Here is a 57,671-nt window from a genome sequence, read left to right as displayed (position 1 = left end):
GCATTTGGTACACCTGACCGATGATAAAATATATTCTACCTTTGCCATCCTTTTTTTTAAGCAGTGGGGCTGCCTTTACCAGGTTTTGAACCATATTGTCATAATCCTCCTGAACTTGATAGTAGTGGGCCCTGTTGATGTATAGTAGTTTTTGATTACTTTTATTTAGCTTTTCTTTTTTGAGATAATCAGAAACAGAAGTGGCATTATTATACTCTGTGTAATCAGTAAAAGTCCTGAGCAAGTGAACAAGCCCTCGGTGCCGAGCATCCGGATCTTCGCTCTTTGTGTTTACATATTTAAATGTTTCTATGGCGTTTACATAATCAGTGTCATAAAAGCGGGCCAACCCAATCAGGATATAGCTATCATCAACCCACTTACTGTTTTTATGCCTTTGAATGGCAATCGAGGCTTTTTTGATACATTCTTCTACTTTGTCTTCATATGTTTTAGCTAAAACAGAGTCTATTTCAGGGTAGATGTCCAGAATGTTATTATAGTCATTATCGTAGCTGTCGTTAATAATTTTCTCTATTTCCCTAATATTCTCTTTAGCATAGAAATAGGCATTGTACCTTGCAGTAGTATTGTGATATGTTTTGCTAAGGATATTTTTACGCTCAGCGGAGCAAGACATTAGCAGGTAAGCAGCAATAATGGAAATGTAAAAAAAATGATATCTTAAACGTAACAATGTATTTTTTATTCGTTAAACTTCAATAATGAATGTCCACTTAGTTGAAAATTTGCGATAAAGATCACTATTTTTTTCTGGTAATTTATATATCAGAAATCGTTAATAATGAGTATTCCTGAACAAAACGTAAAAATTAAGTTAATTAATACAATAATCGTTTATAATATCTATTTTTGTTCCCCAAAATTTAATCCGCAGCAATTTGAAGGCAAGAAAGACACTTTCGAGTTGGTTAGTTAACCGCTACCTGCTTATCATAAGAAATGAGGAAAACTTTGCTGAAAAATCTACATTCAGTTTTACGTATGCTAAAGTAATACTTCTGGCAGTAACTGTATTTATCGTTCTAATGGCTTTGAGTCTTTTGCTTGTTAAGACTTTATTGGCCCAATGGTTCGATCCACGACATGCGCAAATTGAGGCCAATAAAAATCTTTATGAACTTACACTTAAAGTAGATTCTTTGGCGCAGGAAGTAGAAGAAAAGGACCGTTTTATTAGAAATTTTCAGCGGGTCTTGAGTGGAGATACATCCCAAGTTTATAGCGACTACGCCTCTTCTGTTAACACAAACCAGGAGGTAGTTAGTAGCCAAACATTAACAGATGTGAATAAGCTATCACCTATTGATTCTCAGTTTAGACAGGAGTTTGAACAAACTGATCTCTCGCTACTTAATCTAAACAATGGAGCATATACCGATTTACAGGAGATGTTTTTCTTTTCGCCAATTTCCGGTTTTGTTTCAGCGTCCTACAACGTTAAAGAGGGGCATTTTGGTGTTGATGTGGTGGCAAAGAAAAACGAACCCGTGAAAAGCATTGCGGATGGAACAGTAATCATGTCTTCTTGGACCCAGGATTCTGGCTATGTAATTGCTATTCAGCACCGTGGTAATCTGATATCAGTTTATAAGCATAATGCTGAACTATTAAAAAAAGTTGGTAGTTTTGTAAATGCTGGGGAAATTATTTCAATAATTGGTAATACTGGCGATTTAACAGATGGCCCTCATTTACACTTCGAATTGTGGAATAATGGAAACTCGGTTAATCCTGAAGAATTTGTAACTTTTTAAATGTAAAGACCATGTTTAGCTCAAAGGAAAGTCATAAGGTTGCAGAGCAAATTAGCAATTCCAGCAATATTATAGGTAAAGGCACTTTGCTTCAAGGTAATATTGAAACTTTCGGCAATATCAGAATAGAAGGCAAAATTGTAGGTAATATAAAAACCAAATCAAAGGTTGCTCTTGGGCAATCTTCACATGTGGAAGGAAACATTTTGGCTCAGAATGCCGAGGTGGAAGGTGAATTGAAGGGAAATATTGAAATAACTGACACTTTGATATTGAAACCTACCGCTGTTATTCACGGTGATATTATAGCTTCAAAGCTTATAGTTGAGTCAGGTGCTGCATTTAATGGAGGCTGTAAAATGGGGGTGTCTGTGAAGGAAATTAAAATTGGGGAAAATGGAGCAGCCAAAACCTTCAAAACAGAAGGAGCCAAAGCCGTATAACAACTTCGTCAGATATTCCGGATTGGCTATTCAAATGGCCGTCACTATATACCTAGGAAGCTTGCTGGGAGCATACATTGATGAAAGAACAGGTAATACATCTGAGTTTTATACAAAGGTAATTACTTTGATTGCTGTATTTCTTTCCACCGTTATGGTAATTCGTCAGGTTATCAAATCCAACAATTAAATGATCAAAAGATTTTTTTCCTTCACTTTATTGGTTGTGATGGTCACAGTGATCTTGTATGTAACCCACATATATATTCTGGGTTATATTGGGGAGGAAATGGCTTTTTCACTATTGGGTATGTATATTTTTCATTTTTCTGCATACTTCATCATTTGCCTTTCAGTTGAGCTTTTATATACTCGATTACCCTCACAGGTTGGCTATGCATACCTTGCTTCAGTATTTATTAAAATTGGAGTTTTTGTGCTGGTGTTTAAGTCTGCTATATTTGGTGCCGAAGACTTGAGCATGGCTGAGCGGTTGTCTATTGTTGTTCCTATGTTTCTGTTTTTAATTTTTGAGGCAACTTATTGTGGACGTTTGATGAATTCCCAACAGGCTTAGGTATTTGAAGGTCTGAATTTTCAGAAAAAACAATCACAAAAAAAGGTTGATCTTATTCAGAATTGCTTAGTTTTGCACCCAAATTTATAACGGATTCGTTTTAAGTATGGTGATGCCTAAAAAACTTACAAGCCTTTTATCAATACTGACATTGTTTTTTTTCTCTAACCTGGCTTTTGCATCGGAAAGCAGTGAAGGAGAACAGACCCACGGCGGTGCTGTAGATACTCAGGAAGAAATTACCGCTTATATCAAGCACCACTTGCAGGACTCCCACGATTTTACCCTCTTTACTTTAGGTGAATCAGGTAAGCATATTGGCTTTCCTCTTCCGGTAATACTTTGGGATGACGGTTTACATGTATTTATGTCATCGAAGTTTCATCATGGAACAACGGTTGCAGAATCGAAGGGTAACCACTATGCCATTTACCACGGGAAAATATATAGAACTAACGCAGAGGGAGAGCTTAATTTTGATGAGCATCATCACCCAACTAATGTTAGACCGCTAGATATTTCTATCACAAAGAATGTGGTGGGGATGTTATTTGCCGGTTTCCTTTTAATATATCTTTTTGGATCTTTGGCTAAAAGCTATACGAAAAAGTCTATACCTACCGGGGTAGGAAGAGTACTTGAACCATTAGTGATCTATGTAAGAGATGAGATGGCAAGACCGAATATTGGAGATAAGTACTATGAGAGGTATATGCCATTCCTTCTTACGGCTTTCTTCTACATTTGGATATTAAACCTTCTGGGGCTAACCCCACTTGGCTTTAATGTTACTGGTAACATAGCAGTAACAGTTTGTTTAGCATTGTTTACATTTATAATAGTACAGTTTAGTGGTAAAAAAGACTATTGGAAACATATCTTCTGGATGCCAGGGGTTCCGATTCCAATGAAGATAATACTAATGCCTATTGAGATTTTAGGTATGCTTACTAAGCCATTTGCCCTGCTTATTCGTTTGTTTGCAAATATTACGGCAGGTCACTTCGTAGTGATGAGTCTAATTGCACTTAGTATTACTATGAAAGCCACATTTGGTCCGGTGGCGGCAACGGGTATGTCTTTGGCGTTGGCTTTGTTTATTACAGTTATTGAGTTATTAGTTGCCTTTCTTCAGGCTTATATCTTCACAATGCTATCGGCATTGTTTATTGGTATGGCTGTTGAAGAGCACGACCATCATTAAAAGAGAATTTTTGTTTAATTATATAAATCAATTCACATGTACAATTTAATTGGAGCAGGATTAATCGTAATCGGTGGTGGAATTGGACTTGGTCAAATAGGTGGTAAAGCAATGGAAGGTATTGCTCGTCAGCCTGAAGCAGCCGGTAAAATTCAAACTGCCATGATTATCATTGGAGCATTATTGGAAGGTCTGGCATTTGGTGCTTTGATCTTGGGTAAATAATGTAGAAGACTTGTAAGTACACCTTGTTGCGATAGGCGCAAGGTGTACTTCTTAAAATAGAATAAACAAAAAACTAAATTATATAAAATGGATCAGTTGCTAAACGACTTTTCACCCGGCTTGTTCTTCATGCAAGCATTCATTTTTCTGATTCTCCTTTTGTTATTGGCAAAATTTGCCTGGAAACCTATTATTCAGTCTTTAAAAATTAGAGAAGAGTCCATTCAGGACGCTCTTGATTCAGCTGAAAAGGCTAAAGAAGAAATGGCGCAGCTAAAAGCGGATAACGAGAAACTTTTGGATGAGGCCAGACAGCAGAGAGATGCTATTTTACAGGATGCCAGAGAGGTTGCTAATGGAATTAGAGAGGAAGCTAAAAATGATGCAACCAAGCAGACTGATAAAATGATTGCTGACGCAAAAACAGCAATAGAGGTCGAAAAGCAAGCTGCAATGGCAGAGGTAAGAACGCTTGTAGCAGAGCTTTCACTACAGGTGGCTGAAAAGCTGTTGAAGAGAAAACTTGATGACGAAGGTGCTCAGAAGGAGTTGATATCAGATTTTATTAAGGACGTTAAGCTGAACTAAAATGTCAGAATTTATAGCAGCATCAAGATACGCTAAGTCATTGCTGGAACTCGCCGATGAAAAGGGCGTGCTGGAGGAAGTGCACAACGATATGCGTTCTTTCCATGAGCTTTGTAAAGAAAACCGTGAGTTTACGCTTATGCTAAAGAATCCTATTATTAAGCATGACAAAAAAAGAGTTATTCTTGAGAAGGTATTCAAAGGTAAGGCCAATGATCTTACCATGGCAATCTTTGAAATTATTACAAGAAAGAATAGAGAAGGGATACTTCCCGCCATAGCTAAAGAGTTTCATAATCAGTACAATCTATTAAAGCAAATAGAAGTAGCGAGAGTAACTACTGCCGTGCCACTATCTCCTGAGTTGCGAAGTCAGTTTGAGGAACTTGTAAAGAAGGTTTCATCAAAGGATAGTGTTGAGTTAACAGAAGTAGTAGACAAAGACATTATCGGAGGCTATGTGTTGAAAATAAGCGATCGTCAGATTGATGATTCCTTAAAGAGCAAATTGAAAGCACTTGAACTTAAGTTCAGTCAAAACCCATATATCAAAGAATTTTAATTTAAGAAAAAATAAAGATGGCTAACGTAAGACCAGACGAAGTTTCAGCGATATTAAGAGAGCAACTTTCCGGTGCTAAAACCGAAGCCGAGCTCGAAGAAGTAGGTACGGTACTAGAAGTAGGTGACGGTGTTGCCCGTATCTATGGTTTATCTAAAGCACAATCAGGTGAGCTTCTTGAGTTTGAAAACGGCCTGAGAGCATTGGTACTAAACCTTGAAGAAGACAATGTAGGTGCCGTACTTTTAGGAGATTACAAAGATATTAAAGAAGGTGATACCGTTAAGAGAACAGGAAGAATCGCTTCTATCAATGTAGGTGACGGTATGGTTGGCCGAGTGGTTGATACCCTGGGTAATCCTATCGATGGTAAGGGTCCCATTGAAGGAGAGACATTCGAAATGCCTTTGGAAAGAAAGGCTCCTGGTGTAATTTACAGACAGCCAGTAAATGAACCTTTACAGACTGGTATCAAGGCTATTGACTCTATGATTCCAATCGGTAGAGGTCAACGAGAGTTGATCATTGGTGACCGTCAGACAGGTAAAACTGCTGTGGCTATAGATACCATCATCAACCAAAAAGAATTTTATGAAAGAGGCGAACCTGTATTCTGTATTTATGTAGCAGTTGGTCAGAAGGCTTCTACTGTTGCTGGTGTGGTTTCTGCTTTAGAGAAAGCTGGTGCTATGGACTACAGTGTTGTAGTTTCTGCTTCTGCGGCTGATCCTGCTCCTATGCAGTTTTTTGCTCCATTTACAGGAGCTTCCATAGGTGAGTACTTCAGAGATACAGGAAGGCCGGCGCTTGTAATATATGATGATTTGTCAAAGCAAGCAGTAGCTTACCGTGAAGTTTCGCTTCTTCTAAGAAGACCTCCGGGTCGTGAGGCATATCCAGGTGATGTATTCTACCTTCACTCAAGGTTATTAGAAAGAGCAGCAAAGGTTAGCCAAAACGATGAAATAGCTCAGGCAATGAATGACCTTCCTGAGTCTTTGAAAGGTAAAGTAAAAGGTGGAGGGTCTTTGACGGCTCTTCCTATTATTGAGACTCAGGCTGGTGACGTTTCTGCATATATCCCTACCAATGTAATCTCGATTACTGATGGACAGATATTCCTTGAGACGAACCTGTTCAACTCTGGTATCAGACCAGCGATTAACGTTGGTATCTCTGTATCAAGAGTAGGTGGTAGTGCTCAGATCAAATCAATGAAGAAGGTTGCAGGTACATTGAAGCTTGACCAAGCGCAGTTCCGTGAATTGGAAGCATTTGCTAAATTTGGATCTGATCTTGATGCTGCAACAAAGCTCACAATCGAAAGAGGTAGAAGAAACCTGGAAATACTTAAGCAGGCGCAATATTCACCTGTTCCTGTGGAGGAGCAAGTTGCAATCATCTATGTATCTACAAGAGGTATGATTGATGATGTACCTGTAGATAGAGTAAGAGAGTTTGAGCGTAACTTCCTTGATATGCTGAGAAACAAGCATAAAGATGTGCTTGACTTGCTTCGCGCTGGCAAACTTGAGGATAGCGCTACCGATACTTTAGCTAAAGTGGCTAAAGATCTCGCTAAAGAATACGCTCACTAATAAAATATATAAGATTATCACGTCAGGTAAAACTGACTTGGTGATATTAAAACTTGATTCGACAAAATGGCGAATTTAAAAGAGGTTAAAGGAAGAATTCAGTCTGTTACGTCTACTCAACAGATCACCAAGGCCATGAAAATGGTGGCTGCGGCTAAGTTGAGAAGAGCTCAGGATAACATCACCCAGATGAGACCCTATGCTCAGAAGCTCACTACAATGCTTCAAAATCTTTCTTCTCAGGAAGGGGATGCAGAGCAAAGTCAGTTTTCTGAAGTGAGGGCTATTGAGAAGGTACTTATCATGGTTGTTACTTCAGACAAGGGTTTGTGTGGAGCTTTTAACAGTAATGTTTTTAAAGCTGTTAACAGACACATCAAAGAGAATTATCAGACTCAGTTTGATAAAGGCAATGTTACTATACTGACCATTGGTAAGAAAGCTCGTGATTACTTCGAGAAGAGAGACTATAATGTAATTTCCGATTACTGGGATATGTTTTCTCCTGTATCTTTTGAAAAGAGCACAGAGGCTTCCGAATATGCTATGGCGCGGTTTACTGAAGGTAAGTATGATAGAGTAGATCTGATCTATAACGAGTTTAAGAACGTTGCTACTCAGATCATGAGAGTGGAGCAGTATTTACCTGTACTTCCTCCGGAAAAGGATGCTGATAGCAAATTCCAGGTAGATTACATCTATCAGCCTTCTAGAGAGGAGATCGTTAAAGACTTGATTCCTAAATCATTGAAGATACAAGTTTATAAAGCTATACTGGATAGTAACGCTGCCGAACATGGAGCAAGGATGACAGCAATGGATCAGGCAACCGATAATGCCGGAGAGCTTTTGAAGGAATTGAGGCTTACATATAATAGAACTCGTCAGGCGGCTATTACCAAGGAGATCCTTGAGATTGTGGCTGGTGCTGAGGCTCTTGGTTAATATGTAATCTTGTAGATTTTTAATGGAGCGAATCAGCAGTGGTTCGCTCTTTTTATTTTATCCTGCTTATGTTGTACAGATACCTCAACATACTTAGTTTGGATGTGGTCGCAGGGGCGTGCATTTGCGCTATGTTTTTGGCGGATTTTTTACAAGCTGATCTGCATTGGGCCGCAGTTACATTATTGGGAGCGTGTGTATGGTTAATATATACCTTTGATCATCTTACTGATGCTAGAAGTATTTCCCACATAGCTAGTACCGAAAGACACCGTTTCCATCAACAACATTTTACCAGGCTTAGTATAGCCTGCGTTTTGATGCTTATTGTCTCAGCTTTTTTGCTGTTCATGATCCCTCCTCAAACTTTGGTGTGGGGAGCAGCACTGTCAAGCCTTGTACTAGGCTATTTTTTGTTGCTTTACCTGTTAAAGCTGAAATCGTCCTATCACAAGGAAATTACTATAGCCATATTATACGCTACCGGCATTTTACTTCCTGCATTAAGTATTTCTTCTGACTATAGTTTATGGATAGTCTCCATGGTATTTATCCAGTTTGTGATGCTTGCTTTTACAAATTTGGTTGTGTTTGCTGTTTATGAGGTTGATTCTGATGAAAGGGACTCTTCCCCTTCAATCGTCCGAATTTTAGGAGTACATCGTACTAACATTTTACTCAGAGTTATCGTAATCTTTCAAGCCCTGCTTTGCTTTATTCTTTTAAACGTTGACCACCTTCATGCGCTGGAGTTGGTCATGATGACTATGATTGCATTACTCGGCAGTATTGTTTTCTTTAGAAGGTTTTATTATCGAGCTACATTGTATCGAATAGTAGGAGATGCGGTTTTCCTTTTGCCGCTTTTGACTTTATAGGGTTAGTCAATAGTTTATCTTATGGCTAATAATTTTAATTCAGTAGCATTTATTTATGACACTCTGGCCAGACTGGTATTCGGAAGAAGTATACAAAGAGCTCAGGCTGGACTGTTATATTATGTACAGAATGCAAGTAAGGTGTTGGTGCTGGGTGGAGGAACAGGTTTTATTCTACAGGAGCTAGATAAGCTTGGTCTGTCATTAAAGGTGACCTATGTTGAACCCTCATCAGCTATGATCGACCGATCCAAAAAAAAATCTCCTTTCAGGTACATTGATGTTGATTTTGTTCAAAGTAAACATGATGCTGTTTTTGGGGCAGGTAAATTTGATGTTGTTATCACGAATTTCTTTCTGGATGTTTTTACAGAGGAGCAGCTTCGAGATGTTGTTAGGCAGGTGTCCTTGCAGGTAGATAAAGGTGGGATGTGGTTGTTAACGGACTTTGTTATAACAAAAATATGGTGGCAAAGGATGCTTGTTAGGTTAATGTATTTTTTCTTCAGAGTAACAGCAGGATTGGAAGGTGATCGATTACTTAATTTTGAGGAATTCCTTGCTATGGTAAACTTTAAGCCCGTATACCGGCAGTATTATTATCATGGCATGATTAGAAGTGATATATATAAAAGGGATGAATATCCTTTATAGATATTTAATACCTTCTTTTATACTCAGCTTGGCAAGCTGGTTATTTTTAATAAATGCTCTCACCCATTCCGGATTCGTCTTGGAGTACTCTCTCAATACCCAGCCTATTGCCTTTTGTAAGAAAAACTCCTTAGAGTTTATGTGTTTTAAAATACATTCAGTAAGCAGACTTGTATTTGTTTCCTCCTTGTATTTCAATTGAAATAATATAGCAGACCTGTTTAACCAAAAATCCTCAGAATCTCGCCACTTAGGAATATATAACGGAATTTTTTTCGGGTAATTTTTAAAATACTTTCCAGCAAGATTGGCGGCAGTCAGATCGATGGTATCCCACCACTGCTTATGGGTAAGCATGTATTCTAAAGTAGTTATATGAGACTCATTAATTCTCTTTGACATTCTTTGGCAAAGATCTAAAGCCACTAGCTGTAGTTCTCGCTCAGGAAGCTCCCAGAGATCCACTACTGTGTGATGCAATTCAGAAACAGGTGGAAGCCCAAAGTCTTTTAAAAAAGCACGTGTAACCTCTCTTCGGAGTGGAGTTTGGATACCTAAAAAATCAAACTGACCTCGAAGGTATTTCTTCATGGCCATAGCCTGTGATTCATCGGCATATGGTATAAAGTATTCCCTTAATTTTTGAGCATATGTCATTTCTGAAATGGGTTCTTAATGCTGTTGCTTAACCTATAGAGTGTTTCTACTAATCTCCTATCCTTGGTTTCTTTGCGCTTGGCAGTGGATACCCATAATGCATATTCCTTTCGATTGGTGTAAGATAAGCCGTTATAAAACTCTGCAGCCTCAGGGTTTTGTTGAAGGAGTTCTTGCAGTTCAGTTGGAATGTTTACTTTGCGCTCACTTTTATCTTTCTCAATAGTGACCAATACCTTATCACCTACATTTTTTCCTATGGCACTTCGAATTTGTTTTTTAACAATAAGTATAGGGCCATTTCCCATGTTGGCAATAGATCCTTGATAGGGCTTTCCATCAAATGTTGCCTTCACCTTAACCTGTCCTTTGGTGCCAAATGCTTTTTCCATATCAAACGGTATTTGTACCCAGGCGCCACCTGTGTTATCAGTTGAGCCGACAATAGTTGCTTCAAAAGTTTGTGTTTTGGCTAGTATATTTACTTTTACCAGCTTTGCTGGCTTAAAACGTAGTGCAGACCATGTGTCATTGATGCTTATTTGGGAAACTCGCCTATAGCCTAAAGTTGTTAAAGTGCCCCACCCACCATCTCTTGTAATATCTGTTTTAATAGCTGAACTCTTTTTGGGATAAGCTACCCAAAGTGTGCAGCCTTGTATACTTACCTCCAAAGCAGCAGGTACTTTGAGAGTCACATCATCCTGTTGCTTGACAAATATGATTACGAACCCGTACCCTTCTGATCTTGCTATACTATCGTGGGCTATTTGAATATTTATTTCCTCGGGAAGATCAAGGACGAGGGTTTTAGTGCCCGGTGTGTGTTTTAGTTTCTTAATTAACTCAGTCATAGGTAGTGGTTACAAATAAAATGTAGAAGTAAGGTTATTTTAAGTTATGAGACTTGTTTTGACCTGTACACCAGCATGTAAAGTCTTATGCACGGGGCATTTATCCGCGATCTCCATTAACCTTTCTTGTTGCTCTTTAGTAAGATCGCCGAAAAGCTCAATCTCCCTGGTGACCTGATCTAATTTTGCACTTCCATCATCACAACCTTCACAGTCCAACTGGTGAACTTTGCTGTGCTGTAGGTGTATGCGTACCTCCTCTAAAGGCCACTTTTTCCTGTCTGCGTACATTCTCAGAGTCATACTTGTGCAGGCACCCAGGCCGGCCATCAACAAATCATAAGGTGTAGGACCGAGGTTGCTGCCACCTACAGAGGTAGGTTCATCAGCTAGAAGTGGGTGGTCGCCGGCTTGAATTTGTGTAGTAAAGCCATCATCACCGGTTTGACATACTACTTGTTTATCAGTAGAAAGCGGCTCTTCTCTACTAATATCAATGTACCTGCTGGCCCATGTTGCTATTACATTACCTGCATAGATTGAATCTTCTTTTCTCGACATCAAATGGTCCGCTCCATCAAGTGTGATAAAGCTTTTAGGGTGATGGGCTTTTTTATATATTTTTTGAGCGTTATCTATGCTTACAACCGTGTCTTGTGGAGAATGCATGATCAGCAAAGCCTTTTTTAACTGACCAATATTATTATGAGTGTCAGCATGCTGTAGATCATTCAGTAGCTGATTTTTTATTTTGAAATCTCTACCTCCAATTGATACTGTGGCCTCCCCTTTTGCTTTTATTTCTTTAATGCTTTCTTTGAATAGCTTTTTTAAATGAATAGGGTCGGCAGGAGCTCCAATTGTTATTACGGCTTTTATGCTGTCAATAGATGTGGCTGATGCTAGCACAGCAGCCCCACCGAGAGAGTGACCAATCATAATTGTAGGTGCTTGATAGTTTGCAGAAAGGTGTTCAGCAGCAGTATTTAGGTCACTAACATTTGAAGAAAAATTAGTTTCTGAAAATTCACCTTCACTTTCTCCCAAACCGGTAAAATCAAACCTTAAGACAGCTATTCTGTTTGAGGTGAGCGCTCTGCTTATATTAACCACTGCAGAAAGGTTTTTCGAACAGGTAAAACAATGAGCAAATATTGCGTAGGCTACTGGTTTGCCACTTACAGGCAGTTCAATACGAGCTGAAAGCCGTTGCCCTTTGTTGTTTTCGAAATGTACTTGCTTGGAGTTCATATCAGTGATATTATTTATATACCTTAATTTACAAAAATGACTGCGAGGGGGTGTCAGCAGGCTAACAAATTCTCTTTGAAAGTGCAATTTTATTAGAACCATGAGGAATCTACTTAAGAAACAGCTATCTTGCGGAGTTGATCAGTTGTCTTTAAAATGATTATGAATGAGTTAAATACAGGTCGCTTCATATTGAATGATTTCATAGAGGAGAATGCCGAGGCGATCTTTATAGTAGATAACAACTTTCGTTTGGTGTCTTGGAACAGAAGGTGTTATGAGTTGTTAGGGATTGGAAAAGAAATAGCCATAGGTCAGGAATTGGGTAGTGTTGCACCTGTTTTTGATGATCAGTATTTTAAAATGCTCGCACAAAAAGCCATGACCTCCAGATCGTCAATCGCTAAAAAGAGTTATACCATTTCTGCCACAGAATTTTCTACTTATGTGGTGCCAAGCTTCTCCCCAATAAGGCTTTCTGAGTTGGAAGATCGTGGGTGCATGGTTATATTGAGACAGACAGAATTATCTGAGCGACCAAGTAAGTTCAAGCCGCTCATTGCAGAATCACCTATAGCAACAGCTATTTACAGGCCTGATGGCTCACCAACATATTTTAATAAGGCCTATAGTCAACTTTGGGGTGCTACCAAAGGTATGAGTGATGTGGTGATTAAATATTATAATATTTTTGAAGACGAACAGCTTGAGGAACTTGGTCTTACGGCTTTTATCCGAAAGGCTTTTTTAGGAGAGGCTACAGAAATACCACCAATTGCTTATAACCCTTATGATACAGCCTCCATACGCCGTCTGGGACTTAGGCAGCGTAAGTATGTTAAGGGGCATGTTTTTCCTATAAAGGATGAATTTGGTGAAGTAGAAGAGGTTGTAATGGTGCTTTCTGATATTACATTTCAAAAGCAGGCAGAGGAAATATTGACAGATACGCACCTTAAATTTCAAATGTTGACATTAGGGCTTCCGGGGGTAATATATGAATATGAACAACAGGCGGATGGCTTCTCAAGATTTAAATATATAAGTCAGGGGTGTAATGAGATGTTCGGTTTTTCTCCCGAGGAGATCATGAAAGATGCGAGCTTGCTAAATAAGACTATTCATCCGGATGACCTGGAAGGATTTTTAAGGACTTCAGGAGGCTCAAGTAGTAAGAATAGTGAGTGGCAGTGGGAAGGCCGTATTCTGGTCGAAGGAAAAGAGAAATGGATAGAGGGTAAATCAAGTCCTACCATGCAGAAGGATGGTACTATTATCCGTTATGGGCTTTTGCTGGATATTACAGATAAAAAAGAAGTTGAAAAAAGGTATAAATTAACTGAGGAGCGTCTGCAACTAGCTCTTCGTGGTGCTGAGCTTGGCCTTTGGGAGTGGGATCTAAGAGATAAAAAAACCATTTTTAATAAGGCCTGGGCTGCTAAATATGGTTACAGCCACCAAGAATTGGAGCTGCAGTTTGATGATTGGGGAAAACTAATTCATCCTGAAGATTTTCCATATGTAAAGCAAAAATTAACAGATCACCTTAAGGGTAATACGGAATATTTTGAAGCTGAGTATCGTTTTAGGACCAAAGGTGGGAGTTATAGATGGATACTGGATAAAGGAAGAGCTGTTCATAGAGATCAAAGAGGTCGTGTTACAAAAGCCTCAGGAACCTACCTTGACATTAACGAAAAGAAAAGTTCTCAGTTGTTGATTCAGCGCAATGAGCAGCTGTTTACTCAGCTATTTGAAAATTCGCCCTTGGGTATAGTATTGCTTGATGAGCAGCACCGTGTTATCCAAATGAACCAGGGTTTCAAGGATATGTTTGGTTATTCAACTAAAGATATTATAGGAAATCAGCTCAATAATATTTTAGTGCCCAAAGGCTTTCAGCAGGAGGCTATTGATATTAACTTGCTTACAGTAAGTGGGAAGGTAGGAACGCTGGAGTCTCATCGAACTCACAAGAATGGCAGCCTTGTACCGGTAATTATTTATGGTGTGCCGGTAACCTTAGATAATAAAACCATTGGTATCTATGGTATTTATGTAGATATATCCGCCAGGACAAGGGCCGAGAATGAGTTGCAGATAAGGAATAACGAGCTTGATCACTTTGTTTACAAAGTTTCTCATGATCTTAGGGCTCCATTATCTTCTATTCTTGGACTTGTAAACCTTGCGCAGCATCAGGAGAATGACGACGATCTGCTACAGTATATCGGACTGATCGAAAATCGCGTTAAACAATTAGATCATTTCATTAATGATGTGCTAAGTCACTCTAAAAACCTGAAACTTGCAATTACGGTAGATCCGATCAACTTTAATGACATGATAGAAGGTTGTTTTACTGATCTTAGTTACTTGCCCAATGCTCAAAAGGTTAATATTAAAACAGATATTTCTTCTAACTTATTCTATAGTGATAGGTGGCGTATCAATGAAATATTCAGGAATTTGATCTCAAATGCTATCAAGTACCTTAACCCTGATATAGATGATCCCTATGTTGAAATAGAGATAGAGGTTACTGATGATCTGGCAAATATCAGGTTTAGAGATAATGGAATAGGCATTGAAGAAGATACGTTGCCGAAGGTATTTGAAATGTTTTATCGTGCTACTGAATACTCGGAAGGTTCGGGTATAGGACTCTATATAGTTAAAAATGCTATTGAAAAACTTGGTGGAAAAATTAAGATAGAGAGCCTGCATCAAGTAGGAACCTTTTTTGATATCACTGTTCCCAACAGTAAAGAAGCGTGGTTAGAGAACGAAAATGAGAAATAATCTCTTATTATTGCGAAATGATGAAGATTGTTGAGGTAAACTCCAAACCACTAGCTAAAAAATTTATTCAGCTTCCCGTAAAACTTTATAAAAATGAGCCTAATTGGATAAGGCCGTTAAATAAAGATATTGAAAGCGTTTTTGACGAGGATAAAAACAAAACCTTCAGGCATGGAGAGTGCATCCGCTGGATCCTTGAGAACGGCAATGGAGAAACGATAGGCCGTGTTGCGGCATTTATTAATAAAAAGACAGTAGATAAAGGAAATGATCAACCCACGGGCGGTATGGGATTTTTCGAATGTATTAACGATAAAGAAGCTGCATTTAAGCTTTTTGATCAGTGTAAAACCTGGTTAGAGAGCAAGGGTATGGAGGCTATGGATGGCCCTGTCAACTTTGGTGAGCGAGATAAATGGTGGGGCCTGCTGGTAGATGGTTTTGATATTGACCCTAATTATTGCTGTAATTATAACCTACCGTATTACCGAGATCTATTCGAATCCTATGGCTTTCAGGATTACTTCCAGCAATACACTTTTGGTCGTAAGGTAAGAGCTCCTTTTTCAGCCAAGCTAATGGAGAAGGGCGAGAAGGTTATGAAGGAGCCTGGATACACCTTCAGGCATATGGAGCTGAGCAAGATTGATAAATATACTGAAGACTTCAGAACAGTTTACAATAAAGCATGGGCCAGGCACAAGGGAGTGGCTGAATTGTCGTCTTTAATGGCTAAAAATCTGATCAAACAGATGAAGCCTATTATCGACGAGAAAATTATCTGGTATGGCTATTATAAAGATGAGCCAGTGGCATTTTATATTAACCTTCCAGAAGTAAACCAGATTTTCAAACATGTTAACGGAAAGCTTGACCTGATAGGGAAGGCCAAGTTTTTATATCATAAATGGACTAAAAGCTGTAATAAAATGCTTGGGCTTGTATTTGGTATTGTGCCGGAGCATCAGGGTAAGGGACTTGAAGGAGCACTGGTGATGGCTACGGCACAAATGGTACAAAAGGACTACCAAAGGTATGATGATCTTGAGATGAACTGGATTGGTGACTTTAATCCAAAGATGATTCGGGTGGTTGAACAAGTAGGGGGCGATATCGTTAAAACCCATATAACTTATCGCAAATTGTTTGATGAAAACAAACCCTTCAAAAGGTGCCCGATTCAGTAAACTTCATATGAGCCTGTTCAACTATAAGTCCTGGTTTTTTTTAAAAAACTTGGCAAAAGGTCTGTTTGCCCTGACAGTAATTGTTGTTGCTTATATGTTGCTTCAGCGGTATACCGATTTAGATTTCTTCATGGAATATATTGGTAGATGGCCTTTCATAGTCTATACAGTTTTTGTTTTTTCTGAAGCGGTCTTTGGTATTATTCCCCCAGAGTTATTCATGATCTGGTCTATCAAACATGGAGTTTTTGATGCTTACTCTCTTAATGTGTTCTTACTGGCACTAATTTCATATGCTGCGGGTGTATTAGGTTATTTTATTGGGGTTCAACTTAAAGACTTGCACTTGTTAAGAAATGTATTTCAGAGGTATATCAGTAGGTATCAAAATATGTTACACAGGTTCGGAGGGTTTCTAATTGTTGTTGCAGCTGTCACTCCCGTTCCATTTTCTGCTGTGTGTATGTTGATGGGGGCTACGCGCTATAATTTTTATTGGTTTTTAATTATCGCATCTATACGCTTTGTCAGATTCGCAGTGTACTCAATGGTTATTTATCAAGCTAATATATAAGCAAGTCACTTTTAACCATTACTTTTGCGTTTGTTTTTTGCAATAGCTTATGAATTCAATTAAAGGAAAAACCGGTGTTTTACTCATTAACCTTGGCACCCCTGATAGTCCTTCTGTGGGAAATGTGAGGTCTTACCTTTCCCAGTTTTTGAATGATCCACGTGTAATTGATATTCCATGGCTATTAAGGAAAATGCTGGTCAATTTGATAATTGTACCTTTCAGAGCCCCAAAGTCTGCAAAGATTTATAAAGAGCTTTGGACAGACCAGGGATCACCTTTGCTTTATTACAGCGAACGTGTGCAAAGTATGCTCGACACAGAGCTGGGGGATGATTTTACCGTTCACTTGGCTATGAGATATAAAAACCCCAGTATACCTTCGGTTTTGGAAGAAATGAGGAAGCTCAATTATCAGAAGATCATAGTTGTTACTATGTTCCCTCAGTATGCCTCGGCCTCAACGGGGTCAGCTCTGGAAGCTGTAATGGATGAGATCAAAAGATGGTGGGTAATTCCTGATGTTAAGTTTATCAGCCAATACTATGACCATCCGCTATTTATTGATGCTATACTGGATCGTGCTCGTAAATATAATCTGGATGAGTATGACCATGTCCTATTCTCATACCATGGATTACCCGTAAGACAGGTTGACAAGGTTTATGATAACGGTGTTTGTGAAGGGCATGACTGTGAAAGTACCATCACTGAAGAGAATCAATATTGTTATAAGGCAACTTGTTATGCAACTACTCGGCTTTTGACTGAAAAGCTTGGGCTTGATAAAAGCAGATATACCGTGTGCTTCCAGTCGAGACTAGACAAGAATTGGCTTGAGCCGTTTTCTGATAAAGTTGTGGAGCAAAAGGCAAAAGAAGGAGCCAAAAAAATATTGATTTTTTCCCCAGCCTTCACAGCAGACTGTTTAGAAACTATCATAGAGATTGGAGATGAATATCAGGAAATATTTGAGGAGCATGGAGGCGAAAAGGTACAATTAGTAGAAAGCCTGAACGATCACCCTCTGTGGGTAGATTGTTTGAAGGATTTGATCCTTAATAGGTAACCTAAATAATTTGGTCCATAAAGTAATGGCTGGGGCTGCCATTGTTGACTACGTAAGAAAGTATGAGTCCTTTTATTATTTCCTTTTATAGTTTTCAATCATATCCTGCAAAATAGAATTTGAAGCTTCTAATTTACCTTCAAGTTTATAATTTTCTTTCCTTAAAAGGTCTACTTCCTTTTTTAATTCATCAACCTCTTCTGATAACAAATCAATCTTTTCAAGAAGTTCATCAGTTTCCTGTACTTCTGTATCGCTAAAGAGTTGTAAAATGCTGATGTTAAGGAGACTTGCAAGAGGAGGGAGCAAATCTGCCGGAGGCATGGCCTTACCTGTTTCCCAGGAATACAATGCTTGCGGCGAATATTTGCTACCTAGCAAGTCGTTTAATTTCTCAATAAAGGTGGGGCGTTTTAGTCGTAATTCATTTCTATAAAAGGCAATTTTTTCGCCTATAATATTTTTATACTTCACAATATAAGGTTAATTTGTGTTTGATATTATTGTCAACTAAAATCTAAGTTTACAAAGAAAAATATCTGCATTATTTTTCTTGTAGCGCACGTTTTTTGCACCATAAAAGTAAGTAAAATCAATTATGATTAACAGAAATATTAGTAATCCACCTAGTGAGTCATTCTCCCGGCTTCAATATGAGCTATCCCTATACTGCCGAGTTTGCCAAATCATGTGACTTGCTATTTTTATGCACTTGCAAAGAGTAACATACTTACTTGGATTGAGTTCAACCTTTATGGTTAACTCGGGATGAGTAGGTTAAAGGCCTTACAAAATCTGAAAATAACATACGCTGCACCCTATAAAAAATACGCCCCAAGATGTACAACGAGTTATTAAAACCTGCTATGAATTTTATTGAAAAAATAGAACGTCTTGACTCTCAGATACGCCATGGTTCGACAGGAAATGCTGAAGAATTGGCTCAAAAACTGGGCATTTCCAAACGGAGCGTGTTCAACTACCTCAAATGGATGAAGGACCGTGGAGCCCCTATAACATTTTCGAGGATTAGGAAAAGTTATATATATGATCAAGAGGTAGAGTTTGTCGCTACATTTGTAAGCAGCGCTTTAATGCAAGAGGTTGAACAAAGTAATAATATATGAAGTAGTAATTATAGAGGCCATTCAAGTCAGTATTTGTTCATTTGCTACTGTTTTTAGAAAGTTATAAGGGGTTGAAAAGTAGGTTGTTATAGAGGTAGTACTCAGTATCATTATGTTACTGTGCTCTGAGCATTGATGTATTTCAAGCTGGAGTAACCTTCTAAATACTTCTCATACCTTCATAAATTTCCTATTTTAGTATAATGGATGAAAACAGAAAAAATGAAATGATGCGTGAGGCCATCAGGCTCTCTATAGAGAATGTGGAGTCTGGGAACGGTGGTCCATTTGGAGCTGTTGTTGTAAAAGATGGTAAGATAATAGCACGAGGTACAAATCAGGTGACTTCAACAAACGACCCGACAGCGCATGCTGAGGTAGTAGCCATTCGTAAAGCTTGCGAGGTTCTTGGCTCTTTTCAACTGGATGGGTGTGAGATTTATACGAGCTGTGAGCCATGTCCAATGTGCTTGGGGGCTATTTATTGGGCAAGACCCGATAAAATATATTATGCTAATACTAAAACAGATGCTGCTGAAATAGACTTTGATGATCAGTTTATTTATGAAGAGTTGGACAGACCTATCTCAGAAAGAAAACTTTTTACAGAGCAGATGCTAAGAGATGAGGCGCTTATTGCATTTAAGAAGTGGGCCGAAAGCTCGGATAAGATAGAATACTAATACACTGGTATGGAGTTTATTCTAAACGACAGCATAATAAAGACTGATAAACCAGGGGGTATGACACTTTTGGATTTTATCAGGTATGATAACCATTTGACGGGTACTAAGATAGGTTGTAGAGAAGGGGATTGTGGAGCTTGTACAGTTTTAATCGGTGAGTTAAAGGAAGGTAAAGTGAGTTATAAGTCCATGACCTCTTGTATAACCCCACTTATCAATGTCAAGGGCAAGCATGTGGTTACCATTGAAGGGCTCAATATGAAGGAGCTCAGCCCAGTGCAGCAGGCCTTTGTGGAAACTGGCGGAACACAATGTGGGTTTTGTACGGCAGGCTTTATAGTGTCGTTGTCTGGATACTGCATGTCTGAAAAGGAACCAAGGTATGAAGATGGAATAAGTGCTATTGATGGTAATATTTGTCGGTGTACAGGTTATAAGTCTATTGAAAGAGCCACCGATATGATTGTGGAAAGGCTGGCCCAGAAAGATGTTAATGATCCTGTTAGCTGGTTAGTTAATGAGCAATTTATCCCTGAATACTTCATAGATATTCCTAATAAGCTGGAGGCCATAAAAATGGCAAGTCAACCTACTAATGGCCATGAAGAGGGATTGCCTAAAGTTGGCGGTGGCACGGATCTATATGTGCAGCGTCCTGATGACCTTATTACAGGAAGTGTTAACGGTTTTTATGACTTACCAGCTCTTAAAAATATTACGATAACCACTAATAAATGTCTGTTGGGTGCAGGCGTTACGGTTAGTGATTTGATGAAATCGAAAGAGTTTAATAGCCTTTTTCCTTCATTGCAAAAACATTTGAAGCTAGTTTCATCAACACAGATTAGAAATATGGGGACTATTGCCGGAAACTTTGTCAATGCCTCTCCCATAGGTGATCTTACTATATTTTTTCTGGCTCTGGATAGTACACTTCATTTAAGGGAAACAGGAGGTGAAATAAGAAAGGTTAAGCTCCGTGACTTTTATAAGGGATACAAGGAAATAACCTTAAAGGCGAATGAATTGGTAGAGGGTGTAGAGTTTAATTTACCTGATGATAGTACATACTTCAACTTTGAAAAAGTGAGTAAACGTACGTATTTGGATATAGCCAGTGTGAACGCTGCGATATGTATAACACTTACAGCAGATGGGTGTGTTGAGACAATTCATGCATCAGCAGGAGGCGTGGGGCCTACACCTCTTTATTTATCAAAAACTAGTTCTTATCTAAAGGGTAAGTCATTGACACCGGATCATGTGCGGTCAGCTGTGGAGATGCTTCGTGAGGATACTTCCCCTATTAGTGATGTCCGTGGAAGCAGGGAGTATAAGATCTTGTTGTTAAGGCAATTATTCTTTGCTCATTTCATTGAGTTGTTTCCGGAGAAATTTGAAATAGAGATGCTGGTATGAAAAACATAGATTCAAAAGGCCATGTAAGAGGTGAATCCATCTATTTGGATGATATCCCAATGAGGGTAGGAACTCTTTATGGTGATATATATGATGCGCCATGTGCTCATGGCAAAATTAAAAGCGTTGACTATTCTGAAGCAGAACAATTTCCAGGGGTGGTTAAAATACTGACGCATCAGGATGTGTCCGGTGAGAATCAAATCGGAGGGATATTCCCGGATGAACCGCTTTTTGCTGAAGATGAAATTCATTTCTGGGGAATGCCCATAGCCTTGATTATTGCAGAGACAGAGTACATTGCAAGACAGGCACGAAAGCTTATTAAGATTGACATTGAAAAACTTCCAGCAATTGTCGATCCCAAAGAAGCCAAGGCTAAAGGGAGTTTAATATTCCCTCCAAGAACATTTAAGCTGGGTGATGTGGAAGCCGCCTGGGAAGGTTGCGACTATGTGTTTGAGGGGAGTGCTGACTCTGGAGGGCAGGAACACTTATATATTGAAACTCAGGGAGCGTATGCGTACCTGATGGAAAATGGAAATGTGAGGATAGCTTCTTCTACTCAAGGACCAACAGCGGTACAACGAACGGTGGCGAAAGTATTAGGTGTTCCCATGCATAAGGTTGAGGTGGATGTGACAAGGCTGGGTGGCGGCTTTGGAGGCAAAGAAGATCAGGCCACTGCATGGGGAGTAATGGCGGCATTAGCGACAACTGCATTGAAAAGACCTGTTAAAATAGCCTTGCATCGTATGGATGATATGCGAATGACAGGTAAAAGGCACCCTTACCGTTCCGACTTTAAAATAGGGCTTAATAAAGACCTTAAAATAACCGCGTATGAAGTGACATTTTATCAAAACGCAGGTGCTGCGGCCGACCTTTCTCCTGCAGTTATGGAACGGACCCTTTTTCATGCTACCAATAGCTACTATATTCCAAATGTAACAGCAACAGCATATAGCTGTAGAACACACTTGCCTCCCAATACCGCATTTAGAGGGTTTGGAGGGCCACAGGGTATGTTCGTTATGGAATCTGCTATTGCAAAGGCCGCAAGAGAATTAGGAGTTGAGCCACATGAGATTCAACAAAGGAATTTATTAAAAGATGGTGACGAATTTCCATATGGTCAGATAGTAGATCATGCGGAAGCGCTTAGTACCTGGGAAAATGCCGTAGATAAATTTAAATTACAGTCCCTTAGACAGGAAGTTGATGATTTTAATTCCCATAATAAACACCTGAAAAAAGGAATAGCTATGCAACCTGTTTGTTTTGGTATTTCGTTTACAAATACTCCTATGAATAATGCTCGCGCTTTGGTTCATATTTATAGCGATGGAAGTGTTGGGGTCAGTACGGGAGCCGTAGAGATGGGGCAAGGGGTGAATACTAAAATGTTGCAGGTAGCTGCCAGTACTTTTTCCATTGATCCTGCTAAGGTCAAGCTCGAAACTACCAATACAACCAGGGTGGCCAATACATCACCCTCCGCGGCAAGCTCTACTGCAGATTTAAATGGTAAGGCACTTCAAATTGCCTGTGACAAGCTTTTGGAAAGGCTTAAAGAGACTGCTGCTAAAGTCCTGAAATCTGAAGTTACTTATATCCTGCTTCAGGATGATCAGGTGTACTGTGAAGGTAAGCCTACAGAACTCAGCTGGGAGCAGTTGGTGCAAGCAGCATTTCTGGATAGGGTCTGTTTGACAGAAAACGGACATTATGCTACACCTGTTATTCATTTTGACAAAGCAAAAGAGAAAGGGCATCCTTTTGCTTATCATGTTTATGGTACAGCTATTTTGGTTGTGACTGTGGACTGTATCAGGGGAACCTATGTTTTTGATGCTGTGAAACTTGTTCATGACTTTGGTAAGAGTATGAATGAGCATATTGATTTAGGACAGATTGAAGGTGGACTAGTGCAGGGCATAGGTTGGATGACTATGGAGGACTTGCAGTACAACGATGAGGGAAAACTGCTTTCAAATGCTCTCTCTACTTATAAGGTACCAGATATTTATTCAGTGCCTAAGGAAATAATAGTAGAAGCACTGGAAACGGAAGGCCATGAAATGGCGATTTTGAAATCTAAAGCAGTGGGTGAACCTCCATTGATGTATGGCTTAGGGGCCTATTTTGCTATTCAAGATGCGATAAGGGCTTACAACCCTGACTATCAAATGAAGTTTGATGCGCCTTTTACACCTGAAAAGGTGCTGAATGGCCTATATGAAAAATCTAATGTATCTGTCCCTGGAGTATAAAAAGCCAAATATCATTAGGGGAGGGCTGATTTACTGTACGGGTGATACTATTGCGGCACTTCTGCTAAGCGAGTTTAGTGTCACCCGCCTGATCACTATGATAGCTGTCGGAGCTACCTTGTATGCACTTGAAATCCCTAACTACTTTAAGTGGATAGATAGTAAGACGGACGGGAGCCAAGGGGTGAAAAAGAGTTTAATGAAAACATTGCTGGCATTGCTTTATTTTAATCCATTATGGATAGCCCGGCATCTATTCTTTATTAAAATTTCAATGATGCCATGGAGTGAAATCTATTTTTATTCACTGGTCAGTATTGCCTTTTATTCTTTCCTCGTAAATATACCTATTTCGTTTGTAGCCAATTTCCTGATTCAGAATAAAGTGCACCTCAGATGGAGGTTTATGGCTAGTGCAGTATTCTCAGCGTTAATGGCTATTTATTATGCAATGAGTGTTGTTTGGTTTAATTGATGGACTTCTGGAGTAATACATATCGGCTTTTAAAAGCACATAAAAAAGCAGTACTTCTTTATGTGTTGAATAGTGAAGGAAGTAGTCCCGGTAGGCAGGGTTTTAAAATGATAGTGGGGCCTGAAGGAGCAATGGCGGGATCCATTGGTGGAGGTATCATGGAGCATAAACTAGTGGAGTTGTCGAGGTCGCTGCTACAAAATGGTAAGCCTCCCTTTACTCCATTCATTAAACATCAGGTGCATCGTGCTGAGGCACCTGATAAGTCAGGAATGATATGCTCAGGGGAGCAAACTATAGCTTTTTACTATCTGCGGTTCAAAGATATTACCTGGTTGGAGCAGTTGATTACATGCCTGCAAGAAAATAAAAGGGGTGTACTTCAATTAACTGAAAAGGAAATGATCTTTTTGTGCGATCAAAGTTTGTCAGGGCAATTTAATTATACCTTACAAACTCAGGAAAGCTGGGTTTGTAAGGAGCAAATAGGGTTTAAAAACACTGTATATATTGTTGGTGGAGGGCATGTTGGGCTTGCCTTATCCAGAATTATGAGGAATCTGGACTTTTATGTTATGGTGATAGACAATAGGGATGGGTTAAATACAATGGTTGAGAATGATCATGCTCATGAAAGTCAGGTTGTTGATTATAATAAAATTGAAAACTATATACCTGATGGAGAAGACAGGTATGTGGTCTTAGTCAGCTTTGGCTATAGGACAGATAAGGTAGTACTTAAGCGGTTGATCCATAAAAACTTTAAATACCTGGGGATGATGGGGAGCGAAGAAAAGGTAGCTACTCTATATAAGGAACTTCAGGAGGAGGGAATAACCAAGGATCAATTAGCAAAGGTACATTCTCCAATAGGCGTACAAATTAAGAGTAAAACACCTGATGAAATAGCTGTTAGTATAGCGGCTGAAATTATCGGGGTTAAAAATTTGCGGTAAGGATAAGTCTTATTCGCTTATTCCAACATACTCTTGAACAAACTCGGGACATGTGGGCTCTTCCTGATAGAATTCTGAAGGCTTCTTCTGGGTTAACGCCCATCTATGTAGCCAGCTAATGCCGCCATTCTCCACATAACTGTCCTCACTTTGGTAAGCTTTATCTTCAAGGGCTTGACCTAAAGAAATAAACTCATACCCTTCCGCTTTGTATAGCTCTAGTAGCTTTGGGAGGTAGTCGGCATTGAGCAGATTGTCATGTATAAGTAGGATCTGAGGGATATTTCTGTCGAACATTTTATCCGTTATGGATTCGAAATACCTTGCTTTTTCTACCATGTAGGTAAGATAGCTCTCCACAACCTTTACTTTCATATCATTATCTGTAGTTTTTACGGCTTTTCTATATGCGCTAGCGAAGATGTAATCGGCATTATCAATAGTGACGGGAGCTTCAGTGTAACTATTATCTTTTAGGTACGAGGCTAGCGCATGAACCTTTTCCTCAGTATCACCGCGATGCAGAAAGGGGTGCCTAAAGTACTGCATATGCTGTCCGTAGTTATTTAGGATACTTTTGGTAATACGTTCTCCTTTTTTTATTTCATTAAAGAATTCCTCTGTAGTCAGTCTGTTGTAATCGAAATGCGAAAAGGTATGATTGCCTAATTCAAGTCCGTTGCTGGCCCAAAGGTCAATATTTTTAACTTCGGGATCAGAAAGTCTGCCGTTGACAAACAACTTGGATTCATTGACAAAACCAATGGCCGGCACCTTGTGGTCTACAAGATGCCGAACAATATTTTCATTGATGTATATGTGCTGTAGAGTATCTTCCTTGTGAGTAATGTAGGGAAGGTCATCTATGGTAATAACCATTTGCTTTGGAGCCTGACCAAAAGTGAAAACCGAGAGACCTACCCAGCATCCTAAGAAGAGAAGAGTTTTAAGCATATCAGGCTTCCTCTTTTTTGTAAAACTCAGAAAGCTTCTCAACGGTGTAATCAATTTCCTCAGGTTTATTGTATTTGCTGAAAGAGAATCTTACCGCTCCTCGAGTAGGGTCTGCTTTTATGCCTGTCAGTACATGAGATCCTGTGCTTGCACCACTTGAGCAAGCACTGCCACCGGAGGCTGATATACCATTAATGTCTAGCGTAAATAGTAGCATGTCATTGTCGTTAGACTGCGGCAAGCACACATTTAGCACTGTGTAAAGGCTTTTTTCAGGGTTTTCAGAATCACCGTTAAAACCTACACCCTCAATGCCGCTCCTTAATTTGGAGATCATTCTGTCCTTTAATCCTTGAATGTATTTTTGGTGATTGTTCATATCGCGATAAGCAATTTCTAATGCTTTGGCTAAACCGATAATCCCGTATACATTTTCAGTTCCCCCCCGCATGTTTCTTTCCTGCGCACCACCATGTATATAAGGGGCTATTTTACTATCCTTTCTTACATATAAGAAACCTGCACCTTTAGGGCCATGAAATTTATGAGCCGCTCCTGAAATACTATGAATGTCCAAAGCTTTCAGGTCATGCTTGTAATGACCTACAGTTTGTACGGTATCAGAATGAAAAATAGCATCATATTTACGGCAAATTGAGCTAATTAATTCCAGGTCATTAATGTTGCCAATTTCGTTATTGGCATGCATAAGCGACACCATTGTGCGAGGGTTGTTTTTAAGCAACTCTTCCAAATGCTCTGGAATGATATGACCTTTTTCATCTAGTTCAACATAACTTAACTTAATTTTTCCCTGCTTCTCGAGGTTTTCCATAGTATGTAAAACGGCATGGTGTTCGATGCGGGAAGTAATAGCATGGGTAAGTCCATGAGACTCGATACCACAGCAAATGATGGTATTGTCCGCTTCTGTGCCACCAGAGGTGAAAAAGATTTCTCCTGTAGAAGCATTTAACAACTCGGCTACCTGTTTTCTGGCATACTCAATTGCTGACCTAACCTTCCTTCCGTGCGAGTGGATGGAAGATGGATTTCCATAGTTTTCCAGTAAAAAAGGTTTCATAGCTTCAAATACCTCCGAATCCAGCGGAGTAGTTGCAGCGTTATCAAGATAAACGTTCATAGTGCTTTTATACTTTGGCCGTAATGATATCTTTGATGTCTGAAATTAGCTTATTGGCCAAATGCTCGGCTGTAGCTTCGGAATCAGATTCGGAATAGATTCGGATAATAGGTTCGGTGTTTGATTTTCTCAGATGCACCCACTCATTACCAAACTCTATTTTGACACCATCTATCGTATTAACTTTTTGAGAAGAGTATTTTTTCTGAATCTCCTTCAATATATCATCAACATTGATTTCTGGAGTAAGTTCAATTTTGTTTTTTGAAATGTGAAAATTAGGGTACGATGCTCTGAGCCGTGAGGCTCTTTTGTCAGATTTTGCAAGGTGCGAAAGAAAAAGTGCTATGCCCACCAAGGCATCACGGCCATAGTGTAATTCAGGGTAAATTATACCTCCATTTCCTTCACCTCCTATTACGGCCTTGGTTTTTTTCATTTCCTCAACCACGTTAACCTCTCCTACTGCGGCTGAGCTATAAGAGCCTCCCTTTTTCTCGGTAACTAACTTCAGAGCTACAGAAGAAGACAGATTAGAAACAGTATTGCCTTGGTTGTTGGAAAGGACGTAATCTGCAACAGCAACTAACGTATATTCCTCACCAAATGGGTTTCCATCTTCTTGAATAAGAGCTAAGCGATCTACATCAGGGTCAACCACTATACCCAGATCATACTTTCCTTTTTCAATTTCATGGCAAATGTGATTCAGGTTTTCAGGAAGTGGCTCAGGGTTGTGAGGGAAATGACCTGTCGGCTCACAGTAAAACTCTTGTATTTGCTCTACGCCAAGCGCTTTAAGTAGTTTAGGAACTGCAATCCCTCCTGTAGAATTAACGCAGTCAATGGCAATTCTGAAATTTTTAGCTTTTATAGCCTCAACATCTACAAGTGGTAGCGTCAATATTTGATCTATATGTTTATCAATATAAGAGTCATCTTTTTTATAGCTACCTAGTGATAATACTTCAGAAAATTTGTAGCTATCTTTTTCAGCGATTTGTAATACATTCGCACCATCTTCAGCAGAAATAAACTCGCCTTTATCATTTAATAACTTAAGGGCGTTCCACTGAATGGGGTTGTGGCTGGCAGTAAGAATTATTCCTCCTGCAGCTTCTTCTTCCGGTACTGCAATCTCAACTGTTGGAGTTGTGGATAATCCCAAGTCCACTACATCCAACCCTAATCCAATAAGCGTGTTCGAAACAAGGTTACTGGCCATTTCACCAGAAATTCTAGCATCCCTGCCAATTACGATTTTGGATTTTCCAGTCTTTTTTTGTGCCCAGGTGCCAAATGCAGCGGCAAATTTTACTATATCAATAGGTGTTAAGCTCTCACCTGCTTTACCCCCTATGGTTCCTCTAATCCCGGATATTGATTTGATTAACGTCACGATTTCTAAGCTTTAATTCCTTTGCAAATTTAGGAATTTCAAGGTTTATAAGATTATAATAAATAAACATTATTTGTGATATAACCATTAACGATCGATGGTTTCATTAATATTAATAATATATTAAAATCAATCCTTAAATAATTGTTTTTCTAGCCATATTTCACCAGTTAGTATAAATATCTTTTATCACCATGTGTCGTTTGTGCATGGCTTTGTGGCTTTGGTAAAAGAGGTATAGGTCTTGAAATAGAATGAACAAGAATGGCTGCCAAAAGTGGACCTGCTAAAGCAAAACAGAGTATTCATCAGATCAGAAAAGTTGGGAAGCTTAAAAAAATGATGACTCCTTTAGCTGGTTATTGACTTACTTCTTTTTAGTTATAAATGTAAAGTGTAAAAGAGAATGCCGCCCCTGCTAGAAGCATGTGCGGAGGCTTCATTAGACCAATAAAAAGAGAAATTATAATTTTTGAAATCCCTGGCCAGGTGATCAGGGATTTTGGCTTAATTATACTTAGCCATTACTTTATCTACTTCTGAGTCGGGATTTCCACAGCTTTCGCCCTCACCTACCTTTTTCCCGCAAAAACCACAAGTACCGCCTTCTTTATTCAAGTATGGGTTTTGAGATGCACAGGTACCTTTAAACTCACCGTTCTTTATAAATAACAACCTAACGGACATTAACCCGAAAAAGAGTGCTATAAAGCCTATTCCCAGTAATAAAGTAGTCATGTTTTGTCTATTTTTTTGCAAATTTAGCCATTCGTTACCAAAACGTCAGTATTACTTTTAAAGTTTCTAAAAAGCCAGTAAGAATGCCGGAAATAAAAATAAGTCCTGATCCCAATCGCAAAGTAAAACTTGATGCCTTTGACAGGCTGCTTACCATTATGGATGAACTTAGAGAGAACTGTCCATGGGATAAGAAACAGACCCTTGAAACGCTTCGGCATCTGACCATTGAAGAAACCTATGAGCTAAGCGATGCGATCATTGAAAATGACCTTGATGAGGTCAGAAAGGAGCTCGGTGACCTGATGTTGCACAATGTCTTTTATGCACGCATAGCTTCAGAGAAACAAGCCTTTGATATAGCTGATGTTTTAAATGGAGTCTGCGATAAACTTGTAGAACGTCACCCACATATATATGGTGATGTGGAGGCAACAGACGAACAAACCGTTAAGGAGAACTGGGAAAAAATAAAACTAAAGGAAAAAGGGAATAAGAACCCTTCTGTCCTTGGAGGGGTACCCACATCTTTACCTGCCCTGGTTAAAGCTATGAGAATACAGGAGAAAGCTAGAGGAATTGGCTTTGACTGGGAGAAGAAAGAGCAGGTTTGGGAAAAAGTTGAAGAGGAAATGCAAGAGTTTAAGGCAGAGTTTAATGTGGACAAATCAGAAAACATCAATAAAGAGAAGGCCCAACAAGAATTTGGAGACTTATTGTTTTCGTTGATCAACTATGCAAGGTTTATTGATATTAATCCTGAGGAAGCACTGGAAAGAACTAATAAGAAATTTATAAAGCGTTTCCAGTTTCTGGAGCGTGAATCGGCAAAGGATGGCAAGTCTATTAGCAGTATGACGTTGGCGGAAATGGATGAATACTGGGAGAGAGCTAAGTGGCATTTGTGAATTTTAGTCATAATTCTCTTTAAATTAGGACTTTAAAGAGCTTTCTTGTTTGAATAATTGAGAAGGTTAAGTACATTTATGGCCAGTTAAATTTACTTCACGTGCGTATCCCTCCTCATGAAAAGCCTCCGTTTCAGAAATTTCTTTGTAAAGAAAAACGAGTATATTGAGTCATGGTCCCTTTATAAAAGAGTAATTCTTACAGGGCAAATCAGTATGATATGTCTTGTGGTAGGCCTTTTTTATATGGTCTTTGACCTGATCAATGATACCTTTTCAGCTCTATTTATCTATTTCGGCTTTATTGGTTGCTCTATAGTTACATACTTGCTAAACAGAAATGGATGTTATGTGGCTGCGAAGGTGTGTATTCTGCTGGCCGCGAATTTTGCAGTATTCTGTACCTATGAAATGGAACCCCCGGGTACGGCTTCGTTTATATTCTTCATCCCTTGTGTTATAGGAGCTTTTACCTTATTTGACTTTGATGAAAGGTTGGTTAGTTACTTTTTTTCAACTTTATCGATAAGCCTTTTCTTTATAACGTCTTCCTCAGACTTCGCATTCTTGCCTAAGAGTTCATTCCCTCCCGGCCAGGTCACTGCTAATTTTGTGATAAACTTTCTTGTAAGTTGTATAACGGCCATCTTTATGATCAGCTTTTTGTTGCGGATTAATGCTAAGTCAGAGGAGGTGCTCATGAATAGCGAGCGGGAGTTAAGGACATCGTCTGAAGAGTTGGCCATCAGTAAGAGGCGGTTTGAACTTGCATTGCAGGGTTCGGGTGCCGGTATTTGGGACTGGGACGCTATTAATGATAAACTGTATATTTCCTCTTTCCTTGCCAATTTGCTGGGGTACCCTAAAGACGAGGTTAATGACCTAACCAGCGAGATGTTCCTGGATGTGGTTCATCCGGATGATAGGACCAGGTTTAGCGAATATATGGAAGGACATCTAAAAAAAAGGCTTCCTTTTAAAATTGAGTGTAGGTTTAAAAAAGGTGATGGTTCCTATTTATGGGTTCTCGATACCGGGCAAGCACAATGGACAGATCAAGGGCGCCCGGTAAGGATGGTGGGATCCATCATGGATATTACTGAAAGAAAGCAGGCAGAAAAAAAGGTTTACGAACAGAACCTGATGTTGGAAAAGACCAATGCTGAACTGGATCGTTTTGTATATAGTACTTCTCATGATCTAAGAGCACCGCTCAGCTCTGTTTTGGGGCTGATCAATATTGCTCAGCTATCAGATGACCCGAATGAGCACCACACATTTTTGGAAATGATGAAGGAGAGGATCAACACATTGAATGGTTTTATTGGCGATATCATTGATTACTCTCGTAATTCACGATTGAGTGTGGTTAAAGAGGAGGTGGTGTTAATCGATATAGTCAAAGAGGCGGTGCAGAATCTTCAGTATTTTGAAAATTCACAGCTGATAGACATTGCATATGAAGGTGTTGAGGATGTTTCTTTTCAGGGCGACCGCAGCAGGTTAAAGATAATTTTGAATAACATCATAGCAAATGCCATTAAGTACCACAACACAGACCAGCCGGACCCGAGGGTGGAAATTACTGCAAAAAATCTAGGGTGCGATCTGGAGATTATGGTAAAGGATAATGGAGAGGGAATAGAGCCGGAGCTTTTGGACAGAATATTCGAAATGTTTTTCAGAGCGACTGTGAAATCCGAAGGGTCTGGCCTTGGCCTTTATATAGCAAAAGAAATGGCAGATAAACTTGATGGGAAAATTAAAGTGAACTCTATAAAGGGAAAGGGGACAACATTTATTGTCAAATTACCTATCGAACAGATTGCTGATACTATTGAGAAAGAAACTGTAGCATAAAAATCATTTTGCTATCTTTGCGCCCATGGCTAATCAAGACGATAATTTACTCAAGAAAATAGTTGCTCATGCTAAGGAGTACGGGTTTGTATTCCCTTCAAGTGAAATTTATGACGGATTAGGCGCTGCCTATGATTATGGTCAAAACGGAGCAGAACTAAAGAATAACATTAAAAGCTATTGGTGGAAATCGATGGTGCAAATGAATGAAAATATAGTAGGTATTGACGCTGCTATTTTTATGCATCCAACCACCTGGAAAGCGTCAGGGCATGTTGATGCTTTTAATGACCCTTTGATTGATAATAAAGACTCCAAAAAAAGATATCGTGCGGATGTATTGGTAGAGGAATACATTGCAAAGGTAGAGGCTAAGATCAATAAAGAAGTTAGTAAAGCTGCCAAGAGGTTCGGTGATAAATTTGATAAAGATCAGTTTATTGCTACCAATGACCGTGTGGTGAGATATACAGAGGAGATCAATACGATCAATACCAGAATGAAATCGGCCATAGAAACAGGCAACCTTAATCAACTTAAGGAACTCATTGAGGAGCTTGGTATTGCAGACCCTGTTTCAGGATCAAAGAACTGGACAGATGTAAGGCAATTTAACCTGATGTTCTCCACAGAGCTGGGGTCATTAGCTGAAGGAGCCAATAAAATATATCTACGGCCTGAAACTGCCCAGGGGATATTTGTTAACTTCTTGAATGTACAGAAAACAGGCCGTATGAAACTTCCTTTTGGTATTGCCCAAATAGGTAAGGCCTTTAGAAACGAAATTATTGCAAGGCAATTCATTTTCAGAATGCGAGAGTTTGAGCAGATGGAAATGCAGTTTTTCGTAAAGCCTGGTGAAGAAATGCAATGGTATGAGCACTGGAAAGAGCATCGTATGAAATGGCATAGGACCTTGGGGCTTGGAGATGAAAATTATCGTTATCACGACCACTTAAACCTGGCTCACTATGCCAATGCAGCTTGTGATATAGAGTTTAACTTCCCAATGGGTTTTAAAGAGCTAGAAGGTATTCATAGCCGAACAGACTTTGATCTTAAAGCTCATGAGGAGTATTCAGGAAAGAAACTTCAGTTCTTTGATCATCAGGAAAATAAGAGCTACGTGCCTTATGTAGTGGAAACTTCAATTGGTTTGGACAGACTTTTCCTTGCCGTGCTTACAGCTGCTTATAAGGAAGAAACACTTGAAGATGGCAGTGAGCGTACTGTTTTGAAGATACCTGCAGCCTTGGCACCTTCTAAAGTAGCTGTATTACCGTTGCTACAAAAAGATGGTTTGCCTGAAAAAGGAAGGGAAATTCTTGACAAGATCAAATATGATTTTGCTTGTCAATATGATGAAAAAGATACGATTGGAAAGAGATACAGAAGGCAGGATGCCGTTGGTACTCCTTATTGTATCACCATTGATCATCAGACTTTGGAGGATAATACAGTAACCCTGAGAGACCGCGATACTGCAAAGCAGGAGAGAATAAATGTATTGGACCTGAAAAATAGAATTGAGGAGCTAGTGTCGTTAACTGGGTTACTAAGACAGATCGGGTAGATTGGAAGGGCTCTCTGGGGTGGTATTGGTTACGTTTCTTTTATTGACAGCGGCAGTATTAATATTTTTTACATTTAGGAAAATCAAACTGCCTTTTGCCGGTAACGTTTTAACATTTGTAAAAAAGTACCAGGTATTTCCTTCCAGGTATCAGAAAATTTTACAAAAGTATTCGGCCTATTACAATTTACTGCCTGATGCTGATAAGTACAGGTTCGAAAGAAGGGTCTTTCAATTTATATATTCAAAGCAGTTTATACCTCGTGGCTTTTCAAATATTACTGATGAGATGAAAGTGCTTATATCTGCGGCAGCTATCCAGCTTACATTTAGATTGCCGCAGATATACCTTGCTCACTTTAATAAAATACTTGTATACCCTGACACCTATTACTCTACTATTAATAAAATGTATCATGTAGGAGAGGTAAACCCCAGGATGGGTATCATTATTCTTTCATGGAAGAGTTTTATTGATGGCTATGCCGATCTTACAGATAGCTATAATGTGGCTATTCATGAAATGGCCCATGCTTTACATTTTGAAAACAGAATCAGGAATAGTGAATTTGATTTTCTGGATGAAGAGAGTCTGTATATTTTGGAAAAAATAGCAGCCACAGAGTTACCTAAACTGCAAAGAGGAGAACAACACTTTTTTAGAAGCTATGCTGGTACCAATGAGTACGAGTTTTTTGCTGTTTCTCTGGAATATTTTTTTGAGAAGCCGCAAGAATTTAAAACTTCGTTGCCACTTTTATATGAAACATTGTCTAAGTTGTTAAATCAAGATCCGGCAGAACTATATAAGGTAAGTTAAAATATTGATTATGAGTGCCATGAATTGGGAACAATTGCTGTCAAACCAGCGATCAGGTCAGAAGCCAAAAGAACATGATATTAGCAGAAGTGCCTTTGAGCAGGATTATGACAGAATTATTTTCTCTCACCCTTTCAGAAGATTGCAGGATAAAACACAGGTGCATCCACTGCCGGAATATGACTTTGTGCATACACGACTAACCCATAGTCTGGAAGTGTCAAGCGTAGGGAGAACTTTAGGGAAAAGGGCCGGTCAGGTACTTTTGGAGCGTCATAAGGAACTTAAGGATAAGTTTTCGGTCCACGACTTTGGAGCTATAGTGGCAGCGGCTTCTTTGGCACATGATATTGGTAATCCGCCATTTGGGCATTCGGGAGAAGATGCCATTTCAGAATTTTTCCTTTATCATGATCAGGGTAAGCACTTTAAGGAATATGTAACAGATTGGCAGTGGCAGGACCTTACCAATTTTGAAGGTAATGCGCAGGGCTTTCGTATACTCAATAAAGAGCGATACCAAGGGTTAAAACTGACCTATGCTACCTTGGCGGCATTTAGCAAATATCCACGTAAATCACTGATTGACAGCCAGGATAAAGAGCGAAGGAGTCAGAAGAAATACGGATTCTTTCAGTCTGAAAGTTCATTGTTTTCTGCTATGGCTGAAGATATGGGGTTAATAAAATATGGCGATAATGTGTGGTCACGCCACCCTATGGCCTTTTTAGTGGAGGCAGCGGATGATATTTGCTATCAGTTGATTGACCTTGAAGACGGGTGCCGACTGGGTCTTGTCAGTTATGACGATACTGTTGAACTTTATGCAGGTATACTGCAGGAAAAGTTTGACAAGAAGAAGTTAGAGAGAATAGAGAGCTTTGATGAAAGGATAGGTACATTGCGTGCATTGTCTATAGGGGTCTTGATTGAGGAGAGTTGTACGTTGTTTTTAGATGAAGAAGAAAACCTTTTAAAAGGAATTTTTGATACAGCCTTGACAGATACCATAAAGTCAACGCCGATTTTGCAGGATATTGAAAAGCTTTCCATAGAGAAAATCTACAGGGCGCGTACAGTAATGGAAACGGAGGCTGCGGGTTTTGAAGTGCTGCCAGGACTACTGGCTGCATTCGTTACGGCAGCGCATGAAAAAATGAATGGAGGTGTTTTAACAAAGAAAAATCAGTCGGCGCTGAGGTTAATGCCGTCGGAAGTTAGAAGAGAAATCTCGGAAGACGCAAATATGTATCAGGTATTGATGAGTTGCATAGATTTTGTTTCAGGAATGACTGATACTCATGCGATTTCATTATTTAGAAAAATCAAAGGGATTTCACTTCCCAACGGTTAATTGTGGCCGGGAGGTTTAGTGGTTAAAATTATACTTTAAACCTAAAATGATTACCTTTGTGGTCTTATTTAGACATGTGGACTAAACTTGCTCATATAATCATTAAATTCAGATTGCTGCTGGTGTTATTGCTGGTGGCAATTACAGCATTTATGGGGTATCATGCCCGGAATGCAGAAATGAGTTACGACTTTGCCAAAACCGTGCCGTCTGATGATCCTGATATGATTGTTTTTCAGCAGTTTAAACAAGAATTTGGTGAGGACGGGAACTTGGTGGCTTTGGGGATAAAAGATAGTAGTGTTTACACGCCGGAAAACTTTGAAAAGCTACGTGAATTAAGTGTTCAGGTAGCCGGACTTGAAGGAGTAAATAATGTCCTTTCATTGCCGCTGGTACAAAGGTTGGAAAAAGATACTGCAGAAAGAAAATTTGTGCTCAGACAAATATTTCAGGGGCCGGCAGAAAGTAAGGCTGCTTTTGATAGTTTGTTGCAAGTATCCTTCGATCAGAAATTTTATAGTGGCCGGTTAATCAACGAAGAAAATGGTGCCACATTGGTATTGGTTTCTATCAACCGAGAGGTTGTTAACTCTCCAAAGAGGTTGGAGCTCACCCAAAAAATAGTTGATGCAGGTTCTGCCTTCGAAAAAGATACGGATATACAACTTCATTACGCGGGCTTGCCATTTGTACGTTCGGTAGTGGCAGGTAAAGTGCGTAATGAGATGCAGCTATTTCTTTTTCTGTCAGTTGCGGTTACGGCGTTAATACTTTTTCTTTTCTTCAGAACCTGGGATGCCGTTGCATTCCCAATTACCGTAATAGCGGTTGTAGTAGTTTGGGTGTTAGGTTCACTGGCTCTTTTTGATTACAAAATAACACTCTTGACAGGGTTGATTCCTCCGGTGATTGTAGTTATTGGTATACCTAATGCCGTATACCTAATAAACAAGTACCATCAGGAGTTTGAAAAGCACGGCAATAAGATTATGGCCATCAGTAGGGTGGTGCGCAAAATTGGTTTGGTAACACTGATAACCAATTTTACAACAGCCATTGGTTTCCTGGTACTTGCTTCTACGGATATAGTCATATTGAAGGAATTTGGGATTGTGGCTGGTCTGAATATAATGGCTACCTTTCTTGTAAGCATAATTTTAATACCTGCAGTTTTTTCATGGTTACCACCTCCCGGAGGTAAGCAACTTAAGCACTTAAAGTTTAAGAGCCTTGACTTCGCTTTAACCAGAATGGATTTGCTTATCCACAGGCACAGGAGCTATATCTATATTATAACTATTTTTCTTGTTGTAGTATCTGTCTTTGGGACTATGAAAATACAGGCCATATCCTATATGGTGGATGACCTGCCTGCCGATAGTGAGATAAAACGTGACCTTGCCTTTTTCGAGGAAAACTTTAGCGGTATCATGCCTCTGGAAATAGTGGTAGATACACATGAACGTAGAGGGGTAATAGATGTAAGGACTTTAAGAAAGATAGACCGGTTTGAGGCTTTTCTGGAGTCAAATCGTGACATATCAAAACCAGTGTCAATAGTAAGCTTTGTTAAAGCTTCCAAGCAGGCATTTTACAATAATAATCCTGCAAGGTATAGCCTGCCAGATCGTAGAGAGCGCAATTTTATATTGCCATACATGAAAGAGCAGAGTGATAGCACTGGGTTGTTTAACTCATTTGTGGACTCCACTTTGCAAAAGATGCGAATCTCTATGCAAGTGGCCGATATTGGATCACATAAAATGGACTCGCTTATCAATAAAGTGATTCAGCCAGAAGTTGATTCAGTATTTGCCGGTACTGAGCTAACTGTAGATATAACAGGAACGTCACCATTGTTCATTAAGGGAAATAAATTCCTAATAAAGAATCTTAGAATGAGTCTGATTCTGGCCTTTGTTCTAATATCAATAATCATGGGCTTCCTTTTCGTCAATGTGAGGATGATCCTTATTTCTATAATACCCAATATTATACCGCTGGTAATAACGGCGGGTATTATGGGGTTTACTGGTATACCATTGAAGCCGAGTACTGCATTGATATTTAGTATTGTTTTTGGTATATCTGTGGATGACTCTATTCACTTTTTGGCTAAATACAGACAAGAGTTGTTTGCCAATAAGTTTTTTGTGCCAGTAGCAGTGAGTAAAAGTGTAAGAGAAACAGGTGCGAGCATGATGTATACCTCCATTATTTTGTTTGCAGGGTTTGTGATTTTTGCAGGGTCAAGCTTTGGAGGTACCGTGGCTTTAGGAATTTTGACATCAGTTACTTTGTTAATAGCGATGTTCACTAACTTAATATTATTACCATCTTTACTGATGACATTTGATGATGGTAAGCGCAGAAAAGATGCACATCCGTTAATAGAACAATACGATGACGGCTTTTATCAGGAAGATGAGGATGAAGAAATTGACCTTGACCTGCTAAGAGTAGAAGGGAATGGAATGCGAGACAAAAGTGATGTTTCTGACAAAATTAATTCATAAATATTTAAAGGAGATTTAAGGTGAAATACAAAGAGTATAAAGGGCTCAATTACGCCGAGGTAGCCGATAGAATGCTGGAATATTGGAAGGAGAATAAGATATTCGAGAAATCAGTAGATAGTCGCGAGGGGCAGGAAACTTTCACATTTTATGAAGGACCACCATCAGCGAATGGTACGCCAGGTATTCACCATGTGATGGCCAGAGCGGTTAAAGATATATTTTGTCGATATAAAACATTAAAAGGCTTCCAAGTAAAACGTAAAGGAGGCTGGGATACACACGGTCTGCCAGTGGAGCTGCAGGTCGAAAAAGAGCTCGGCATCACTAAGGAAGATATTGGAAAAAAGATCTCCGTTGAAGAATACAACCAGAAGTGCCGTGAAACGGTGATGAAATATAAGGATGAATGGGATGACCTGACTCAAAAAATGGGTTACTGGGTTGATCTTGATGACCCTTATGTTACGTTTGATCGTGATTACATGGAAACTTTGTGGTATCTGCTCAAAAAGCTTTACGACAAAGGTATGCTTTATAAAGGGTACACTATACAGCCTTACTCTCCTGCTGCCGGAACAGGTCTGAGTTCTCATGAATTAAACCAGCCAGGTACATACCGTGATGTAAAAGATACTACAGTTACCGCCCAGTTTAAAGTGAAGGGAGAGGAAAGTACATTCTTGCTGGCATGGACTACTACTCCCTGGACACTGGCGGGTAATAGCGCGCTGGCTGTAGGGGAGAAAATTGACTATGTCAAAGTAAAAACTTACAACCCATACACTTTTAAACAAATTGAAGTTATCCTGGCTAAGGATAGGGTCGGAGAATATTTCAATGCTAAAGCAAAGGATATAGCATTTGAAGATTACAGCGAGGGAGACAAGCTAATCCCTTACGAGATTGTTGAAGAATACAAAGGTGCAGATCTGGTAGGGCTTGAGTATGAGCAATTGCTGCCTTATGTAGCACCTGATGGTCCTGCGTTTAGAGTGATACCGGGAGACTATGTAAGTACCGAGGATGGTACGGGTATAGTACATATCTCACCCACCTTTGGAGCGGACGACCAGAGGGTAGCGAAACAGGCCGGTATAGGAGCCATTCTTGTTAAAGACGAAGAGGGTAATTCTATGCCTATCGTGGATAAACAAGGACGATATGTGAAGGAAATCGCTGATTTTGCCGGAATGTATGTCAAAAATGAATACTACAAAGACGGGGAAGCACCTGAAAAATCTCTTGATGTGCAAATTGCCATTAAGCTTAAGGAAGAAAACAGAGCTTTCAAAGTAGAAAAATACGAGCACTCTTATCCACATTGCTGGAGAACGGATAAACCTGTTTTATATTATCCACTTGATTCATGGTTCATTAAAACTACAGCCATGAAGGATAAACTAGTAGAGCTTAACAAAACTATAAACTGGAAACCGGAATCTACAGGTACAGGTCGTTTTGGAAACTGGCTTGAAAACTTGGTTGACTGGAATCTTTCAAGGTCAAGGTTCTGGGGAACACCTCTGCCGATCTGGGTGTCTGAAGACAGAACGGAAGAAAAGTGTATAGGCTCTATGGAAGAGTTAAAAGCGGAGGTTGAAAAGTCAATTGAAGCGGGATTTATGTCGGAATCTATTGACGCTGATTTTGACTTGCACAGACCCTATGTAGACAATGTGATATTAGTTAGTGAGAGCGGGCAAAAAATGTTCAGGGAGCCGGATCTTATAGACGTATGGTTTGATTCTGGAGCTATGCCGTATGCACAATGGCACTACCCTTTTGAAAATAAGGATATTTTTGACGCAAACTTCCCGGCAGACTTTATAGCAGAAGGAGTGGATCAAACCCGAGGTTGGTTCTTTACCTTGCACGCCATAGCTGTAATGCTATATGACAATGTTGCATTTAAAAATGTAATAGCCAACGGCTTAGTACTGGATAAGAATGGTAACAAGATGTCTAAGCGATTAGGCAATGCGATAGATCCATTTAAGACTCTTGCCGAACATGGGCCGGATGCGACAAGGTGGTATATGATATCCAACGCAAATCCGTGGGATAACCTGAAATTTAATATAGATGGTGTTGTAGAGGTGCAGAGAAGATTCTTCGGCACGCTGCAAAATACCTATTCGTTCTTTGCCCTTTATGCCAATCTTGATGGCTTTGATTATAAAAGCGGAGATATAGCAGCTAGTGAACGAACTGAAAGTGATAGATGGATACTTTCGAAATTGAATAGCCTTATCGCAAAGGTAGGTGCTGCATATGAAGACTATGAGCCGACTAAAGCTGCGAGGTTGATTCAGGACTTTACCATTGATGACCTGAGTAACTGGTATGTGAGGTTAAATAGGAAACGTTTCTGGAGAGGTGAATATAACAACGATAAGAAAGCCGCCTATCAAACTTTGTATACCTGTCTTTTGACCATTGCTAAACTTGGATCGCCTATAGCACCATTTTATATGGACCAGCTCTTCCAGGATCTTAATGCAGTAACAGGCCTTGATAAATCGGAATCTGTTCACCTTGCAGACTTTCCAAAAACAGATCATGCTATAGTGGATGTTGATCTTGAACAAAGGATGTCACTGGCTCAGAATGTTTCATCATTAGTACATTCTTTGAGGAAGAAACATAAGATCAAAGTACGTCAGCCGTTGTCAAAAATATTACTTCCTGTAATAAATGGTCAGTTTAAGAGACAAGTATGTGCAGTGGAAGATCTGATACTTTCTGAAGTAAACATTAAAGAAATAGAATTTGTCGACGATGAGTCCGGCGTGCTGGTTAAAAATATAAAACCTAATTTTCGTAAACTAGGTCAGGAGTATGGTCCTAAGATGAAGGAAATAGCGGCAAAGATCAATCAACTTCCTGCTGAAGATATTGCAGTACTGGAAAATGAGAATTTGCTAAAACTAGAGTTGACAGATGGTGTAGTTGAGCTGACACTGGAGGATGTGGAAATTAACTATCAGGATATACCTGGTTGGTCTGTAGCTTCTGAAGGAAGGCTAACCGTGGCATTGGACATCACTATTTCAGATGACTTGCGCAAAGAAGGAATAGCACGTGACCTGGTAAATAGAGTTCAAAATCTGCGTAAGGATATGGGACTTGAGGTGCAGGATAAAATAAAGATCAATATAGAGAAAAATACAGATCTCGTTAATTCAGCTTTAGAGGCTAACAGGGAATATATTTGTAATGAAACACAGGCCTTATCGTTGGATATACTAGATAACCTGAGTGATGGGAATGATTTGGAGATGGATGAGCACAAGCTCAGAGTAAAAATTGAAGCATAATGAAATTATATAAATATTATTTACTGGCTCTGGGAGTCATTGTTCTTGACCAGGTAGTGAAATTGCTTGTTCATTTCAATATGGAAATGGGAACTATAGGAGAGATAGATGTTTTCGGAGAGTGGTTTAAACTTCATTATTTGCTTAATCCGGGTATGGCATTCGGTCTGAAATCGAGCCATGAGTATGGTAAGCTTCTTCTGACTTTGTTTAGGTTAGGAGCAATGGTGGGGATAGGGTACTATATTTATTACCTGTATAACAAGAAAGCCAAGACAGGGTTACTCTGGTGTATGGGGTTAATACTGGGAGGAGCAGTAGGTAATGTGATTGACAGTACATTTTACGGAGTTCTATTGGATAATGCCCCTGCAGGGTCTCCAACCCCTTGGTTTCATGGACAGGTTGTTGATATGCTTTTCTTTCCTTTATTTGATGGCTATTACCCTGATTGGGTCCCTTTTGTTGGGGGAGACTACTTCTTGTTTTTCAGTCCGGTGTTTAACATTGCAGACTCGTCTATTTTTATAGGTGTGGTATTGATCCTTATTTTTCAGAAGAAGTTTTTTAAGGACAGAGATAATAAAGGCACCATTACAGATGATGTCAATGAGGAGGGCCTTTTCGATAAAGAAAGTAAGGAAGTAATAATTTCCTAAATCTAAAATCCTGATTGAGGAGTTAAAAACTCATTTATTGCTTTAATGGCGGTTAGCTTTCTTTCCGACAGTTCGCCCTTTATCTCTACATATGGCAGGTTAAGTTCCCTAAGTGTACTTTTAAATAAGTTATGGAAATAGTCTCTGAGCTCGGGATTTTCTCTTTGAGGATCATCTTCCCAAGGCAGGTCTATACTAGTTAAAAGATAGAGGCCATATTTGCGGCTGTTTATTCCATCCAGAATTTCCTGATGGCAGAAGCCATACTTAAATTCAGACCAAATTTTAATAACTATAAGATTAGTGTCACAAATGAGCAGTTTGCGGGCCTTTGCTGTTAATTTATCTTCATTAGCCAATTGCCCCTGAGCAATCTTAAGCAGGTCTTCGGCTTCATATGGGCGGTCGAGTTCATCTATATATTGCCTGGCATATTCTTCTACCCAGCAAGTATTGTAATGCTCAGCCAGTTTTGATGATAAAGTTGATTTCCCGGTGCACTCGGGTCCAATTACAACAACTTTTTTTATAGACTTGTCTGTGTCTTCATAGCCTTTCTCCATGTCAAATATCCTGAAACTGCTAAACCGATATATACCAAATATAAGATTGAATAAAAGTGGATACCCTTGTAATAATAAACTCCGGTAGCCAAAACATCTACAATAAACCAAAAATGCCAGTTTTCTAATTGTTTTCTGGCGGTTAGCCACATACCCACTAGACTCAACATTGTAGTTGCACTGTCCCAGTAGGGAAGTGAAGCATCCGTAAAAGTTTCCAGTACATAACCCATAGAAAAGATACCCATAATTGAAATAAGTATGAGTATAATGAGTGTGTGCACTGGGGTATGGGTAATGAGTACTTCCTCCGTTACCTCTGCCTTATCCGAAGAGGCATCGGTCTTGAGAGCTCTGCTTCCTTTGATCCAATACCACCAGCCATAAATATTGAGTACTAGGAAGAAGATGTGCAGAGCAAAGTCAGCATAAAGTTTCTCTCTCCAAAATACGACTAATGATACAAGTACATAAATAATTCCTGAGGGCCAGGTGAGTATATTTTCCTTGATAAGGAATATTACAGCAAGCAAACCAAAAATTAATCCCGTTGCCTCATAGGGATTCATAGTAGTGATGTATTCTATGGTTTGCTGAAGTATACTTTCCATAATGGTGGAAGCGGCAAATATATCTTTTTTATTTATTATTTTAGCAGCAGTCTGGCTGGCAATAATTTTAATCTAATTAATGTGGATAGAAGAAAAGCCTTAAAAAGAATCGGTATTGGAGCTTCCGCCGGTCTGTTTTTGCCCTCTTTATTAACCTCATGTAAGGATGATGAGGATCCTAAACCCACCATTGACTACAATGGTACTGTTATAGTAATTGGTGCAGGAGCCGCAGGGCTCTATACGGCTGACCTATTGGTGAGCCAAGGGATTGATGTAGTTATTTTGGAAGCTGGCGACAGAATTGGGGGTAGGGTGAAATCAGTTCGAGGGTTTGCTGATTTTCCAGTGGAGCTAGGCGCGGATCTTTTAAAAAGTCAGAACTCTCTTTTTCTTCAGCGGATACAGGCGTTTAATTTGACAACAGTTCCGGTAGGTGCAGGTAGAGAAAGTATTTTTTTCTTTAATGGACAAGCTCTGCCTGCTGCTGATTGGCAAAACCATACTGATTTTGTCGCGGCTCAGAGCTTTATCAACAATATTTCATCCTATAGTGGTGAGGATAAAACCATTCTTCAGGCAGCTCAGGATGTAGGCCTGGACCCGTCGGTTTATAGACTGATAGAAGGGCAGATGGCCGAGTCCTTAGGCACGGACAGTAATAAAGTTGGAATTAGTGGTGCTAAGAGCTCAACTAACCTCTCTTCCAATGGTGTGGACATTGCCTTGGCAAACAATCCTGTTGAGGATATATTTTTCTCCGTTTTTAATCATCTGGTTGAACGAGTAAACTTTAACACCAGTGTTACTTCTATTGATTATACTGGCGAGGAGATCTTGATAGAAACAAATAATGGAAGTTTTCAGGGAAGTAAGGTGGTTGTAACTGTACCTGTTTCTATTTTAAAGAGTAACAGAATTTTGTTTGTACCCTCATTGCCGGAACCGAAGATGACAGCTTTGAGTCGAATTGGTATGACGTCAGCTATCAAGGTCTTTGTCAAGTTTAATAAAAATTTTTGGGGGCAAAATGTCCTGAAGGTTTTTGGGGGCAATTTGATCCCGGTATATACTAGCATAGGACCAGAAATCAGTGTGAGTAACCGTACACTTATGATAGAGGTTTTTGGCCAGGATGCAGATGCATTACGGGTATTGAGTGATGAGGATTTGAAGTCAGCGATACTGAGTGACCTCGACCAAATATTTGACGGTAAGGCCAGTTTGAATAATGATATTACCGGTTTGATTAAAATGGACTGGGCTAGTGATGAAAATATACAGGGTGGGTACTCTTATCCGTTAGTCGGAGGTTCAGATAATGATCGAATTGTTTTGGCTGATGATATTGATGCCAGAGTGTATTTTGCCGGAGAGGCGACAAGCGTTCAATATGGCACATTGGATGGCGCCTTTGAGTCTGGTTCAATTGCAGCTCAAAATATTATAACTCACATTAAGGAGGAAAAATCTCAATAACTGGATTTAACTAGAATTTACAGCTATGAACAGATCAATCTATCTATTCTTTTTTATTCTATTACTTAGTGTAGTGGCCTGTGACCAGGCAGAGAAAGGGGGAGGTAAAGGTAAAAGGAAAAAGGATGGGCTGGTGAAACAATACAGGTCTGACGGTTCACTGAAAACGGAAATTACTTTTAAAAATGGGAAAAAGAATGGGTCTGCAAAGAGCTACTACAAAAACGGAAAGCTACGACAGCAGATCTCTTATGTAAATAATGTGAAGCATGGGGAGGCCACAACATACTATGAAAATGGCAAACCTTACCAGATAACACTTTATGAAAATGGTAAGATTCATGGAATACGAAAGAAGTATCGCATGGATGGAAGGGTGTCAGCTGAGGTGCCTTATAACAAAGGAGTGGCTTGTAAGGGCCTAAAAGAGTACTTGCTTAACGGAGATATAAAAAAGAAGTACCCTAAAATAGTAATCAGGGAAATTGATAACTTACTAAAATCCAATGAGTTTATACTCAGAATCTCTATTTCAGATAACTCCAAAAAGGCAACCTATTATATTGGAGACCTCGATAGCAACGGGTGTATCTCCGACGATGCTATGAAGGTAATGCCTCAGCGGCCAGGAGTATTGGACCTGAAGTATAATGTTGGACCTGGTATGTTTATGATGGAGAAACTCAACATTATTGCTGTGGTTGAGACCAAGCTCGGAAACCCTTATGTACTGGAAAGGAAACACAACCTAGCCATTGAGAACAGGGGGTAAACGATTTTACCTAATCATTTTTTGTCTCATGAGTAGTTCGTAGTTACCCGGTGCATATTCAAGTCCCTTAGCTATAATGTTTACGGCTTTGGAAGTATAGCCTTTTCTGAAATAGTAAATGGCTGCAAGAGAGTATACTCGCCCAATATTCGAGGCATCAACATTAAGTTCCTGAGTATAGTTTTTTTCAAACAAGGCTTTGTACTTAGTGGCTTCGTTAATATTTCGCAAATCGTAAGATTGGCCGCATTGTATAAGGTAAGAGTTTACCAGCATGCTTTTAAATACATTATTGTTCATGAGCTGAGGGTATTTTTTGCCATAACTCTCCAACCTTTCAATTATTAATGTATTGTTACTTTCAAATCTTAAACTTTGGGCAATTGCTGATACAATTGCATTATTGATTTCCAGATTTTCCGACTTTAGCTCGTAAGCCTGACTGAAAAATGGTAATGCCTCATTATACTTCCCCTGATTATAAAGAACTCTTCCCCTTTCATAATAGTACAAATAGCTGATGCTATGCTTCAAATCTTCATTATGTAATAATGATACCAGTTGTTTGTAGTACTTCTCATAAGTCTCAGCATCCCCTTTATTGATCAGATGGATATTATTGATTCGGCTAAACTCACCGATGATCATGTCATGAGAGATTCCGTAATCAGTAAAGCGTGAGAGCTTGGCAAGGTGAAGTATATCCTCAGAGCTGGAGTAATCAGACTTTTGAATGATGTCAATGTTTACCGCAATCAGTAGGGTAATAACTCTATCTGCGGGATAAAAGAAAAAAGCCTTTTCAAGGAGTGTGTACGCTTTTTTATAATCTTCTTTTTCAAGCGAATACAAGGCATGGTTGGTGTATTGTATTCCTACCAGTTCTTTAAGGGTAATATCCGGATCACCGAAGTAATATTCATCAAAAAGTTGAGGGACGGATTTAGTTTTAGCCTCTTCAGCGCTTATCAGTTTTGCGTTGGTCATTTGCTCAACAAATGCTTGTTTATACTTGTCACTGGATGTTATAAATCCTCCGTTAGGGTCAGTTGATTCTACCAGTATTTTTTCTGACCCTGGGTAAGCCACCAGATAGACATGTGTAGGTTTCTCCTTTATTATATATGGAATGTCCAATTTAGAGAAGATGATCCCGTATAGAGCGGATGCAGATACACAATTGTAGTGGCCTTTGGAAAAAATACTACTGAAATCATTTTGAATCTCATATTTTGTTAAAAATTGATCATGTACATCTTCATATAGGGTTTTAACCTTTTTATCTGTTTTTTTTCTATTAAGCTTTGCTATATCAATGCTGTTGATTTTTGACTTAAATGCGGCCTCATATTGCTGGAAAGTACCCTTTTCCATTTCAGGGTCAGCAGCTAAAAACAGAGCAAGATAGTTATGCTCATTATGCCTGAAATAAGCTTCAAATACAGAGGCTTCAAAATCCGAGCTATAGGTTAGATCACTGAAGTATACCAGGGAATCCTGGCTTATGGCTGGGGTAGCTACAAATGCCAGCAAAAAATAAAGTGTTTTTTTCATATCTTTTGTACTCAACTCAAACAGGCTAATTAAAGTTTAAAAAATAGAAAATGAAAAACAGTAAAGGCCTAAGGGGTTCCCTTTGAAAAGCTTTATCAGGGACGCTTAGCTACTTTTATTTTCTGTAATATTATAAAACTAGTTTTTCTATGTTAGAACACCGAATAATCTACAATAAAACTATCGGGGTGTTTTTTTTGAATTTTTTTTCTGAAAGCATCTGCCTCTTCCCTTTTGGTGAAATGCCCTATGATTAGTGAATAGATTTTTATGCTATCCATCTCCTTTTGTTTTATCGTAACTTCTTTGGAGTACTTTTGTTTTAAATCTGCCGCTGCATTGATGAGGTTTTCCATTTCCTGATAGCTGCCAATCTGAATTCCAAAACCACTAGGCTCAACAGTATCAATTTTAAGGCTATAGTATTTTACATTTTTAGGAGAACTAGTAATGTCAGGTTCTGCCCCGGTATCCTCAACACTGATGACTTCTATTTTAACATTTGTTGTTCCCTGACGTATGAAGTCAAGTTTTTGAGCAGCGGACTTAGAAAGGTCTATTATCCTGCCTTTTATAAAAGGTCCACGGTCATTAACACGAACAGTTACGGATTTACTATTAGCTAGGTTAATGACTTTTACCATCGTGCCAAATGGTAGCGTTCGATGAGCTGCCGTAAGCTTATTGTGTCTGTATTTTTCTCCACTTGCAGTGGGGCGTCCCTCAAATTTGTTGGCATAGAAAGATGCTTTTCCCTGCTCCTCCTGAGCATATAGAAAAGACTGAAAACAAAAAGTAAAAAATAATATAAACCTCATGCGATAAAAAATTTGCTTTAAACTAGATGCATTTATTGAGATGCACAATATCACTATTAAATTTATTCTAATAGTTTCGTTTTTTATATAACTGAATCTCTGTAGTTTTGTCCGGCAAATAACATAAACGCTTATTTGCTATGTCTCTAGACAATTCCAAGTTCATTTTTGAAGCACTTACCTATGATGATGTTTTGCTTCAGCCAGGTTACTCTGAAATACTTCCAAGAGATACCGATACATCTACACAACTAACAAGAAATATTAGACTAAATATTCCTTTAGTATCAGCCGCAATGGATACAGTGTCTGAAGCTGAGTTGGCGATAGCCATGGCTTTAGAGGGGGGCATTGGGTTTATTCATAAAAATATGTCTAAGGAAGCTCAGGCTCAGCAGGTTAGAAAGGTAAAAAGATCGCAGAGTGGAATGATACTGGATCCTATCACGCTTAATATCAATTCAAATGTGCAGGATGCCGAACATATTATGCGAGAGTATAAAATTGGAGGTATTCCAGTTATAGATGAGAATAAAAGACTTATTGGTATTATTACTAACCGTGATCTGAGGTTCCATAAGAATATGAGTACCCCTGTAAGTGAGATTATGACGAAGCATGATCTTATTACAGCGGAAGAGAACATAGGCTTGGAAAAGGCTGAAGATATACTTCAAAAGCATAAAATTGAAAAGCTCCCAATAGTAAATAAGGAAGGGATTTTGACAGGACTCATTACCTATAAGGATATTCTAAAGAAAAGGAACAAGCCAAATGCTTGTAAGGATGAGTACGGGAGGTTGCGAGTAGGAGCGGCAGTAGGTGTAACCCCTGATATTCTTGAGAGAATAGAAGGCCTTAAAGTGGCTGGAGTAGATGTTATCAGTATTGATACAGCCCATGGGCATTCCAAAGGTGTGATCGAGGCCTGCAAGAAGGTTAAACAAGCCTATCCGGACCTTGATCTTATTGTGGGAAATGTTGCTACTGGTGAAGCCGCGAAAGCTTTGGTGGAGGCTGGAGCCGATGCAATAAAAGTAGGTGTAGGGCCTGGAAGTATTTGTACTACCAGGGTCATAGCCGGAGTTGGAGTACCACAACTTTCTGCAGTGTACGAATCTTCAAAAGCTATCAAGGGAAGTGGAGTCCCTGTAATTGCCGATGGAGGTATTCGCTTTTCAGGAGATGTAGTAAAAGCCCTTGCCGGTGGAGCGAGCAGTGTGATGATAGGTTCACTGTTGGCTGGCACGGAAGAGGCTCCCGGAGAGGTTATTATTTATGAGGGAAGGAAGTTTAAATCATACCGAGGTATGGGCTCTGTTGAGGCTATGGATGAAGGTTCAAAGGATCGATACTTCCAGGATGCAGAAGATGATATCAAAAAACTGGTGCCTGAAGGTATTGTTGGCCGAGTTCCTTATAAAGGGTTAGTTTCAGAGGTGCTTTATCAGCTCATTGGAGGCCTAAAGGCTGGTATGGGCTATTGTGGTACTGCAACAGTTGAGAGGCTTCAGGATGCCAAATTTGTCAAAATAACTGCAGCAGGAGTACAAGAAAGTCACCCTCATGATATATTTATTACTCGTGAAGCTCCTAATTACAGCAGGTAACTTTCATCTCATTTTTACAAAAATCGATTAAATTTTCATATATTTCGAAGATATACTTTCGTCAAAGCAAAGCATAACCCCTTTGCTTTGACGCTTTTAGTAAGTTATTATAAAGCGATTACCAGAAATGTTTTGGTATTAAGCTGATGATCAATATTTTATATATTCGCCCCAAATGAAATTGTCTGAGAAAAATCGTATCTCAAAACATGGGACCAAGTCCGCTAGCATTAGCAAAGTGTTTTGTTTTACTTTATTAGTTGGTTTAATACCTAATTTAGTTCTGGCTCAAGATTATTATATCGAAAGATTTGATACACAATTTGATGGAGCCACAAGTGACAGTGATAATTCTCCATGGACTACCGTTCAAGGTTCTTCTGGTTTATTGGCTGTCGATGCCAGTTTTGAGGGCTTAACAGCTTATTCTGTAGGAACTGAAGCTGTCTGGTCTACTGGGTCAATTACAATTTTAGGAAGCACGTCAATCTCCATTGATGCACTTGAGTATGATGATGCCGAATCAAGTGATTATGTAAGAATTTACTATAGACTAGATGGAGGCCCTGAAGTGTTGTTCGGTGACTTTAGTGGTAACTTCACCAGCGCAACTGCAAGTACTACTGTCTTTGGTAGCAGTGTCGAAATTGTGGTGAAATTTCTAAACAACAATGAAAACCATGCTATTGATAACGTTATTGTACAGGCAGCCACACCTACACTTCTTTATTCTGTAAGCAATGGCGATTGGGATGACGGCTCCACTTGGTCAGGGGTTGGTTATGGTGGAGCAGTTTGTGATTGTGTTCCAAACGAAACCGCTCAGGTAAATATTGGGAATGGCATGACTGTCAATTTAAGGCTAGATGCTTTTGTTAATGATGTTACGATTGATAATACCGGTACACTTAGATATACAAATAGTAATATAGCGTTGAACATGATGTCGGATGGGGTTTTCACGGTAAATAGTGGAGGCTCTGTTGATGAAAATGGTCAAATTGATGCAGATCTGGACTTTGAGGGTGGTGTAGGCACCAGTCAACTTGTGGTAAATAGTGGAGGTACTTTTGATATAGATGGATTGTACATGTTTGGTACAAATGCACTTAATATCAGTGGTGATGGGGATATTAACCTTTCTACAAGTATGAACCTTAGATCTTCCGGGTCAGTAACGAATGACCTGACGGGTACTGTGACAATTGGGGATGAGATTTCATTTAATGCTAGTAATGCCACTTTGATAAATAATGGAACCGTTTATATCACCAATGATTTTGCTCTTACAGCTGGGAATGTAAGTAATACATTTAATAATACAGGGCGAATAGATATAGGTGGGGATATCAATCTTAATGATGGAGACCTCACTATAAATAACAGCGGAATAATAAACCAATATGGTAATTTTACTAATATTGATACAGGCAGTGATTTTAATAACCAGGGAGGAAGTACCTGGGCCTGGTATTATGTGGGGGCTTATGACACAGATGTTAATACGATCTTTTCTGTGGGCGGGCTTTTTGAGTATGAAGGGTTTGGAGATCAGCTTGTAATCCCAGTTAACTATAATAATTTGACCATAGATGGGTCAGGTAGCAAAACACTGCAAAGCAATACCAATGTGAGTGGGATTTTGTATATGGCAGCCGGATATATCTCATTAGGTAATTTCAATCTTACTCTTGGTAATTCTGCTTCGGTTCAAAATGGTAGCAGCAGTAGTTTTATCCTTACTGATGGAAGTGGGGTTTTGGTACAAAAAAACCTAGGTTTAGGAGGAAAAACGGGAAGCGTAGCATTTCCTGTTGGACTTAGCACAACCAGTTACACTCCAGTTGCTCTTACAAATGTAGGGGTAGCGGATAATTTCAGTATCCGAATATGTTCGGGTATATATGAAGAAGGAGGTTGTTCTTCAGGTACGGCAGCAACAGAACAAGTCTTGGATAGGACTTGGTTCATCAGTGAAGCAGTAGCTGGGGGGTCTGATGTTACTATATCATTTGGGTGGAGTTCAAGTAATGAACTTACTGGCTTTAATAGATCCGATATTAACATCATACATCACGATGGCTTAATGTGGGGGGTTATTGGGAGTACTTCTGCTTCTGGGGCGGACCCATACAGCGCATCGGTTTCAGGAGTAAACTCATTTTCACCCTTTGGGATTGAGGGAGGCAACAGTCCATTGCCTGTTGAACTGATTCATTTTGAAGCTGAACTGATAAATGACAAAGTGAAATTGGCTTGGGAAACGGCTTCTGAATTGAATAATGACTTCTTTACAATTGAAAAATCTACTGATTTGAAGAATTTCGGAGAGGTAGATGTGATTCCAGGCAAAGGAACTACGAATGAAAATAGCAAATATTTAACTTTTGATCACTATCCTATAGCCGGAGTTTCTTATTACAGGTTGAAGCAAACTGACTTTGATGGTACCACGAGCTATTCCCGTTTGGTTCAGATTAATTATAATGGAGGAGAACATAGGTTGCTAACACTTTACCCTGTACCATCGGATGGTCATGGTATCACGCTTGCAATGACCAATGCATCAGAAATTAAAGAAATACCATTAAGAATAACGGACATCCAAGGTAGAACCGTTTATCAAAATATTGTGTCTGGGCATAGCTCTCCAATAAGACTTGATTTTAATAAGAAATTATCTCGAGGAGTGTATTTGTTGAAAATTGATCTGCCTAAACCTATTAGCAAATATTTTGTGGTAGAGTAAAAGCCAGGTTGTTATGAAACTTATAAAACCCGCTTGATAAAAGTGGGTTTTGTTATTTATATATGATGACGTTATTTGTTAACCAATCCTATTTATTATTTCAGTGATGAAAAAAAAATTGAATGATAATATATTTAAATGTGCTTTGTCAGGTTTGTTGCTCATACTCGGGTGGCCACCATTTTCTTTAACCCCCTTACTTTTTGTGGCACTCATTCCTTTGATGTTCATTATATATAAGAAAGCATCAATCAAAAAGGTATGGGCTTATTCCTATTTGACTTTCTTTATATGGACAGTAGGTACAATGTACTGGATAGCCAATACAAAGATCGACCTGCAAGGTTTTATAATCATTGCTATTGCATGGATACTAATCCCATTTTTCCAAAGTATACCGTTTCTTGTTTTTGCATGGATAAGACCTAGGGTTAACCATGCAGTCGTGTGGTATCTGTTGCCGCTGTTATGGGTTAGTTATGAGTATTTACATAGTTTATGGCAGTTCGCATTTACCTGGTTACACCTGGGGTTTGGGTTGAGCCCGATGCCTTGGTTTATTCAGTTTTACGAGTTAACGGGATACCTTGGAGGGTCTTTCATAGTAGTGCTGTTTAATGTTATGTTTTTTAATCTTATAAGAGAATATAGAGGCAATCATTTTAGGCGCAACTTAGCGATATCAGCTGGGACTTTTGCATTTCTTATTGTGTTGAACTTGTTGTTGCAACCATCTGGCAGTAAGAAAAATAATGCCATAAAAGCTGCTGTAGTTCAAAGTAATGCGAACCCTTATGAAGTTTTGGATGAAAATAGCCTTAAGAGGCAAGTAGGGACATTGCAGAGATTGTTGCTTCCGCTCAAAGGAAAGGGGGTTGATATCGTTATTCTTTCTGAAGGCTACCTGAGAAGTTCTCCACTTGACCCATTGATACTGAATGACGTAGATGAGCAGCCATCCATAAAGGAGATTAAAAAAATATCTAAGACAATTGGTGCCCCTATATTGGTTGGGTTTATCGGCTTTAAGCTTTTTGATCATAAGGATAGCGCGCCAGCCTCAGCCTTACCCACTGGTGATGGGCGATATTTTAGCGGCTATAATGGAGCCATGCTTGTGGCTCATGACCAGCCCTCCCAAGTACAAATGAAAAATAACCTCGTTCCATTTATGGAAAGGATACCATACCTGGAGCAGTTGTCATTTTTTGAAAAGTTTAAACTCAGCTTAAACCAGGCCAAAAACAGCTATGAAAAAGATGATAAGATAAACATATTTAAATATAAGCAGATGCGAATAGGTACACTTATCTGCTTAGATGCATTATTTCCAGCTTACGCCAGTCATTTTATTAGTAGCAAAGCGAATATAATGGCAATTATAGCCAATGATAGTTGGGCAGGAAAGACATCAGGCTATAGACAAAATGCACAATATGCTTCAACGATCGCCACTTCTTTACGCAGAGATGTAATGCGATGTGCTACTACTGGGAAATCAATGTTTGTGGATAGGGCCGGAGCCAAACATAAAGTGACTCTTTGGGATGAAGAAGTCGTTGTAATTGATGACGTGCAATTATTTGAAAATGATACCTTTTACTCATTTGGCAAAGACTGGTTGGGCTTGGTCAGTACTATTTTATCTTTAACCCTCTTTATTGGAGTTTTAGTGCGTCAAAGAGTACAACTAACTCAAAAATAGCATACTAGCAAATTTGTTATAACTCTTTCTAATATTTATCCTGGCTTTACGAATGCTTCTGCACTTGTATCTTGAGTTTCCCCTAATTAGACCATAAAGGGGAAATCACGACCTACCTCATAGGCGCCCATGTTTTAAAACATGTTTTGATGTGTGAATCCGTAAATAACTGCAATCCGATACTTTGTCAAAATAACCTCACTTGTTCATTTTAAGGGCTCTCGGGGTGATCCCATACTAGTATCGGGACAGCTCCTTAAGAAATATAACTCTTAGGCGCAACAAGTTTTATTGTCTCAATATGATCTTAATCATCCCTTATTGGGAATTTTTGAATAGCACCACTATATCATTGAAAATTTATTTTATCAACTAGGATAGTATTTGTTTTTTTGTATAATTGATCTAAAATCAAATATTTGACTGAGTATTTTTGAAGCTTTTGCAAAGTCAGAAACATGGTTTTTTAATAAAATGCCATAAATGGCAAAGGCTTTGAGGTAGGAAAGCCAAGTATGTCATAGATGATAAGAAATTTGAAAAACATACTTAAGTGTAGCAATTGGTTTATTGAGGTCAATTAGAAGGAAGTAATGAACCTTTGACCATTTTGTTACAAGACCCAACCAACCCCATATAATATGAAGACTATAGTTAAGGCGATTGTCCTATTATCAATCTTGCAACTGGCTGTATGCAGTCAGTCTTTTGCATGCTGGCCTACCGGTAATGTTACATGGACAGGAAATACCGATTCAGATTGGAACAAAGCTTCCAACTACAGTGGTAACTGGGGGGCGCTCCCTGATAATCAGGACCGTATAATTATCAACCCAAGCAACTATGCTAATGCTCCTGTTATTAATAATGACCCTTCGTTTTCTCCTGCATCAATTAGTTTGAGTAATGGCGCAAGTCTTACCATTAACAGGTCAGTGACCACTACCTACTTTGAAGTAGGTAACGGTAATAATACTGTTGCAATTCAGAGTAGCAGAAGCCTTACAGTTAGCGAGGATTTTTTGTTAAGCTCAAATAATGGAACTGTTGTACTTTCGGGTGATGGAGGTGTTGCAGTTAATAATGATGTTATTTTTGAAAATAATTCAACAACATTAACAAATAATACTACAGGTAATTTTAACGTTCAAGGGGATGTTGTACTGGATGCCAGTGCGTCTACCTTGGAAAATAGTGGTAATATATCCATAGCTGGAGATTTGCGAACCAGTGGGTTCCAGGCAGCTGCCAATCGCGTAGAAAATGATGTTAGTGGTGTATTGACCATTGATGGAAATATTGACTTTAATGGTGCCGCCAACACTGTGGTTAATTATGGTGTTGTTAACCAATCCGGTAACTTTACCGGGATAGATTTGCTCTGCGATTTCCAAAATCGGGCTGGTGGTACATGGAATTGGTTTTTTACCGGGGGGACTCCTGACCCAGATATGTCTACGGTCTTGTCTGCAAACGGTACTGTAGTATATGGAGGAGCTGGTGATCAGCCTGTTTTAGATGTAGCATATACTAACCTGGTGATTTCTGGTTCAGGCACTAAACAATTACAAGGGAGTACTGCTGTTACCGGTACACTAACCCTTTCAAGTGGAAAACTGGCTCTCAATAATTCGGATCTTATTATTGGGAGCTCAGCCAATATAGCAAATGCTTCTTCATTAAACTATATCATTACCAACGGTACAGGCAAGTTAACTCAAAATGGGATAGGTTCGGGAGGTCGTACAGGAGAAGTATTGTTTCCGATAGGAACGAGCACGTCAAGTTATACACCATTAGTTATTAATAACTCTGGTACCCTAGACAATTATTCAGTAAGGTTGGCGTCAGCAGTTTATGAAGACGGATATTCGGGGGTGATTCAAACCTCTGATGTGGTAAATAAAACATGGTTTATTGATGAGGAAGTAATTGGCGGGTCAGATGTGTCTTTGACTTTTCAGTGGAATGATGCTGAAAATCTAAGCGGTTTCTCACCAGCAAGTGTAAAAGTAATTCACTATAACGGTACTAACTGGGAGGTTCTTGCAACAGGCGGCGCTACGGGATCAGGAACTTACACAATGTCTGCGTTGAATGTATCTTCGTTTTCACCATTTGGAATTGAAGGTGATGCAGGTACCCTTCCAGTTGAGTTATTGTTCTTTCAGGGAAGTATGCAAGGTGATGTCGCTGTTCTGGAGTGGGGAACAGCATCAGAGCTTAATAATGATTACTTTACATTGGAAAGATCTTCAGACTTGGAGAATTTTGAGGCCATTACAACAGTAAAAGGTAAAGGCACAACTGAAGAGCGTCAGGACTACAAATATTATGACAACCACCCCAGCAAGGGAGTTGCATATTATAGGTTGAAGCAAACCGATTTCGATGGAACTTTTACTTATTCTGATGTTATAAGAGTGAACAACATTGTACTTTCTGAAGCTCCGGAATTAAATATGTATCCTGTACCTAATAATGGAGATCAACTTACACTTAGGCTTACGCATTTAAACTCAAAGGAACGTGAGGCTTCTGTTTTTATATATAATACACAAGGGCAAGTTGTGCACCAACAGCAGGTTGCTATTGAAGACTCTAATGAAATAGCTTTAAACTTTAAAGAAAAACTTCCGACAGGAGTTTATACCCTTAGGGTGAATACAGGTCAGCCATTGACAAAACAATTTAGTGTGAGATAATTCGTTATATACGCCATATTTGAGAGCCACTTTAATACCTAAAGTGGCTTTCTTATTATACGAGATAATATAATTTGTTATCTTCATGGCGTTTTTAAATATGCTAAGTAAGAAAGCAATCATACGACTCACAACACTGTTGGCCATTATCACTTGGGTGGTATTGGTATTTGGTGATCTGTCTATTGTTTTTAGCACTACACACAATTTGAAGCCAGGTATAGGTCGTGAAATTCCGCCTATAATGTTGAGCCTTTTTATACTCTCTCTTTTTGTCTTTTATAAGTATCGAATTGAAAAGGCAGAGAGCATTAACTTCGTAGATCTTTTATGGAAGGTATTTGTCACGGGGTTGATCACTACAATTGTATCATTGTTTTTTAGGCTGTTTTTAAACCTGTTGGGTAGTACAAAATTGGCTGAGAATGTAATCTTTCTGGACTTCATTTATTTATCTAATTTAGGTTTGATCAGTGCATTTCTGATCTCTACATTCATAGTGTGGAAAAGGCTTATTCTTTATCAAAAGTCAAAGTTTTTATTGACCGCCTGGCAGATCTTTGAATACTCTTTGTTATTCAGTTTACTATACAATGTTTTGCCAATACCGGCTGTACAGGACCTTGAAGAGTACTATTCCGCACTACTTGTGCTTATGGGTATTTTCCTGTCGGCTAATATGAAGTGGGTGGCATATCTGAATTTTAAGCAAAAATGGAAAAGCATTCTGCTTATAGCGTTGGCTATGTTCTACCTGGGATATTTCACCTTTACCCTTTTCAATTTGGCAGATGATATTGGTGAATCTACAACCCAGTTTACCGATTTCAGGAGCAATGTTTTTATACTGGCGCTAATCGCATTCATTTTTATATATGCACTATTCTCGTTGCTGGTAATACTATTTAACCTACCTACATCATCAGTTTTCGAACAAAAACTTGAAGAGGTAGTTAATTTTCAAAGGCTTAGTCAATCCATACAAACAGAGCAAAATGAAGAGCGTGTATACGACATTTTGCTAGAAAGTGCTGTCAGCACTGTTTTTGCGGATGCTGCATGGATTGAGATCATC

The 57,671-nt window shown here is 39.2% G+C and carries 50 protein-coding genes (2 of these 50 cut by a window edge); 37 read left to right on the top strand and 13 right to left on the bottom strand.

What is annotated here, in order from left to right:
• On the bottom strand, window positions 1–640 hold the beginning of the coding sequence (porW, locus tag JMN32_RS26680; RefSeq protein ID WP_202859461.1) for a type IX secretion system periplasmic lipoprotein PorW/SprE. It extends 1,877 nt beyond the left edge of the window; the window shows 640 of its 2,517 coding nt (coding positions 1–640); the start codon lies at window positions 638–640; its stop codon lies off the left edge, out of view.
• A 262-nt stretch (window positions 641–902) separates the two neighbouring features.
• On the opposite strand from porW, the gene JMN32_RS26675 reads away from it, so the two are divergent.
• From JMN32_RS26675 to JMN32_RS26620, 12 genes are all read left to right on the top strand, one after another.
• Window positions 903–1,778, top strand: coding sequence for a M23 family metallopeptidase (locus JMN32_RS26675; protein ID WP_238354637.1), 876 nt, complete (start codon window positions 903–905; stop codon window positions 1,776–1,778).
• Between the two features lie 11 nt (window positions 1,779–1,789).
• Window positions 1,790–2,221, top strand: a complete 432-nt coding sequence (locus JMN32_RS26670) for a bactofilin family protein (RefSeq protein ID WP_202859460.1) — start codon at window positions 1,790–1,792, stop codon at window positions 2,219–2,221.
• Complete coding sequence (locus JMN32_RS26665; RefSeq protein WP_202859459.1) at window positions 2,175–2,411, top strand: AtpZ/AtpI family protein; 237 nt, start codon at window positions 2,175–2,177, stop codon at window positions 2,409–2,411. The genes JMN32_RS26670 and JMN32_RS26665 overlap by 47 nt, the downstream gene beginning before the upstream one ends.
• Window positions 2,412–2,798 (top strand): DUF6168 family protein, encoded by a 387-nt coding sequence (locus tag JMN32_RS26660; protein ID WP_238354636.1) that lies wholly within the window; start codon window positions 2,412–2,414, stop codon window positions 2,796–2,798. It abuts the gene before it with no gap.
• Between the two features lie 112 nt (window positions 2,799–2,910).
• Window positions 2,911–4,002, top strand: coding sequence for a F0F1 ATP synthase subunit A (gene atpB / locus JMN32_RS26655; RefSeq protein WP_202859458.1), 1,092 nt, complete (start codon window positions 2,911–2,913; stop codon window positions 4,000–4,002).
• 36 nt (window positions 4,003–4,038) lie between these two features.
• Window positions 4,039–4,227 carry an ATP synthase F0 subunit C gene (gene atpE, locus JMN32_RS26650; protein ID WP_004569351.1) on the top strand — a complete coding sequence of 63 codons (189 nt, stop codon included), beginning with the start codon at window positions 4,039–4,041 and terminating at the stop codon, window positions 4,225–4,227.
• A gap of 87 nt (window positions 4,228–4,314) precedes the next feature.
• Window positions 4,315–4,815, top strand: a complete 501-nt coding sequence (locus JMN32_RS26645) for a F0F1 ATP synthase subunit B (RefSeq protein WP_202859457.1) — start codon at window positions 4,315–4,317, stop codon at window positions 4,813–4,815.
• 1 nt (window position 4,816) lies between these two features.
• Window positions 4,817–5,377, top strand: coding sequence for an ATP synthase F1 subunit delta (gene atpH / locus JMN32_RS26640; protein ID WP_202859456.1), 561 nt, complete (start codon window positions 4,817–4,819; stop codon window positions 5,375–5,377).
• Between the two features lie 17 nt (window positions 5,378–5,394).
• The gene (gene atpA, locus JMN32_RS26635) at window positions 5,395–6,975 is read left to right on the top strand and encodes a F0F1 ATP synthase subunit alpha (RefSeq protein ID WP_202859455.1); all 1,581 of its coding nucleotides are present in this window, start codon (window positions 5,395–5,397) and stop codon (window positions 6,973–6,975) included.
• A gap of 66 nt (window positions 6,976–7,041) precedes the next feature.
• Window positions 7,042–7,920, top strand: a complete 879-nt coding sequence (atpG, locus tag JMN32_RS26630) for an ATP synthase F1 subunit gamma (RefSeq protein WP_202859454.1) — start codon at window positions 7,042–7,044, stop codon at window positions 7,918–7,920.
• A 68-nt stretch (window positions 7,921–7,988) separates the two neighbouring features.
• A complete protein-coding gene (locus JMN32_RS26625; protein WP_202859453.1) occupies window positions 7,989–8,798 on the top strand; it encodes a hypothetical protein in 810 nt (269 codons plus the stop codon).
• 21 nt (window positions 8,799–8,819) lie between these two features.
• Window positions 8,820–9,452, top strand: a complete 633-nt coding sequence (locus tag JMN32_RS26620; protein WP_202859452.1) for a class I SAM-dependent methyltransferase — start codon at window positions 8,820–8,822, stop codon at window positions 9,450–9,452.
• Here the strand turns inward: JMN32_RS26620 and JMN32_RS26615 are convergent.
• Genes JMN32_RS26615 through JMN32_RS26605 form a run of 3 tightly spaced genes read right to left on the bottom strand, consistent with a single transcriptional unit; the run spans window position 9,447 to window position 12,214 of the window.
• Complete coding sequence (locus JMN32_RS26615) at window positions 9,447–10,109, bottom strand: DNA alkylation repair protein (protein WP_202859451.1); 663 nt, start codon at window positions 10,107–10,109, stop codon at window positions 9,447–9,449. The genes JMN32_RS26620 and JMN32_RS26615 overlap by 6 nt on opposite strands.
• The gene (locus tag JMN32_RS26610) at window positions 10,106–10,963 is read right to left on the bottom strand and encodes a YdeI/OmpD-associated family protein (RefSeq protein WP_202859450.1); all 858 of its coding nucleotides are present in this window, start codon (window positions 10,961–10,963) and stop codon (window positions 10,106–10,108) included. Before JMN32_RS26610 ends, JMN32_RS26615 begins: the two co-directional genes overlap by 4 nt.
• Window positions 10,964–11,002: 39 nt before the next feature.
• Window positions 11,003–12,214: a bifunctional alpha/beta hydrolase/OsmC family protein gene (locus JMN32_RS26605; RefSeq protein ID WP_202859449.1), complete on the bottom strand. Its 1,212-nt coding sequence runs from the start codon at window positions 12,212–12,214 to the stop codon at window positions 11,003–11,005.
• 162 nt (window positions 12,215–12,376) lie between these two features.
• Between JMN32_RS26605 and JMN32_RS26600 the strand changes: the two genes are divergently transcribed.
• Genes JMN32_RS26600 through hemH form a run of 4 tightly spaced genes read left to right on the top strand, consistent with a single transcriptional unit; the run spans window position 12,377 to window position 17,846 of the window.
• Window positions 12,377–15,016 (top strand): PAS domain S-box protein, encoded by a 2,640-nt coding sequence (locus JMN32_RS26600; RefSeq protein ID WP_202859448.1) that lies wholly within the window; start codon window positions 12,377–12,379, stop codon window positions 15,014–15,016.
• Window positions 15,017–15,036: 20 nt separating this feature from the next.
• Window positions 15,037–16,203: a hypothetical protein gene (locus JMN32_RS26595; protein WP_202859490.1), complete on the top strand. Its 1,167-nt coding sequence runs from the start codon at window positions 15,037–15,039 to the stop codon at window positions 16,201–16,203.
• A 49-nt stretch (window positions 16,204–16,252) separates the two neighbouring features.
• Window positions 16,253–16,777, top strand: coding sequence for a YqaA family protein (locus JMN32_RS26590; protein WP_202859447.1), 525 nt, complete (start codon window positions 16,253–16,255; stop codon window positions 16,775–16,777).
• Window positions 16,778–16,826: 49 nt separating this feature from the next.
• Window positions 16,827–17,846: a ferrochelatase gene (hemH, locus tag JMN32_RS26585; RefSeq protein WP_202859446.1), complete on the top strand. Its 1,020-nt coding sequence runs from the start codon at window positions 16,827–16,829 to the stop codon at window positions 17,844–17,846.
• 75 nt (window positions 17,847–17,921) lie between these two features.
• On the opposite strand, the gene JMN32_RS26580 is transcribed toward hemH, so the two are convergent.
• Complete coding sequence (locus tag JMN32_RS26580) at window positions 17,922–18,320, bottom strand: bZIP transcription factor (protein ID WP_202859445.1); 399 nt, start codon at window positions 18,318–18,320, stop codon at window positions 17,922–17,924.
• 392 nt (window positions 18,321–18,712) lie between these two features.
• On the opposite strand from JMN32_RS26580, the gene JMN32_RS26575 reads away from it, so the two are divergent.
• From JMN32_RS26575 to JMN32_RS26550, 6 genes are all read left to right on the top strand, one after another.
• Entirely contained in the window at window positions 18,713–18,973 is a 261-nt protein-coding gene (locus JMN32_RS26575; RefSeq protein ID WP_202859444.1) for an HTH domain-containing protein, read from the top strand.
• A gap of 203 nt (window positions 18,974–19,176) precedes the next feature.
• Window positions 19,177–19,656 (top strand): nucleoside deaminase, encoded by a 480-nt coding sequence (locus JMN32_RS26570; RefSeq protein ID WP_238354635.1) that lies wholly within the window; start codon window positions 19,177–19,179, stop codon window positions 19,654–19,656.
• A gap of 9 nt (window positions 19,657–19,665) precedes the next feature.
• The gene (locus JMN32_RS26565; protein ID WP_202859443.1) at window positions 19,666–21,078 is read left to right on the top strand and encodes an FAD binding domain-containing protein; all 1,413 of its coding nucleotides are present in this window, start codon (window positions 19,666–19,668) and stop codon (window positions 21,076–21,078) included.
• Window positions 21,075–23,351, top strand: a complete 2,277-nt coding sequence (locus tag JMN32_RS26560) for a xanthine dehydrogenase molybdopterin binding subunit (protein ID WP_202859442.1) — start codon at window positions 21,075–21,077, stop codon at window positions 23,349–23,351. Before JMN32_RS26565 ends, JMN32_RS26560 begins: the two co-directional genes overlap by 4 nt.
• Window positions 23,317–23,826: a hypothetical protein gene (locus JMN32_RS26555; RefSeq protein WP_238354634.1), complete on the top strand. Its 510-nt coding sequence runs from the start codon at window positions 23,317–23,319 to the stop codon at window positions 23,824–23,826. The genes JMN32_RS26560 and JMN32_RS26555 overlap by 35 nt, the downstream gene beginning before the upstream one ends.
• Entirely contained in the window at window positions 23,826–24,782 is a 957-nt protein-coding gene (locus tag JMN32_RS26550; protein ID WP_202859441.1) for an XdhC family protein, read from the top strand. The genes JMN32_RS26555 and JMN32_RS26550 overlap by 1 nt, the downstream gene beginning before the upstream one ends.
• 9 nt (window positions 24,783–24,791) lie before the next feature.
• Here JMN32_RS26550 and JMN32_RS26545 read toward each other — a convergent pair whose 3' ends face one another.
• The 4 genes from JMN32_RS26545 to JMN32_RS26530 form a co-directional block, all read right to left on the bottom strand.
• The gene (locus JMN32_RS26545) at window positions 24,792–25,736 is read right to left on the bottom strand and encodes a polysaccharide deacetylase family protein (protein WP_202859440.1); all 945 of its coding nucleotides are present in this window, start codon (window positions 25,734–25,736) and stop codon (window positions 24,792–24,794) included.
• Window position 25,737: 1 nt separating this feature from the next.
• On the bottom strand, window positions 25,738–26,880 hold the full coding sequence (locus JMN32_RS26540) for a cysteine desulfurase family protein (RefSeq protein ID WP_202859439.1): 1,143 nt from the start codon (window positions 26,878–26,880) through the stop codon (window positions 25,738–25,740).
• A 7-nt stretch (window positions 26,881–26,887) separates the two neighbouring features.
• Window positions 26,888–28,279, bottom strand: coding sequence for a phosphoglucosamine mutase (gene glmM, locus JMN32_RS26535; protein ID WP_202859438.1), 1,392 nt, complete (start codon window positions 28,277–28,279; stop codon window positions 26,888–26,890).
• Between the two features lie 507 nt (window positions 28,280–28,786).
• Window positions 28,787–29,017: a hypothetical protein gene (locus JMN32_RS26530; protein ID WP_202859437.1), complete on the bottom strand. Its 231-nt coding sequence runs from the start codon at window positions 29,015–29,017 to the stop codon at window positions 28,787–28,789.
• 83 nt (window positions 29,018–29,100) lie between these two features.
• Here JMN32_RS26530 and mazG point away from each other — a divergent pair, with 83 nt between their 5' ends.
• From mazG to JMN32_RS26490, 8 genes are all read left to right on the top strand, one after another.
• Window positions 29,101–29,925, top strand: a complete 825-nt coding sequence (gene mazG, locus JMN32_RS26525; protein WP_202859436.1) for a nucleoside triphosphate pyrophosphohydrolase — start codon at window positions 29,101–29,103, stop codon at window positions 29,923–29,925.
• A 117-nt stretch (window positions 29,926–30,042) separates the two neighbouring features.
• Window positions 30,043–31,785, top strand: a complete 1,743-nt coding sequence (locus JMN32_RS26520) for a sensor histidine kinase (protein WP_202859435.1) — start codon at window positions 30,043–30,045, stop codon at window positions 31,783–31,785.
• Between the two features lie 25 nt (window positions 31,786–31,810).
• Entirely contained in the window at window positions 31,811–33,358 is a 1,548-nt protein-coding gene (locus JMN32_RS26515; RefSeq protein WP_202859434.1) for a glycine--tRNA ligase, read from the top strand.
• 1 nt (window position 33,359) lies between these two features.
• The gene (locus JMN32_RS26510; protein ID WP_238354633.1) at window positions 33,360–34,178 is read left to right on the top strand and encodes a zinc-dependent peptidase; all 819 of its coding nucleotides are present in this window, start codon (window positions 33,360–33,362) and stop codon (window positions 34,176–34,178) included.
• A 10-nt stretch (window positions 34,179–34,188) separates the two neighbouring features.
• Window positions 34,189–35,532 (top strand): deoxyguanosinetriphosphate triphosphohydrolase, encoded by a 1,344-nt coding sequence (locus JMN32_RS26505; protein ID WP_317191808.1) that lies wholly within the window; start codon window positions 34,189–34,191, stop codon window positions 35,530–35,532.
• A 74-nt stretch (window positions 35,533–35,606) separates the two neighbouring features.
• A complete protein-coding gene (locus JMN32_RS26500) occupies window positions 35,607–38,051 on the top strand; it encodes an efflux RND transporter permease subunit (protein ID WP_202859485.1) in 2,445 nt (814 codons plus the stop codon).
• 20 nt (window positions 38,052–38,071) lie between these two features.
• A complete protein-coding gene (ileS, locus tag JMN32_RS26495; RefSeq protein WP_202859433.1) occupies window positions 38,072–41,371 on the top strand; it encodes an isoleucine--tRNA ligase in 3,300 nt (1,099 codons plus the stop codon).
• A complete protein-coding gene (locus JMN32_RS26490; protein WP_202859432.1) occupies window positions 41,371–42,030 on the top strand; it encodes a lipoprotein signal peptidase in 660 nt (219 codons plus the stop codon). Before ileS ends, JMN32_RS26490 begins: the two co-directional genes overlap by 1 nt.
• Before the next feature lie 2 nt (window positions 42,031–42,032).
• Here the strand turns inward: JMN32_RS26490 and JMN32_RS26485 are convergent, their stop codons facing one another.
• Entirely contained in the window at window positions 42,033–42,593 is a 561-nt protein-coding gene (locus tag JMN32_RS26485) for an AAA family ATPase (RefSeq protein WP_202859431.1), read from the bottom strand.
• Window positions 42,557–43,204: a nicotinamide riboside transporter PnuC gene (gene pnuC, locus JMN32_RS26480; protein WP_202859430.1), complete on the bottom strand. Its 648-nt coding sequence runs from the start codon at window positions 43,202–43,204 to the stop codon at window positions 42,557–42,559. The genes JMN32_RS26485 and pnuC overlap by 37 nt, the downstream gene beginning before the upstream one ends.
• Before the next feature lie 81 nt (window positions 43,205–43,285).
• Here pnuC and JMN32_RS26475 point away from each other — a divergent pair, with 81 nt between their 5' ends.
• Both JMN32_RS26475 and JMN32_RS26470 read left to right on the top strand, forming a co-directional pair.
• Window positions 43,286–44,683, top strand: coding sequence for a flavin monoamine oxidase family protein (locus tag JMN32_RS26475; RefSeq protein WP_202859429.1), 1,398 nt, complete (start codon window positions 43,286–43,288; stop codon window positions 44,681–44,683).
• 25 nt (window positions 44,684–44,708) lie between these two features.
• The gene (locus tag JMN32_RS26470; RefSeq protein WP_202859428.1) at window positions 44,709–45,455 is read left to right on the top strand and encodes a toxin-antitoxin system YwqK family antitoxin; all 747 of its coding nucleotides are present in this window, start codon (window positions 44,709–44,711) and stop codon (window positions 45,453–45,455) included.
• Window positions 45,456–45,461: 6 nt separating this feature from the next.
• Here the strand turns inward: JMN32_RS26470 and JMN32_RS26465 are convergent, their stop codons facing one another.
• The gene (locus JMN32_RS26465) at window positions 45,462–47,009 is read right to left on the bottom strand and encodes a tetratricopeptide repeat protein (protein ID WP_202859427.1); all 1,548 of its coding nucleotides are present in this window, start codon (window positions 47,007–47,009) and stop codon (window positions 45,462–45,464) included.
• Between the two features lie 152 nt (window positions 47,010–47,161).
• Window positions 47,162–47,827 carry a septal ring lytic transglycosylase RlpA family protein gene (locus JMN32_RS26460; RefSeq protein WP_202859426.1) on the bottom strand — a complete coding sequence of 222 codons (666 nt, stop codon included), beginning with the start codon at window positions 47,825–47,827 and terminating at the stop codon, window positions 47,162–47,164.
• Window positions 47,828–47,967: 140 nt separating this feature from the next.
• Between JMN32_RS26460 and guaB the strand changes: the two genes are divergently transcribed.
• From guaB to JMN32_RS26435, 5 genes are all read left to right on the top strand, one after another.
• A complete protein-coding gene (gene guaB, locus JMN32_RS26455) occupies window positions 47,968–49,437 on the top strand; it encodes an IMP dehydrogenase (protein ID WP_202859425.1) in 1,470 nt (489 codons plus the stop codon).
• A 238-nt stretch (window positions 49,438–49,675) separates the two neighbouring features.
• Window positions 49,676–52,186 (top strand): T9SS type A sorting domain-containing protein, encoded by a 2,511-nt coding sequence (locus JMN32_RS26450; protein ID WP_238354632.1) that lies wholly within the window; start codon window positions 49,676–49,678, stop codon window positions 52,184–52,186.
• A gap of 106 nt (window positions 52,187–52,292) precedes the next feature.
• Window positions 52,293–53,891, top strand: a complete 1,599-nt coding sequence (gene lnt / locus JMN32_RS26445) for an apolipoprotein N-acyltransferase (protein WP_202859423.1) — start codon at window positions 52,293–52,295, stop codon at window positions 53,889–53,891.
• Window positions 53,892–54,532: 641 nt separating this feature from the next.
• Complete coding sequence (locus JMN32_RS26440; RefSeq protein WP_202859422.1) at window positions 54,533–56,596, top strand: T9SS type A sorting domain-containing protein; 2,064 nt, start codon at window positions 54,533–54,535, stop codon at window positions 56,594–56,596.
• A 100-nt stretch (window positions 56,597–56,696) separates the two neighbouring features.
• Window positions 56,697–57,671: the beginning of a PP2C family protein-serine/threonine phosphatase gene (locus tag JMN32_RS26435; protein WP_202859421.1), read on the top strand. 1,089 nt of this gene lie beyond the right edge of the window; only the first 975 of its 2,064 coding nucleotides appear in the window; its start codon is at window positions 56,697–56,699; its stop codon lies beyond the right edge, outside the window.

It is taken from the genome of Fulvivirga marina (genome assembly GCF_016775155.1).
GTDB classification, from domain to species: domain Bacteria; phylum Bacteroidota; class Bacteroidia; order Cytophagales; family Cyclobacteriaceae; genus Fulvivirga; species Fulvivirga marina.
The sequence above is the reverse complement of the archived record's forward strand: the minus strand, read 5'-3'. Positions and strand labels throughout refer to the sequence as shown.

Coding starts and splice junctions, on each gene's coding strand:
- JMN32_RS26670 (WP_202859460.1), top strand. CDS start 1,790: ATGTTTAGCTCAAAGGAAAGTCATAAGGTTGCAGAGCAAATTAGCAAT.
- JMN32_RS26665 (WP_202859459.1), top strand. CDS start 2,175: ATGGAGCAGCCAAAACCTTCAAAACAGAAGGAGCCAAAGCCGTATAAC.
- JMN32_RS26660 (WP_238354636.1), top strand. CDS start 2,412: ATGATCAAAAGATTTTTTTCCTTCACTTTATTGGTTGTGATGGTCACA.
- atpB (WP_202859458.1), top strand. CDS start 2,911: ATGCCTAAAAAACTTACAAGCCTTTTATCAATACTGACATTGTTTTTT.
- atpE (WP_004569351.1), top strand. CDS start 4,039: ATGTACAATTTAATTGGAGCAGGATTAATCGTAATCGGTGGTGGAATT.
- JMN32_RS26645 (WP_202859457.1), top strand. CDS start 4,315: ATGGATCAGTTGCTAAACGACTTTTCACCCGGCTTGTTCTTCATGCAA.
- atpH (WP_202859456.1), top strand. CDS start 4,817: ATGTCAGAATTTATAGCAGCATCAAGATACGCTAAGTCATTGCTGGAA.
- atpA (WP_202859455.1), top strand. CDS start 5,395: ATGGCTAACGTAAGACCAGACGAAGTTTCAGCGATATTAAGAGAGCAA.
- atpG (WP_202859454.1), top strand. CDS start 7,042: ATGGCGAATTTAAAAGAGGTTAAAGGAAGAATTCAGTCTGTTACGTCT.
- JMN32_RS26625 (WP_202859453.1), top strand. CDS start 7,989: ATGTTGTACAGATACCTCAACATACTTAGTTTGGATGTGGTCGCAGGG.
- JMN32_RS26620 (WP_202859452.1), top strand. CDS start 8,820: ATGGCTAATAATTTTAATTCAGTAGCATTTATTTATGACACTCTGGCC.
- JMN32_RS26615 (WP_202859451.1), bottom strand. CDS start 10,109: ATGACATATGCTCAAAAATTAAGGGAATACTTTATACCATATGCCGAT.
- JMN32_RS26610 (WP_202859450.1), bottom strand. CDS start 10,963: ATGACTGAGTTAATTAAGAAACTAAAACACACACCGGGCACTAAAACC.
- JMN32_RS26605 (WP_202859449.1), bottom strand. CDS start 12,214: ATGAACTCCAAGCAAGTACATTTCGAAAACAACAAAGGGCAACGGCTT.
- JMN32_RS26600 (WP_202859448.1), top strand. CDS start 12,377: ATGAATGAGTTAAATACAGGTCGCTTCATATTGAATGATTTCATAGAG.
- JMN32_RS26595 (WP_202859490.1), top strand. CDS start 15,037: ATGAAGATTGTTGAGGTAAACTCCAAACCACTAGCTAAAAAATTTATT.
- hemH (WP_202859446.1), top strand. CDS start 16,827: ATGAATTCAATTAAAGGAAAAACCGGTGTTTTACTCATTAACCTTGGC.
- JMN32_RS26575 (WP_202859444.1), top strand. CDS start 18,713: ATGAATTTTATTGAAAAAATAGAACGTCTTGACTCTCAGATACGCCAT.
- JMN32_RS26570 (WP_238354635.1), top strand. CDS start 19,177: ATGGATGAAAACAGAAAAAATGAAATGATGCGTGAGGCCATCAGGCTC.
- JMN32_RS26565 (WP_202859443.1), top strand. CDS start 19,666: ATGGAGTTTATTCTAAACGACAGCATAATAAAGACTGATAAACCAGGG.
- JMN32_RS26560 (WP_202859442.1), top strand. CDS start 21,075: ATGAAAAACATAGATTCAAAAGGCCATGTAAGAGGTGAATCCATCTAT.
- JMN32_RS26555 (WP_238354634.1), top strand. CDS start 23,317: ATGAAAAATCTAATGTATCTGTCCCTGGAGTATAAAAAGCCAAATATC.
- JMN32_RS26550 (WP_202859441.1), top strand. CDS start 23,826: ATGGACTTCTGGAGTAATACATATCGGCTTTTAAAAGCACATAAAAAA.
- JMN32_RS26545 (WP_202859440.1), bottom strand. CDS start 25,736: ATGCTTAAAACTCTTCTCTTCTTAGGATGCTGGGTAGGTCTCTCGGTT.
- JMN32_RS26540 (WP_202859439.1), bottom strand. CDS start 26,880: ATGAACGTTTATCTTGATAACGCTGCAACTACTCCGCTGGATTCGGAG.
- JMN32_RS26530 (WP_202859437.1), bottom strand. CDS start 29,017: ATGACTACTTTATTACTGGGAATAGGCTTTATAGCACTCTTTTTCGGG.
- mazG (WP_202859436.1), top strand. CDS start 29,101: ATGCCGGAAATAAAAATAAGTCCTGATCCCAATCGCAAAGTAAAACTT.
- JMN32_RS26520 (WP_202859435.1), top strand. CDS start 30,043: ATGAAAAGCCTCCGTTTCAGAAATTTCTTTGTAAAGAAAAACGAGTAT.
- JMN32_RS26515 (WP_202859434.1), top strand. CDS start 31,811: ATGGCTAATCAAGACGATAATTTACTCAAGAAAATAGTTGCTCATGCT.
- JMN32_RS26505 (WP_317191808.1), top strand. CDS start 34,189: ATGAGTGCCATGAATTGGGAACAATTGCTGTCAAACCAGCGATCAGGT.
- JMN32_RS26500 (WP_202859485.1), top strand. CDS start 35,607: ATGTGGACTAAACTTGCTCATATAATCATTAAATTCAGATTGCTGCTG.
- JMN32_RS26490 (WP_202859432.1), top strand. CDS start 41,371: ATGAAATTATATAAATATTATTTACTGGCTCTGGGAGTCATTGTTCTT.
- JMN32_RS26485 (WP_202859431.1), bottom strand. CDS start 42,593: ATGGAGAAAGGCTATGAAGACACAGACAAGTCTATAAAAAAAGTTGTT.
- pnuC (WP_202859430.1), bottom strand. CDS start 43,204: ATGGAAAGTATACTTCAGCAAACCATAGAATACATCACTACTATGAAT.
- JMN32_RS26470 (WP_202859428.1), top strand. CDS start 44,709: ATGAACAGATCAATCTATCTATTCTTTTTTATTCTATTACTTAGTGTA.
- JMN32_RS26465 (WP_202859427.1), bottom strand. CDS start 47,009: ATGAAAAAAACACTTTATTTTTTGCTGGCATTTGTAGCTACCCCAGCC.
- JMN32_RS26460 (WP_202859426.1), bottom strand. CDS start 47,827: ATGAGGTTTATATTATTTTTTACTTTTTGTTTTCAGTCTTTTCTATAT.
- guaB (WP_202859425.1), top strand. CDS start 47,968: ATGTCTCTAGACAATTCCAAGTTCATTTTTGAAGCACTTACCTATGAT.
- lnt (WP_202859423.1), top strand. CDS start 52,293: ATGAAAAAAAAATTGAATGATAATATATTTAAATGTGCTTTGTCAGGT.
- JMN32_RS26440 (WP_202859422.1), top strand. CDS start 54,533: ATGAAGACTATAGTTAAGGCGATTGTCCTATTATCAATCTTGCAACTG.